At 74.4% G+C, this 47,541-nt stretch carries 29 protein-coding genes and 1 pseudogene; 19 read left to right on the top strand and 11 right to left on the bottom strand.

The window, feature by feature from the left end:
* Nucleotides 1-116 precede the first annotated feature (116 nt).
* The 3 genes from ACFRAR_RS16590 to eccCa form a co-directional block, all read right to left on the bottom strand.
* Entirely contained in the window at nucleotides 117-986 is an 870-nt protein-coding gene (locus ACFRAR_RS16590; RefSeq protein ID WP_380698777.1) for a chitosanase, read from the bottom strand.
* A gap of 100 nt (nucleotides 987-1,086) precedes the next feature.
* Nucleotides 1,087-4,029 (bottom strand): hypothetical protein, encoded by a 2,943-nt coding sequence (locus tag ACFRAR_RS16585; protein ID WP_380698776.1) that lies wholly within the window; start codon nucleotides 4,027-4,029, stop codon nucleotides 1,087-1,089.
* A 171-nt stretch (nucleotides 4,030-4,200) separates the two neighbouring features.
* Nucleotides 4,201-8,247 (bottom strand): type VII secretion protein EccCa, encoded by a 4,047-nt coding sequence (gene eccCa / locus ACFRAR_RS16580; protein ID WP_380698799.1) that lies wholly within the window; start codon nucleotides 8,245-8,247, stop codon nucleotides 4,201-4,203.
* 217 nt (nucleotides 8,248-8,464) lie between these two features.
* Between eccCa and eccD the strand changes: the two genes are divergently transcribed.
* From eccD to ACFRAR_RS16510, 14 genes are all read left to right on the top strand, one after another.
* Complete coding sequence (gene eccD / locus ACFRAR_RS16575; RefSeq protein ID WP_380698775.1) at nucleotides 8,465-9,832, top strand: type VII secretion integral membrane protein EccD; 1,368 nt, start codon at nucleotides 8,465-8,467, stop codon at nucleotides 9,830-9,832.
* 52 nt (nucleotides 9,833-9,884) lie between these two features.
* Nucleotides 9,885-11,339 carry a type VII secretion protein EccB gene (gene eccB / locus ACFRAR_RS16570; RefSeq protein ID WP_380698774.1) on the top strand — a complete coding sequence of 485 codons (1,455 nt, stop codon included), beginning with the start codon at nucleotides 9,885-9,887 and terminating at the stop codon, nucleotides 11,337-11,339.
* 104 nt (nucleotides 11,340-11,443) lie between these two features.
* Complete coding sequence (locus ACFRAR_RS16565) at nucleotides 11,444-11,776, top strand: hypothetical protein (RefSeq protein WP_380698773.1); 333 nt, start codon at nucleotides 11,444-11,446, stop codon at nucleotides 11,774-11,776.
* Between the two features lie 101 nt (nucleotides 11,777-11,877).
* Complete coding sequence (locus ACFRAR_RS16560; protein WP_380698772.1) at nucleotides 11,878-12,180, top strand: hypothetical protein; 303 nt, start codon at nucleotides 11,878-11,880, stop codon at nucleotides 12,178-12,180.
* A 15-nt stretch (nucleotides 12,181-12,195) separates the two neighbouring features.
* Complete coding sequence (locus ACFRAR_RS16555) at nucleotides 12,196-12,705, top strand: hypothetical protein (protein ID WP_380698771.1); 510 nt, start codon at nucleotides 12,196-12,198, stop codon at nucleotides 12,703-12,705.
* 119 nt (nucleotides 12,706-12,824) lie between these two features.
* Nucleotides 12,825-14,963, top strand: a complete 2,139-nt coding sequence (locus ACFRAR_RS16550; protein WP_380698770.1) for a hypothetical protein — start codon at nucleotides 12,825-12,827, stop codon at nucleotides 14,961-14,963.
* An 84-nt stretch (nucleotides 14,964-15,047) separates the two neighbouring features.
* Entirely contained in the window at nucleotides 15,048-15,515 is a 468-nt protein-coding gene (locus ACFRAR_RS16545; RefSeq protein WP_380698769.1) for a YbaB/EbfC family nucleoid-associated protein, read from the top strand.
* A complete protein-coding gene (locus ACFRAR_RS16540; protein ID WP_380698768.1) occupies nucleotides 15,505-15,822 on the top strand; it encodes a hypothetical protein in 318 nt (105 codons plus the stop codon). Before ACFRAR_RS16545 ends, ACFRAR_RS16540 begins: the two co-directional genes overlap by 11 nt.
* Before the next feature lie 11 nt (nucleotides 15,823-15,833).
* On the top strand, nucleotides 15,834-23,813 hold the full coding sequence (locus ACFRAR_RS16535; RefSeq protein ID WP_380698767.1) for a toxin glutamine deamidase domain-containing protein: 7,980 nt from the start codon (nucleotides 15,834-15,836) through the stop codon (nucleotides 23,811-23,813).
* Nucleotides 23,814-23,967: 154 nt separating this feature from the next.
* A complete protein-coding gene (locus ACFRAR_RS16530; RefSeq protein WP_380698766.1) occupies nucleotides 23,968-25,308 on the top strand; it encodes a hypothetical protein in 1,341 nt (446 codons plus the stop codon).
* Nucleotides 25,309-25,386: 78 nt separating this feature from the next.
* The gene (locus ACFRAR_RS16525) at nucleotides 25,387-28,734 is read left to right on the top strand and encodes a right-handed parallel beta-helix repeat-containing protein (RefSeq protein WP_380698765.1); all 3,348 of its coding nucleotides are present in this window, start codon (nucleotides 25,387-25,389) and stop codon (nucleotides 28,732-28,734) included.
* Nucleotides 28,731-29,930, top strand: a complete 1,200-nt coding sequence (locus ACFRAR_RS16520; RefSeq protein ID WP_380698764.1) for a S8 family serine peptidase — start codon at nucleotides 28,731-28,733, stop codon at nucleotides 29,928-29,930. Before ACFRAR_RS16525 ends, ACFRAR_RS16520 begins: the two co-directional genes overlap by 4 nt.
* A 210-nt stretch (nucleotides 29,931-30,140) precedes the next feature.
* Nucleotides 30,141-30,536 (top strand): hypothetical protein, encoded by a 396-nt coding sequence (locus tag ACFRAR_RS16515; RefSeq protein WP_380698763.1) that lies wholly within the window; start codon nucleotides 30,141-30,143, stop codon nucleotides 30,534-30,536.
* A gap of 187 nt (nucleotides 30,537-30,723) precedes the next feature.
* Entirely contained in the window at nucleotides 30,724-31,314 is a 591-nt protein-coding gene (locus ACFRAR_RS16510; RefSeq protein WP_380698762.1) for a sigma-70 family RNA polymerase sigma factor, read from the top strand.
* Here the strand turns inward: ACFRAR_RS16510 and ACFRAR_RS16505 are convergent.
* Nucleotides 31,251-34,109: a BTAD domain-containing putative transcriptional regulator gene (locus ACFRAR_RS16505; protein ID WP_380698761.1), complete on the bottom strand. Its 2,859-nt coding sequence runs from the start codon at nucleotides 34,107-34,109 to the stop codon at nucleotides 31,251-31,253. The genes ACFRAR_RS16510 and ACFRAR_RS16505 overlap by 64 nt on opposite strands.
* Before the next feature lie 399 nt (nucleotides 34,110-34,508).
* Here ACFRAR_RS16505 and ACFRAR_RS16500 point away from each other — a divergent pair, with 399 nt between their 5' ends.
* Nucleotides 34,509-36,677 carry a BTAD domain-containing putative transcriptional regulator gene (locus ACFRAR_RS16500; protein ID WP_380698760.1) on the top strand — a complete coding sequence of 723 codons (2,169 nt, stop codon included), beginning with the start codon at nucleotides 34,509-34,511 and terminating at the stop codon, nucleotides 36,675-36,677.
* 224 nt (nucleotides 36,678-36,901) lie between these two features.
* Nucleotides 36,902-38,530: a chitinase gene (locus tag ACFRAR_RS16495; protein ID WP_380698759.1), complete on the top strand. Its 1,629-nt coding sequence runs from the start codon at nucleotides 36,902-36,904 to the stop codon at nucleotides 38,528-38,530.
* Between the two features lie 37 nt (nucleotides 38,531-38,567).
* Here ACFRAR_RS16495 and ACFRAR_RS16490 read toward each other — a convergent pair whose 3' ends face one another.
* Together ACFRAR_RS16490 and ACFRAR_RS16485 are read right to left on the bottom strand one after the other, a co-directional pair.
* A complete protein-coding gene (locus ACFRAR_RS16490) occupies nucleotides 38,568-38,693 on the bottom strand; it encodes a hypothetical protein (RefSeq protein ID WP_380698758.1) in 126 nt (41 codons plus the stop codon).
* Nucleotides 38,690-38,962, bottom strand: a complete 273-nt coding sequence (locus ACFRAR_RS16485; protein ID WP_380698757.1) for a hypothetical protein — start codon at nucleotides 38,960-38,962, stop codon at nucleotides 38,690-38,692. The genes ACFRAR_RS16490 and ACFRAR_RS16485 overlap by 4 nt, the downstream gene beginning before the upstream one ends.
* 211 nt (nucleotides 38,963-39,173) lie before the next feature.
* Between ACFRAR_RS16485 and ACFRAR_RS16480 the strand changes: the two genes are divergently transcribed.
* Nucleotides 39,174-39,674, top strand: a complete 501-nt coding sequence (locus tag ACFRAR_RS16480; RefSeq protein ID WP_380698756.1) for a hypothetical protein — start codon at nucleotides 39,174-39,176, stop codon at nucleotides 39,672-39,674.
* A 9-nt stretch (nucleotides 39,675-39,683) separates the two neighbouring features.
* Here the strand turns inward: ACFRAR_RS16480 and ACFRAR_RS16475 are convergent, their stop codons facing one another.
* Nucleotides 39,684-42,446, bottom strand: a complete 2,763-nt coding sequence (locus ACFRAR_RS16475) for a BTAD domain-containing putative transcriptional regulator (RefSeq protein ID WP_380698755.1) — start codon at nucleotides 42,444-42,446, stop codon at nucleotides 39,684-39,686.
* A 178-nt stretch (nucleotides 42,447-42,624) separates the two neighbouring features.
* Here ACFRAR_RS16475 and ACFRAR_RS16470 point away from each other — a divergent pair.
* Nucleotides 42,625-42,870: pseudogene (locus tag ACFRAR_RS16470) on the top strand (IS630 family transposase); the annotation flags it as partial.
* A gap of 92 nt (nucleotides 42,871-42,962) precedes the next feature.
* Here the strand turns inward: ACFRAR_RS16470 and ACFRAR_RS16465 are convergent.
* Nucleotides 42,963-43,583 carry a plasmid pRiA4b ORF-3 family protein gene (locus tag ACFRAR_RS16465; RefSeq protein ID WP_380698754.1) on the bottom strand — a complete coding sequence of 207 codons (621 nt, stop codon included), beginning with the start codon at nucleotides 43,581-43,583 and terminating at the stop codon, nucleotides 42,963-42,965.
* A gap of 491 nt (nucleotides 43,584-44,074) precedes the next feature.
* Between ACFRAR_RS16465 and ACFRAR_RS16460 the strand changes: the two genes are divergently transcribed.
* Nucleotides 44,075-44,701 (top strand): S1 RNA-binding domain-containing protein, encoded by a 627-nt coding sequence (locus tag ACFRAR_RS16460; RefSeq protein ID WP_380698753.1) that lies wholly within the window; start codon nucleotides 44,075-44,077, stop codon nucleotides 44,699-44,701.
* 312 nt (nucleotides 44,702-45,013) lie between these two features.
* Here ACFRAR_RS16460 and ACFRAR_RS16455 read toward each other — a convergent pair whose 3' ends face one another.
* The 3 genes from ACFRAR_RS16455 to ACFRAR_RS16445 all read right to left on the bottom strand — a co-directional run.
* Nucleotides 45,014-45,436 carry an SRPBCC family protein gene (locus ACFRAR_RS16455; protein ID WP_380698752.1) on the bottom strand — a complete coding sequence of 141 codons (423 nt, stop codon included), beginning with the start codon at nucleotides 45,434-45,436 and terminating at the stop codon, nucleotides 45,014-45,016.
* 52 nt (nucleotides 45,437-45,488) lie between these two features.
* A complete protein-coding gene (locus ACFRAR_RS16450; protein ID WP_380698751.1) occupies nucleotides 45,489-46,499 on the bottom strand; it encodes an aldo/keto reductase in 1,011 nt (336 codons plus the stop codon).
* A 337-nt stretch (nucleotides 46,500-46,836) separates the two neighbouring features.
* On the bottom strand, nucleotides 46,837-47,541 hold a 705-nt coding region (locus tag ACFRAR_RS16445), incomplete at its 5' end, for an SDR family NAD(P)-dependent oxidoreductase (protein ID WP_380698750.1).

Below are 47,541 nucleotides of genomic sequence, written 5' to 3'. Positions count from 1 at the left end.
CAGGGGTGTGGCGACCGCCCGCACCCTTGGGGGGGCCACCCCGGGCGGGTGTGGGGGGGGTGGGCGTGGGGGGGGGGCGGGGTGCGGGCCCGCCCCTCGGTCGTACCTGCCGTCCGTCAGCCGTCGATCCTGAACGACTCGCCGTAGACCTTCCACGCCAGCGGGGGCCTGAGGTCGAGGTTGCCCGCCTTCAGGAACACCAGCTGTTCGGTGTCCACGCGGTCGGTCTCCTCGTGGGCGGCCTCGGTCTTCATCGCGACCCGGCGGGCATCGAGGAAGGCGGCCAGGTAGGTCTTCTCGTCGCCGCCCTGGGCAGGGGTCCTGGCCTTCTTCATGGCGGCGGCCCGGATGCCGCCGAAACTGACCGGCTCGTTGCCGGGGCCGTGCATGACGATGGCGTCGTAGTAGGCGAACTGGCCGAGGGCGCGCAGCCCGTCGGTCTGGGCCTGCATGACGGACGGGTTGAAGTAGACCCGGTCCCTCTCGTCGGTCTGGGCCTGCTGGAAGGCCGGGTCCTGGGCCGCCTTCTTCCAGTCTCCGACGAAGTCCGGGTCGAGGCCGGAATGCGAGGAGGAGCCGTTCACCTTGCGCAGCGCCGGAAGGTACTTGCCGAGCGGGTTGCCGGGCTTGAGCTTCTGGTAGTGCTCGACGAGGTCGAGCATGTCGCCGGTTCCCGAGCAGAAGCCGACGATGCCGGCCGTGTAGCCGCGCCCGTCCTTGATGTCCTCGATGTAGGCGAACTGGGCCTTCCAGTCGAGCGAGGAGTTCTCCGCGCTGGAGACGAGCTGCTGGGCGATGTCCTTCATACGGGGGTCGTTGAGGCTGCCCCCGATGGAGGCGGAGGCGGTGGCCCCGGGCTTGGGGGGCTGGGTGGTGCGGTGCGGACGGGCGTTGGCGACCGTGGCGGTGACGGCGGTGATCAGCACCGCGGCCATGGCGACGTACAGGGCCCTGGGCCGCGACGGCCGGGCGTGTGCGGACGGCATGCGTACTCCGGATTCGGTGGACGGGAGGGGCGGCCGGTGTCCGGCGGATTCCGGACACCGGTGAACCGCCGCCGGTCAGTTCGGGCGTGGCGCGGCCCGGTCAGACCTCGGCGGTCGGGTCGGGACCGGGGGTCGTGGCGGAGGTCGGTTCCGGGAGGAGCGTCCCCGGGGTGAGGCGGAAGCGCTCCGGGCGGGTGACGGCCCGGCGGTCGGCCGGCGCCACCTTGTCCCGGCGCTCCAGCCAGGCGCGCAGCCTGTTCCGCGAGCTGTGGTCCCGCTCGGCGTCCGGGCCCGCTGCCGGGCCGGCGGTTTCGCGCAGCAGCACCCGGGCGGGGCGGGTCAGGCCGTCCCCGGGGGCGACGTCGACCACCACGAAGCCGGTCCCGGGCGGGAAGGCGACCTGGGGCACCTCCCGGTCGCCCCCGAAGGCGGCGGTCCGCCGGCCGGTGGTCGACCAGACGACGAACTCGACCGGGGTGCTCAGATCGGCCGCGGGTGAGGCCAGGCCGGCGATCGGCCCCGGTTCGAGGAGCGCCAGGCCCATCGGGAAGGCCTCCAGCGACTCCGGGGCGAGGTCGGCACCCAGCAGGACCGCACCGTGATGGCTCGGCAGCCGGCGCAGGCCCGAGCTCAGACAGGCGAGGTACGGGCGCAGCGGACCCGCGGCGCCGCTGCGGGCCTCGGTGAGGAGGGCGGCCCGGCCGGCGGGGACGCCGGAGTCCTCGTGGTGGAGCAGTACGGCGACCAGGTCGGCCTTGAAGTCGTCGTGGCCGGTCGACCGCAGGCCCGGCAGCCGGGTGACGGCCGGTTCCACCCGCCCGGCGCAGCGGTGGTAGTGCTCGCCGAGCAGCAGCCGGAAGGCGTCCCGGTCCTCCGCGGTGCTGACCGGGGTCAGCGGAAGGATGTCCGCAGGGGTGAAGTACCGGGCGGCGAGGGTGGGGGAGACGGGCACGGGGTCCGGCTCGGGGTCGGGGTCGGGGTCGGGTACGGGCTCGGGCGTGGGTTCGGGTTCCGGGGCGGCCGGGGGCGAGGCCGCCGGGGCCGCGGCCGTCACGGTCTGCGCCGGCGCCTCGACGGTGAACTCCCGCTCTGTGGTGCCTGGTTGGTGTTCTTCGGTACTGACAGTGCCGACGGTGTCGGCGGTGCGGAGGGCGGGCGGTTCGGCGGGGAGTCCTGCCGAAACCGACTCTCGGGGCGTACCAGGCATACCAGGCATACCAGGCGTACTCGGCGTACCGGGCGTGAACTCGTCGGCCGTGGGGGCGGGTTCGGGCACGCCACCGCTGGTGGCCAGGCCCACGGGCGCGGTCGGCACCCCGACCGTCGGCTCGGTGGGGGCGGCGGTCTCGGCGGTGAACCCGGGCACCGCACCGGCAGGCGCCGGCCGCGGCGGCGGTGCGGCCAGGGCGAACCGCTCGGCGACCGGTGCCTGGACGGCCCCCGCCCAGGCACCGCCCAGCTCGTGGGCGGCGTGGGCGGCGTGGGCCGAGTCGCTGGATCCGAGCAGTTCGGCCGGATCCCCGGTGGCGGGCCGGGTCGGCGGGTTGAGCCACACCAGGCCGTGCATCCGGGCGAAGAACCGGGCGCTGCTCGCCGACGCGGCGTCGACGAGTCCGTGCAGCAGCAGCCCGTACCCCCGGGCGCCGGGGGCCGGCAACTCGTCGAGGATGGCTCCGAGTTCCTCCCAGACGTGGTGCGGGATCAGCCTGGCCTGCTCGCCGACGACGATCGTCGGGCGGGCCGGGGCCGGGCGCAGGTAGCGCGGGGCCCAGGCGTACGGCGGCTCGGGGCGGAGCCAGAGCCCGGCCGGCACGGCCTCCAGGCACCAGAACGGGAAGGCCCGGAACAGCCCCGGCCCCACCGTCTCCCAGCCGGCGGCGCCCTTGCGCCACGCCGAGCTGACGGTCTCGTGCCGACCGGAGGAGCTGAGGCGGAGCAGGTACGGCTCCCAGGAGGCGGCGCCCCGGTGGTCGAGCACGGCGGTGGTGTAGCCGTTGCCGCCCGCGACCGGCAGTCCGACCGCGGTGTGGACCGGGCGCCCCAGCCGTTCGGCGAGGCTGCCGGACAGCAGGGCGGCCGCGCCCGGGTCGGCCCAGGGCGCGCTGACCATGAGCTGCTCGGAGCCGACCGGCAGGGACAGCGCGGCTTCGGTGAACTCCTGCGGGTCCAGCACGGGCCGGGCGGGCGTGCCGATCAGCAGCGGGGTCGTGCCGGGGGGCGTCGCGAGCTGCTGCAGGAAGGGCATCGCTCCCTCGGGCCGGGCCGTGACGTGGTTGAGCCAGAAGCCGGTGGCCAGCCGGTGGATCGACACCGAGGTGGGTGGCGTGTCCGTTCCGACGGGGGCGACAGCCCGTCCGGAGCCCGGTCCGGGCAGGGTGCCAGGTGCGGGGAGCGGGCCGGGAACGGGGCGCGGGCCGGGAACGGGGAGCGCGGATCCGGCGTCGAGCGGGGTCGCGGCGTCGACCGTCTCGCGCAGCCGGCGGGCCCGGCCTCCCGGCGGACAGCTCCACCAGGTGGCGGGCTCGGCGGAGCCGTTCGGGGCGGTGACCTTGAGCGTGCCGTCGGGCTGGACGGCGACCATGCCGTCCGGGGCGACGACCGTGATGCCCGCCTTGTCGGCCACGACCTCGGCAGGCCGCCGGCCGCCGGGGCCGACGGCGGCCAGCCCGGAGGCGGCCAGGATCAGGCTGGACGCGCCGCGGGCCCGGGCGATCATCCCGAGCTCGGCCATCTGCTCGCGCAGCACGGGTGCCGCGTCCGTCGTCGCCGCCACCACGACCAGGGCGTTCGGGACGGGCCGCAGGGTGCCGATGGCCGCGGACAGCTCGTCGTCGGTCACCTCGGGCGGGGCGATGACGAAGTGCGGCCCGAGCACGCGCAGGATCGAGCGGCCGCCGCGGCGGGCGGGCGCGGTGGAGGGCGCGGCGGCGGGCGCGGTGCCGCGGCGGCCGAACCAGCGCCGTGGCGCCGGTGCGTCGTCGGCTGCCGCAGAGCCGGTCGCGGAGCCTGCCGCGCCTCCGGTCGCGCCTGTGGCCGCGCTCATCGCGGGCTCCGGACGGCTCCGGCGGATGTCCGGCGAGGCTCCCCCTCGGCCATTGGCGTCTGCCTCCCTGGTCGGTCGTCAGGGCCCGCACGGGCGGACCCCGCCCAGCTACACGGGATTGCCGGGCGCCCGGTTCACCGGGGCGCCCGGCAATCCCGCAACCGGGGGATCTCAGGCGCGCCCCGCCTCCTGCGGCCCGGGAACCGGCTCGGGAACCCGGGCGGTCTGCAACTGGACGGTGCGCCGCCGGCTGATGTGCAGTGCGCGGCCGGGCGGCAGTTCGCGGGGCTTGACGCTCCCGAACAGCACGCCCTCGCTGGGCGGGCAGGACAGCAGCACCGCCGGGGTGTTGACGTCCAGCAGCCGGCGCATCAGCGGGTCGCTCATGGCGCGGCCGGCGCCGTTGGCGCTGCGCGCCACGATCAGGTGCAGGCCGAGTTCGGTGCCCTGGGCGAGGTGGTCGAGCAGCGGGGCGAAGGGGTGGCCGGTGATCGGAGCGGTGATCAGGTCGTAGTCGTCGACCACGATGAACAACTCGGGCCCGGTCCACCAGTCGCGGAGCTTCAGACGGGCGGGGGTGATGGACTCGCCGGGCACCCGTCCCTCCATGGCCCGGGCCGCACCCTGGACGACCTGCTTGAGGACGTCCACCGCGACGGCGTGGCCGAGCCGGTACTCCTCGGGGACGAAGTCGAACAGGCCGCGCCGGAAGTCGATCAGCATGATCCGGGCCTCGGCCGGGGTGTAGGCGGAGGTGATGCCGTCGACCAGCAGGCGCAGCAGGTTGGTCTTCCCGGACTCGCTGTCGCCGATCACCACGAGGTGCGGGGTCTCCTCGAAGTCGTGCCACAGCGGGGCGATCCGGCGGTCCTCCAGACCGAGTGGCACCTTCAGCCGGCCTTCGGCGGCGGGCAGCTCGGCGGCCTCCAACAGCAGCGGGAGCATCCGGACCTGTGGCGCGCGCGGGCCGCTCCAGTGCTCGTTCACGGCCTCCACCAGGTCGGCGACGGCGTCGGCGAGATCGCCGGTGTCGCCGACGCCGTCCATGCGGGGCAGCGCGGTGAGGAAGTGCAGCTCCTCGTCGGTGAGTCCGCGGCCGGGGATCCGGGGGACGGTGGCGGCGGCCCGCATGTTGATCACGGAGTCCACGTTGTCGCCCAGCCGCAGCTCGAACCTGGTGCCGAGCTGGTCGCGCAGCGCGCTGGTCACCTCGGCCCAGCGGGTCGCGGTGATGACCAGGTGGACGCCGTAGTTGAGGCCGCGCCCGGCGATCAGGCCGAGGACCTGCACCAGCTCGCCGAACTCCTGGCGGACGGTGTTCCAGCCGTCCACGACCAGGAAGACGTCGCCGTGCGGGTCGTCGGCCGGCTCCGGGTCCCCGGCCGCCCGGCGCCGCCGGAAGGCGGCGGCCGAGTCGATGCCCGACCGGGCGAAGCTCTGCTCCCGGCGGGCGATGATGCCGTTGATCTCGGCGATGGTGCGGCCGACCCGCTCCGGGTCGTGCCGGCCCGTCACCCCGCCGACGTGCGGCAGGTCGCGCAGCGCCGACAGGCCGCCACCACCGAAGTCCAGGCAGTAGAACTGCACCTCGCGTGGGGAGTGGGTGAGCGTCAGGCCGGTGACCAGGGTGCGCAGCAGGGTGCTCTTGCCGCTCTGCGGGCCGCCGACGATGCCGACGTGCCCGCCGGCCCCGGACAGGTCGGCGGTGAGCAGGTCGCGCAGCTGCTGGAACGGGCGGTCGACGACGCCGACCGGTACCGACAGCCCGCCGCGCAGCTGCCACCCGTCCGTGGTCAGCCCGTGCTCGGGGTGGGGGGACAGCGGTGGCAGCAGCTCGTCCAGGGTCGGCGGCACGTCCAGCGGCGGCAGCCAGACCCGGTAGGCCGGCGGGCCCGCGTCGGTGAGGCGTTCGGCGGCCAGGTCCAGCAGGGTGCGGGCGGCCTCCTCCGCCGCCTCGGCCTCCGCCGCCTCGGCCTCCTCCGCCGGCTCCTCCGGCACCGGCTGCTGCCGGGGTGCCACGTACTCGGTGCCGAACGGCAGGACCTGCCCGGCCACCGCCGCCTGGCGGGCGGTGCCGGGCTTCTGCCGGCGGTACGGCCCGGAGACGTAGGCGGCCTTGAACCGGCTGAGGGTGGCGATGTCGCTGCGCAGGATGCCGTTGCCGGGCTGCGAGGGCAGGTGGAAGGCGTCCGGCACCCCGAGCACGCCGCGGCTCTCCATGGCGGAGAAGGTGCGCAGCCCGATCCGGTAGGACAGGTGGGACTCCAGGGCGTGCATCCGGCCCTCGTCGAGGCGCTGCGAGGCGAGCAGCAGGTGGACGCCGAGGGAGCGGCCGAGTCGGCCGATCATGATGAAGAGGTCCATGAAGTCCCGGTGGGCGGCGAGCAGTTCGGAGAACTCGTCGACCACCACGAACAGTGTGGGCAGCGGGTCCAGCTTGACGCCGGAGGACCTGGCCGCCTCGTAGTCCACCAGCGAGGTGTAGTTGCCCGCCGAGCGCAGCAGCTCCTGGCGGCGCATCATCTCGCCGTGCAGCGCGTCGCGCATCCGGTCCACCAGGGTGGCCTCGTCGGCCAGGTTGGTGATCACCGCCGAAGTGTGCGGGAGGCGGTCCAGGCCCAGGAAGGTCGCGCCGCCCTTGAAGTCGACCAGCACGAAGTTGAGCGTCTCCGAGGAGTGCGTCAGCGCGAGGGCGAGTACCAGGGTGCGCAGCAGCTCGGACTTGCCGGAGCCGGTGGCGCCGATCAGCAGGCCGTGCGGGCCCATGCCGCCCTGTGCGGACTCCTTGATGTCCAGGTCCACCGGGGTGCCGTCCGGGCCCAGGCCCAGCGGCACCCGCAGGCGCTGCTCCTCGGGACGTTCGGCCCACGCCCGGCGGACGTCGTGCCGGTGCAGGTCCTTGATCCCCAGCAGGGAGGTCAGGTCGAAGTCGGTCGCCAGCGGCTCGGCGCCGTCGGTGGCGTCGCCGAGCCGGTAGGGCGCGAGGGTGGCGGCGCAGCGCTGGGCCGCCGCCGCGGTGAGCGCGTCGGGGCGGCCGAGCATGGTGGCGCTGTCCTTGCGGTCGCGGTCCGTGCCGACCATCTCCAGCGCGCCGTCGGCGGTGAGCCGCAGCCGCAGCCGGTGCTTGGCGTGCTTCCACTCCAACGCGTCGTCCACGTCCAGGACGGTGGCGTTGCGGTAGCCGGCGAGCGCGGCCCGGCCGGAGGCGGGCAGGCGCACCCCGTCGACCACGATCAGGGTGTACGGCTCCTCGCGGCCGGGTCGCGCGTCCGGCTCCCAGGGGCCGCGCGCGGCGAACTCGGTACCGAGCAGCTGCTCCAGCTCCACCATCGAACCGGCCACCAGCCGGACGGGGCCGGCCCCGTCGGTCTCGTTCGGGTGCAGGGCGTGCGGCAGCCACTTCAGCCAGTCCCAGTCGGCGCGCCGCTCGGGTGCCGTCACCACGCCGATCCGCAGCTCGTCGGGGGCGTGGAAGAAGGCCAGCTGTGCCAGCATCGCCCGGGCCAGTGCGCGGGCGGATCCGGTGGCCCCGGCCGCACCGCCGTCGCCCGCATCAGGGGCCCCCGCGCCGCCGTCGGGAGCGCCGGCGGCCTCCTCTCCCGCGGCGACCCGCAGCAGCACGTGCGCGTAGCCGCGGACGTGCACCGCGATCGGCTGCCCGGGCAGCGTGCCGTAGGCGTGGATGAACCGCCGCAGCGCGTGCGCGCTCAGCGGCTCCAGGTCCTCGACCGGTTTGGTGGCCAGCGGGGCGAGCCGTACGGCCAGCCGCTGCGCGCCCACCGCGATCCGCACGTCGCCGAAGTCCGGGTGGGCCGCCCGGCGCTCCCACAGCCGCGAGGTGCGCGCCATCGAGGCCAGCGCGGCAGGCTCCGGGTGCCGCCAGGCCAGCGCCCGCTGCTGCTCGACGGTGTGACGCCGCACCTGGCGGCGGATCTGCGACAGGTAGCGGAGGTAGTCCCGGCGCTCGGCGCGCAGCTGGCGCTTGCGGTCGCTCTCGCCCCGGATCATCTGGGTGACCAGCATGCCGACGGCGGACAGGCCCATCATGCCGATCGCCACGTAGGTCAGCGGGCCGCCCGAGGAGTTCGGGTTGAGGAAGATGAACACCATCGAGAGCGAACTCAGCGCCATCGGCGCCATGGTGAGCATGGTGGACAGCCCGCTCTGCGACTCGGGCAGACCGGGCGGCTCCTGTAGCCGGATGTCGCCGTCCGGCATCTCCGGCCCGGAGCGCCTGGGCGGACGCTCGATCACGACCTGACTCAACGGGCCTCTCCTCACACGCGCGTGGACGTCTCCGCCCCAGGGCACGGAACGCGCTCCCGGAAGGTTCACCGGATCGTTTTCCGATCCCGGTGAACCACCGCCCCCGGCGCATCCGTGCAGCCGGGCGACGAGGGCACGCCCCTGGCCCGCAGACCGGAGGAGGGAACGCATGAGTGGTGGCGCCGTGGCCGGCCTGTGCAGACTGAGGTTCCGTGCACCCGACTCGGCGTTCGAGCTGGTCGTGCCGTCCGACGTGGTCCTGGCGGACCTCGTCCCGGCCGTGCTCGGGTACGCGGGCGCCGAGACGGAGGAGGCCGGCGCGGAGCACTCCGGCTGGGTCCTGCAACGGGTCGGCGAGGAGCCGCTCGACGAGGAACTGACGCTGGACGAGCTCGGACTGCGCGACGGCCAGGAGCTCTTCCTGCGCCCGCGCACCGCCGGACTGCCGCTGGTCCACTTCGACGACCTGGTCGACGGGGTGCGCAACGGCATGCTGGAGCGCGGCGACTCCTGGCGCCCGGCGCTCACCCACCACTTCGCGGTGGCCGCCGCACTGGTCGCCCTGGCCGGCGGCCTGACGCTGCTGTTCCTGCCCGGGCCCGTCCAACTGCGCTGCACGGCGGCCGCGGTGGTCGCCGTCCTGCTCCTGGTCGGCGCCGGCGGCGCCACCCGTACGGTGGGCGACCGCGCCGCGGGCACGGCCCTGGGCGCCGCCGCGATCGGCTACGCCGTCGTCGCCGCCGCCCTGGTGCCCGGCCTCGACGGTCCGGACCGGCTGCTGTCAGGCGGGTCCGCCGGAGCGGGTGCCGCCGTGCTCGCCCTCGCCGTGACCGGCGCCTCGGCCCCGTTCTTCCTCTCCGTCCTGTTCGCCGCCCTGGTCGCCCTGGGCGCGGGCGTGCTGGCCCTGCGGGACGTGCCGCCGGGGCACTCCGCGGCGATCCTGGCCTGCGCCGCGGTGCTCTCCGGGGCCTTCGCACCCGGCCTCGCCTTCAAGGCCGCGGGGCTCAGGGTGCCCGCGCTGCCACGCAACGCCGAGGAGCTCCAGGAGGACATCGAACCGTTCCCGGCCGCCGTGGTCCTCGCACGCGGTGACGCCGCGGACGGCTACCTGACCGGCTTCCTCGGCAGCATCGGCCTGGTCTGCGTCGCCTGCCTGACCCTGCTGGCGGGCGCCGACGGCTGGGGTCCGGCCGCGACGGCCGCCGACCTCGCCGTGCTGCTCCTGCTGCACGCCCGCGAGATCGGCAGCTTCTGGCAGCGCCTCGCCGTGCTGCTGCCCGGCCTGTACGGGCTGGTGCTGCTGGCCGGCCGGTCCGGCGTGCAGGGCGACTGGCAGGACCGGCTCACCCTGGTCGCCGCGCTGCTGGTCGTCGCCGCGCTCCTGCTGCTCGTCGCCTGGACGGTGCCCGGCCGTCGGCTGCTGCCCTACTGGGGGCGCGCCGCCGACCTGCTGCACTCCTCGGCGGCCTTCGCCCTGCTGCCCCTCGCCCTCCAGACCCTGGGCTTCTACCACCTGATGCGGGGCCTGGCCGGCTGACGACCCGCCCGCCGCCCCGCCCGTCCCAACCACCGATCCCGGGAGAGGTCCCATGCAGTCCAGACGCGACCAGGTGCAGGCCCATCTGTTCGTGATGAGCCGGGTCGCCTCCGGGATGCTGCGCGCCGAGCCGGACGCACCCGACACCCCCGTCGCCCGGACCACCCGCGGTGCCGTGGTCGGGCTCGCCATCGGCCTGCTGATCGGGGTCGGCGCCGGGGTCTACGGCCTCGTCAAACCCGGGGGCGCGACCGGCTGGAGGAAGCCCGGAACCCTGGTGGTGGTCGAGGAGGGCGGCGCGCGCTACCTGTACGCCGGCGGGCAGTTGCGCCCGGTGCTCAACCAGGCCAGTGCCCGGCTGCTCGCCGGGGACCAGTTCCGGTCGGTGACGGTCAGCGCGGGTTCGCTCGACGGCGTTCCGCGGGGCGCGGTGGTCGGCCTCGTCGGCGCCCCCGACGCGCTGCCGGCCGAGCGGGAACTCGGCCAGGCCGACTGGTCCGCCTGCGCGGTCCAGCCGCCCCAGGCCGCGCGGGGCGGGCGGGCCGCACCCCAGCTGTCCTTGGCGATCGGACCGCGGCACGGCAGCCGGCCGCTCACCGACGAGCAGGGCGTGCTGGTGGCGGAACCGGACGGCGCGCCCCAACTCCTCTGGCGCGGACTGCGGTTGCGAGCGGATGGCGGCGGGCTGCGCGCCCTCGGGTACGGCGACGCCACGCCGTACCCGGTGACCGCCGGCTTCCTGGACACCCTGCCGGTGGGCCCGGACCTCAGGGCCCCCGAGGTGCCCGGGCGCGGCACGGCCGGCCCCGCGCTGGCCGGCCGGCCCACCCGGATCGGCCAGCTGTTCACCGGCCCGGGCGGTGAGCGCTACCTGCTCGCCGCGGACGGTCTCGTCCCGCTCGGGGAGACGCTGTTCCGGCTGGTCCAGGGCGATCCGCGGATCCAGCGGGAGGCGTACGGCGGCGCGGCCGTCACCCCCGGGCCGGTCGGCCCGGCGGACCTCGCGGCGCACCTCGCCCCCGCCGCCGCGGCGGCCGCCTGGGCCGGAAGCGAACTGCCCGCCCGGCCACCGCAGTTGACAGCGGTGGGCGACGGGCAGGTGCCCTGCGCCGAACTGCGGCCCGGCGCCGGACCGGCCGTGACGACGCTCGGCCTGCAGGACGCCGCCGCCGTCACGGGGCAGCCCCCGGCCGCCCAGCCCGGGGTCGTCCCGGCCTGCAACGCGGCCGACCGGATCACGGTCCGGCCGGGCGGCGGCGCGCTGGTGCGGGCCGTCACCGGCTCCGGCGCCGGCTCGACCCTCTACCTGGTCACGGACGCGGGGGCGAAGTACCCGCTGCCCTCGCCCGCGACCGCCAAGCTGCTGGGGTACACCAGGACCGCCCCGGCGGCCGTCCCCACCCGGCTGCTCGGCCTGCTGCCCACCGGGCCGAGCCTGGACGCGGCCGCCCTCACCGGCGGCGGCGTGGTCGAGAACCCCGCCGACAGGAATCCCTGCGGGGGCTGAACCCGGGGGCACCGCGAGTCCGTTCAGTGTGCCGGGCCGCGGACCCCTGACCCACCCGGAGGCGCCGGCGACCGGCCGGCGCCCGCCCAGAGAAGGGATGTCACATGGCCGGCAACAGCATGCTCAACGACCCGGTGGTCGTCCAGCAGGTGCTGACCACCGTGGAGTCGCAGCAGGCCCACATGCAGCAGACCCAGCAGCAGATCAACGCCATCGTCGACGAGATCAACACGTACTTCCAGGCCGCCGCCGGCACCGTCTTCGTCCAGAAGATGCAGGACTGGCAGAACAAGTACAAGCAGGTGCAGGAGAAGTACGCCGGCTTCCACGAGCTGCTCGCCGGCGGTTCGGGCCTGATCCAGCAGGAGGGCCAGGTCGCCGTCCAGGTCGTCTCGGGCCTCGGCGCGGGCGAGGACGTCCTCAAGGGCCTGAGCTGACGGCCGACCCGAGCTGACGCCGGCCGGCGGGCGACACCGCCGGCACCCCACCGGTTCGGGCCGGGGCCGGGACCACCACAGCCGCTCGAAGGAGAGCAACGATGTCTGACGGCAGGATCGAACTCCACCACCAGCAGATCGACGAGGCCGCCGCGATGCTGCGCCGGCAGGGCGCCCTGATGCACGAGATGATGGAGCAGACCCGCACCTTCCTCACCCAGGGCCTCGGCCACGAACTCCACGGCGACTACGCCACCCAGGGCAAGGGCTACGCCGACGTCCTGGCGGCCGCGGACACCGCCATGACCGACGACATCGCCAAGGCCGCCGCCGCCCTGGACGAGGTGCACGGCCTGATCCGCGACTCCGACCGCACCGCCGGCTCCAAGTTCCAGCTCCACTAGGCCCGGTGAGTCGCGGTGACCGAGGACGAGCAGGCCGGGGCGGAGTACCGGAAGCAGGAGGAGGAGAAGCGCGGGCAGAAGGAGAAGGAGCGCCGGGAGAAGCAGCAGCAGAAGGGGAAGGACGACGCCGACAGCTTCAAGGTCACCGAGGACTACCTGCTCGACTTCGCCCACACCAAGCCGGCCAGGATGCTGGCGGACCTGAAGACCCACCCCACCCGGGTGGCGCTCCAGGAGTTCGTCCTCGGCATCGGCGGCGGGAAGTCCTCCGGCGACTACGCGAAGCTCCTCGCCGGCGGCGGCCCCGCCGTACTGCCGAGCACCAAGGCGCTCCAGGACGCCTTCACCAAGTACTGCGCGGCCCTGGAAGCCCAGTTCAAGGCACTGGAGGACCAGGTCCAGGCCATGATCGACGACCTGGAGTCGGCGCAGGGCGTCCTCAAGCACGGCGGGGACGAAGCCCTGGCGGCGGCCGAGATGATCTACCTGGTCAGTGACGTCCTCGGGGGCGGCGGCATCAGGTAGCCCGCAGGCAGTCGACAGGCGGCGCCCCACGCCGTCACCCCCCCCCCGGCGGGACGGGCCGAACCCCTCCCTCCGGCCCGCACCGCGCACGCCCGAGCCCTCCTGGAGCTGTGACACCGATGGCCACCACCACCTGGGAATCCGTCCTGCCGGTGTTCGCGTCCTCCGACCGGACGACGTTCACCCAGCGCAGTGCCGTCACGGGCGACGACAAGGTCCAGTGGATCGCGAGCCACAAGTACGAGACCCTGCCGTACTTCAAGCAGACCGGGGGCGACGAGGGCTACGACGCCTGGTGGTCGTACAACTACACGGACGGCTACGGGCGTCCGTGGAGCCACGTGATCGGCTGCAACCTCGACTGGAAGCAGTTCGTGGACGAGACCACCGAGTTGGGCAAGTGGATCCGGCAGGGTTACAACGTGCTCGACCCGGTGGCCTACTCGCCGTACGAGAACGACACCCTGAGCCCGTGGAGCTTCGACACCGCCGTGTCGACGATGACCGGAGCCGAGAAGCTGCTGCAGACCTGGGCACCGACCGTCCGGGGATGGGCCGGCGACATCGCGGCGCCGGGCGCGGACTGGCAGGGCACCGCGGCGGGCGTGTTCAGGACCATGCTCGACCAGTTCGGCGACAAGGTCGAAGACCTCGCCAGGGCGCTGCGCGACAAGCACGTCGACACCCTGCTCAAGGCCGGCCGGGACGCCACCCAGCAGGCGGTCCGCACCATGGTGAACGGCCAGGAGACCTACCGCAACAGCCGCGGGGCCTGGCCGGTCAACCCGCTCCTGGACGCCCTGATCGAGGGGATGTCCACGGCGAAGGTCTCCGTCTCCGAGACCCCGGTCACCACCGCGGACGGCTTCGCGGTGGCAGGCAGCGACGTCACCTTCACCGTCACCACGGCCTGGGGCGACCCGCACGGCGACGACTTCTGGAAGCAGGCCGAGAAGCGGGCCAAGGAGGTCTGGCTCAAGAACGTGGCCGACATCCTCGACAAGGCCGCCGCCGAAGCGGTGCGGATCCTGGACACCGCCTACCTCCCCGCGATCAGGAGCCTGACCGACGGCATCCACGTGAGGACGCCCAAGGCGCCGTACCGGGCGCCGCAGGACGGCGGCCCGGTGGGCGGCACCGGCGACCCGTACGCCGACCTCGGCAAGAACCTCAGCGACCTGAACCAGAACATGAACGACTCGCTGAGCGACATCAACAAGGGGATCAACGACGACTTCCAGGGGATGAACGACACCTTCAAGAACCTCGCCCCCGGCGGTCCGGGCGCCCCCGGCCCGGTGACCAGCGGACCGAGCGGCCTGCCGGGAAGCGGTGGCGCGGGCCTCCCCGGGACGGGCGGCAGCGGCTCCGGCGTCCCCGTGCTGGACAGCAACGGCAAGCAGGTCTTCGACGGCGCGGGCAACCCGGTCACCGTGCCGCCGGGCAGTCACGTCGACCCGGCCACCCACCAGGTGATCGGCCCGGACGGCCGCCCGGTGCTCGGCCCCGACGGCAAGCCGATCACCGTCCCCGACGGGGCGAGCGTCGGCACCGGCTCCGGGCAGCACATGAGGGTGCCGCCGGGCTCGTACGTCGACGACCGGGGCCGGGTGATCGGCCCGGACGGGCAGTCGGTCCTGGACAGGAACGGCAACCCGATCGTGGTCGAGCCCGGCTCCCGGATCGACGGCGACGGCACCGTGCTGGACCCGGACGGCCGGCCGGTCTCCGAGGTCACCCAGCTGCTGGCGGACCAGCGGCACGCCTTCGAGACCGGCTTCGGCGGCGGGGGCGACGGCGTCGGCCTGCTCGGCGGCGGATTCGGCGCCGGCGGCCACGCCAACCGTCCGGGCGGCTCGCTGCTCGGCGCCGCCGGCTCGGACGGTCCGGGGCCTGGCGGCTTCTCCGGCGCAGGGCTGCTGCCCGGCGGCCGCAGCGGTCTGAGCGCCAGGGCACTGGCCAACGGCGGCGACCCGAACACCGCCCAGGCCCGGATGGCCGCGGAGGCCGCCGAGGCCGCCGAGGCCGCCGAGAAGACCGCCGCGGCCAGGGCGGCGGCCGAGGCCGAGAAGAACGCGCTGACCGGCAAGGGCACGGCCACCACCAGCGGCATGCCGCCGATGATGCCGCCCGGCGCAGGTTCCGCCGCCCCGGCCAACCAGAAGGACAAGGACCGCCAGCGCACCACCTGGCTGGCCGAGGACGAGGAGGTGTGGGGCACCGAGAGCACCGCGGTCTCCGGCGTCATCGGCCGCTGACCCGCCCCGCACCACCTGCCCCGCACCACCCGCCCCGTACGTTCCGGCGAGACCCCGGCCCCGGGCCGGAGACAAGGAGCCACCATGCCCACGACCGCCGACCCGTTCGGCTCGATGAGCGAGGAGCTCGGACAGGCCGTGGAGGCCATGCGGGCGCACCGGCAGCGAGCGGAGAAGGTGCAGACCGAGCTCGCCCGCTCCTCCGCCGCCGTCACCTCCAAGGACCGCATGGTGACCGCCGAGGTCGGCCCGCAGGGCCAGGTCCTGGCGCTCACCTTCCACACCACCGGCTACCAGGAGATGGCCCCGGCCCAGCTCGCCAGGCTGCTCACCGACCTGCTCAACGAGGCCCGGGCCCGGATGGGCGATCAGGTCGTCCAGGCGATGAAGGAGTTCGAGGGCGTCGGCGACATGCTGCGGTTCTCGCTCACCGGCGGCAGCAGCCTGGACCAGCTGCTGGAGCCGCTGCGCTCGATGATGCCCGGCCACGACGCCGACGCGCAGGCCGAGCGCCGCCGGGCCGGCCGCCAGGAGGAGTTCCGTGAGCGGTGACTCCGAGGTCTTCGCGAAGACCCAGGAGCTCAAGCGGCGGTTCGCCGAGTTCGGCCGGCTGTCGGACCTGATCGACAAGGTGATCGCCGACGTCAGGACCGTCAACGACCTGAACAGGAAGGTCGGCGGCGACGACGAGATCGGCAAGCAGTACCACGAGCAGGTGGACCAGGCCACCGTGGACCTGGAGACCTTGATGTCGAACATCAGGGACACGGTCAGGAAGGCGGGCGAGAACGGTGTCAGTCTGGTCGCCGACCTCGACTACGCGGAGGACACCGCCCAGGACATCATGAGCAGCATGTAGGGAGACCAGCCGTGCCGTACCCGTCCCTCGATCCCGGCGAGTTCCTCGCCGAGCTGTTCGGCGCGCTGGCCGGCATGCCCTGGCCCCGGGTCAAGGAAGGCGAACTGCGCGACGTCCGGGACGCGTACGAGGTGCTGGCGAAGGAGATCCCGCAACTCCACGAGCTGATCGCGACGGTGGCGATCAAGGCCCGCCAGGAGTTCGAGGGGGAGGCCGCCCGGTCGTTCAGCACCGCGATGAACGCCTACATCGGGGCCGGCGGCGACCGGGACCAGGTCAAGGAGGCGGCGGAGACCGCCCAGGCGCTCGCCGACTGCGCGGGGGACGTGGCGAACTCCGTCGAGTACACCAAGTGGATGGCGATCGCCCAGCTGATCCAGCTGGTGTTCGAGATCACCATGGCGACCCTGTGGGCGCCGTTCACCTTCGGCGCGAGCTTCTCCGGCCTGTCGCTGGCGTACTTCCTCACCCGGCAGGCGCTGGCGCTGCTGGTGAAGTTCCTGGTCAAGTCGATCCTGATGCACACCTTCGCGGGCATCCTGACCGGCATGCTGATGGATTCGATCATCCAGGGCATCCAGATCTCGCACGGCGACCGCAAGGAGTTCGACCTCGACGGAACCTTCAAGCAGAGCGTGCTGAACGGCGTCATCGGCGGCGCGCTGGCCGGGCCGGTCAACCTGCTCGGCATGGGCCTGGGCAAGCTGATCGGCAACCTGGTCGGCAGGAACGCGGGCAAGATCCTCGCCGGGGAACTGGCGAACGTCATGAAGAACGGTGACCGGGAGGCGCTCAAGCACCTCCTGGACACCGCCGCCAAGGAGGCAGGCGGCTCGGTGCTCGCCAACCTGGAGACGGCCGGGGCCAAGTCCGCTGGTGCGGCCGGGAGTTCGGCGCTGGAAGGAGCGGGGAAGGGCGGGGCCGGCACGGTCGGGAAGCTGCTGACCGACGAGCAGGCCAAGGCCTTCGCGCAGTCGCTCGGACGGCAGATGCAGAAGGTCGAGCCGTGGCTGAAGCAGGGCTTCGGCAAGGCCGGCGCGGGCAGCGTCGCCGAACGCTTCACCGAGAACCTCGCGGGCTCCTTCGAGAAGCACCTCGGCACCCAGCTGGGCAAGGACGCGGCCCGCACGCTCGGCCGGGAGTACGCCGAGGCCTTCGTGGCCGGATGGACCAAGCACGGTGCCGGCCACGAGTCGCTGGGCGTGGTGCTGCGCTCGGTGCTGGAGCACGGCGGCTCGGACCTCGGGGAGCACAGCGTCTCCGCGCTTGCCGAGCACCTGCCCGAACTGGCCGGGGCGATGGGCGAGGGGAACAAGCTCTACCGGCTGGGCCACGCGATCGGCTCCCAGCTGATGGAGGGCGTGCAGGGCAACCTCTCCGAGGGCTTCTACAACCTCGTCTTCTCCGACAGCCACACGTTCACCACCGGCGCCGCGACCTTCGGCGCGGGCATGGGCATGGGCCTGCTCGGCAGGGGCCTGCACACCGCGTTCCACCGGACCGGCCTCGGTGAGAAGTGGGCCTCGTACGTCCAGAGCGTCCAGTTCCAGGAGATCCAGGCCGGCAAGGGCGGCTACTTCCCGCCGCTCCACCCGATGACCCTGCTGTCGCTGGCCAGCAACCTGGCCGGGCACCCGGCGCCCTTCCCGGTGCCCCGGCTCGGGCCGTACCACGAGGCCGTGACAGCGGGCCAGGTGCTCGGCTACTCGCGCGGGACGGGCGAGGCGCCGGACGTCGAGTACGCGGCGCTGTTCGCCCAGGCCTTCGGCCAGGCGGACCTGCACACCCTGTTCGCCGACCCGGTGCCCAAGCCGGTGGCGACCACGTCGAGCGGGGGCGGCACGGGCGCGGGGAAGGCGAACCCCGCGCCGGTTCCCACCGACACCGGCGGGAGCGGCACCGGCCTCGCCGACAAGCCGGTGAGCCCCGCCCGTCCGACCCGGACCGTCGGCACGGGCACGGGCACCGGCACAGGCACGGGCACGGGCACCGGCACGGGCACGGGCACAGGCACGGGCACGGGCACCGGCGGCGGCACCGCGCAGACCGGCCAGACCGTCGCCACCGGCCCGGCCGGCGGTACGGAACCCAAGCCACCGACCCCGCCCCGGACCACCGGCGGCACCCCGCCGCAGGAACCCGGCCAAGGTTCCGCCGACCGGCAGCAGCCGCCGTCCCGCCGGCGCGGTCGGGACGAGTACGAGAACGACGCCGATCAGGACACCCCGCCCGGCCCGGAACCGGTTGCCAAGCGCCGGCGGTCCGACCGGGACCGGACCCTCGACGGCCGCCCGCCCTTCGACCCGGACCGCGACGCCCCGCGCCCGCTGCGCCCGCTGGACACCTTCCTGCACGAGTTCTCCGACGGCGGCTACGGCACGCCCGGCCCGGCGGCCCGGCACACCCTGGAACAGACGCTGACCGGGCCGAACGGCCCGAAGAAGTTCGCCCACCCCCAGGAGTTCGTCCGGCTGATCAACCCCAAGGAGGGCGACGGCAGTCTGCTCGAGGACGTCAACTGCGTGGCGGCCGCGATGGCCTTCCACGCCACCTTCCACGGAGACCCGCAGGTCGCCCTCACCCTGGCGCAGCGCCACCTCGGCGCGGTCACCGACGCCCAGAACTGGACCGGCTACCCGGCCGAGTACCTCGGCCTCGGCGACACCGGCCTGAACGAGGTCGCCCGCCGGGTCACCGAGGGCGGCCCCGGCTCGGCCGCGATGGTCTTCGCCTGGACCGAGGACGGCCGGGGCCACGCCTGGAACCTCGTGAACGTCCCCGGCGAGGGCCTGGTCTGGGTCGACGCCCAGCAGGGCCTGCACTCCCCGGGCGACCGCCCGCTCCCGCAGGACGTCACCCGGGTCTGGGCGATCGCCCTCGACCCGGAGAACCGGCCGATCCGGGGCGAGGGCGGCTTCAACTCGGCCGCGCTGCACCCGGACGAGCGGACGGTCCGGCTGACCCCGGCCGAGGCCTTCACCGGTACCGACGGGTCGGCGCACACGCCGAAACCCGAGCCGAAGTCCGAGCCGAAGCCCGAGATCAAGACGGAGCCCGAGGCGAAACCCGAGCCGAAGACGGACTCGCCGAGCATCGTCGTCACCGAGCCGACGCACGACCCGCTGCTCAACCCCGCGGCGCCCACCCCGCAGCCCTCCCTCCTCGAGATGTCCGTGTTCTCCTCGGAGGACGGCAACCACCGGCAGGACCCGGCCTTCACCCCCGAGCAGCCGCTCGGCCCCTACGAGCTGCGCCTGCCGCCCACCCGGATCACCAACCACGGACGGCTCTCCGCCTCCGACCTCGTGGTCGGCCTGCACCAGGACGACACCACCGTCTTCCGGCAGATCACCAAGCTGTTCGAGGAGCGCTTCCCGTCGGACCTGCCCGCCGCGCGGACGATGGCGAAGGACTTCTTCGACCCCGCGACGCTGCGCCCCAAGCTGGCCGCGCTCTCCCGCGGCGACGTCTGGGAGGTGAGGTTCGACATCAACGGCTGGTCCGGGAAGATCAGCGTTCGGGCCGACGTCGAGGACCTGCACCACCAGGAGACCGCCCCCGGCGTCGAGTTCGAGAACGGCTCCGACCGGTACGCCTCGATCGGCCTCCAGGACGACCGCCTGCTCCGCTTCAACGCCGGTGTGCAGGCCAAGGCCAAGGTCGGCAAGCTCGACATCACCCAGACCTTCGGCTACCAGCACGATTCGCTGCACGGCAACGTGTCCGCCGAGGTCGGCCACTCCATCGCCCGTGGCAAGACCGTCGAACCCGGCGCCCTGTTCGCCGGAAAGCTGCGCCTGGCACTGGACTTCGCCGAGCTCACCCACAAGGGCCAGCCGATCGTCGCCAAGGGCGGGGACCGGTCCCAGCGGCTCGACATCGGCGTCACCATCGGCATCCCCCTCCGCGACACCCTGGACTCCCACGGGGTCCCGGTGAAGCCCGACGAGGAGAAGCTGTTCGCCCCACCGCAGCGCGTGGTCGACGGCCGGCGGCTCGGCGGCTCCGACATCGTCCTCGACGTCTCCACCCACCGGCACGGCCGGCCCGGCTCCGACCGGCCGATGCAGGAGGTCTTCGACGGCGTCGAGGACACGGCCGAGGAGGTGCTCGGCGGCATCTGGCCGAGGCTGCGCGAGAAGATGACCGCCGAGCTCGACCTCACCCGGCTCCAGCAGGACCTCAAGAGCATGATGTCCGGCGAGCCGACCCGGATCGACGTCGTGGACGACACCGGCCTGGTGACCGGAACGGTCGAGATCACCGCCTCCGTGCAGACCATGCACCAGGTCGGCGAGACGGCGCAGACCGAGTTCAACGTCGGCACCGGAGTGCGGCGTGTCCGCACCGTGCAGGACACCAGCAGCGACGGCCTCCAACTGCCGCTGCCCGCGCTGTTCGGCGGCAGCGCGAGCGACAGCTCGACCGGCTCCGGAGGCGGCGGCCTCCAGCTCCTGCGGGACAAGGTGCGGATCTCCGGCAACAGCCAGGAGGCCCTGCTCACCACCAAGACCAAGGGCCCGGGCGTGGTCTACGAGGGGCGCAGCGAACTCACCCTCACCTTCACCCGGAAGTCGCCGCTCGGGACGGTCACCGGCACCGCGAAGACCGGCGTCGACTTCCGGGCCCTGATCGAGCAGAGCGAGGCCCGCTCCGTCAAGCGCGAGGGCAAGGACGACCCGACCCTGTTCGTCGCCACCGAGGCGCCCCGCCCGAGCGAGCCGAAGACCTTCGAGCCGGGCACGGAGGTCCCCAGCCCGCCGGACAGCCTCTGGCCGGGTGCCGACAAGACCGGTGGTGGCTTCGGCGACACCACCACGGTGCGCGACCTGCCCACCGTACGGCCGCTGCACGAGGGCGTCGACAAGCTGGGCGAGCGGGCGCTGGGCGGCGCCTGGAAGGACGTCAAGGACGGGATCCAGCAGCTCTTCAGCCATTCCATGGTCGCCTCCCACCTGACCTCGATGACCCGCGGCGTCCCGCTGGAGGCTCCCGAGCGGCTGGCCGCCACCCTGCTCAAGCGCGGCGTCAAGGTCACGGCCACCGCGCACATCACCGAGCTGGACTACAAGCGGCCCAACGCCAAGGCGGAGCTCAACCCGGTGGACGAGACCACCTCCTTCAAGGCCGGCCGCCGCCTGCTCTCCGACACCAAGTCCGCCCAGGGCGCCGGCAGCGGGATCGCCGGCCTCGGCGGGAAGAACACCGCCGAGGCCGGCGGGGGTTTCGCGCGCCAGATCCGCGACCGCGACGGCTTTCGCGACGGCAGCGCCCAGAAGGTGTACGCCAACGGCAAGTACGCCCGCCCGCAGGAGATCTACGACGCCGGGATCGACGTCGAGGTCAGGCTGACCGTCGACGGCAAGGAGCACCGGGTCACCATCCCGATCCGGGCCGAGGTCAGCGTGGACGCCAAGGAGACCGGCCGGTACACCGTCGGCGAGGACGGACTCGCCCACTTCACCGGCCCCGGCACCGGTACCGCCGTCACCCACCAGGGGCCCGCCGAACGGCACGACCCGCCGCAGCGGATCACCGACCGGGGCGCGCTCAGCGCCTCCGATGTGGTGCACAGCCTCGGCCGCGGCGACACCGAGGTGCTGCACGGCATCGAGAACACCCTCAAGCGCGAGTTCGGCCCGGTGCCCGACGACGCGCTGACGAAGCTGCGGAACCGCTTCGACCCGTTCGCGCTGAAGCCCCAGCTGTCCAAGCTCACCCGCGGCGGGACGATCACCGAGAAGGTGACCGTCAACGGCTGGGAGACCACCGTCACGGTCAGGGCGGGCCTCGGCAAGGACTTCCAGCACACCGACACCGTCGAGAAGTTCGAGTTCGAGCTGGGCACCCGGACCCAGGTCTCCTCGGGCGTCAGCAAGGACCGGCGCACCCGCGACGTGTTCTCCGTACCCGTCCGCTTCAAGCTCCCGCACACCGACGTCGGCCTCAACCTCACCCGCCGCAACGACTTCTCGCGCGGCTCCGCCGTGGACACCACCGGGGCCACCAGCAGCAAGGGCAAGACCGTCGAACCGGCCGGACTGTTCAGCGGCACCGCCGACTTCACCGTCCACATCGAGGCCAGGAAACTCGGCCGGAAGGTCACCCCGCCGGTCCTCCACGTGCCGGTCGACATCACCGTCGCGGTGCCGTTGCGCGACGCCCCGGTGCACGGCTCCGCCGGGGCCGCGGCCCTCAAGACGCCGCTCGACCCGCCCGCCCGCGTCGAGCGGACCCACCGGCTCGGCTCCGCCGACATCGTCACCGACGTCTACCCGCTGCGCCCGCGCGACGGCTCCGGCTCCGGCGACCACCGGTCCATCGGCGAGGGCGCGGTGGACCGGATCGACCGGAGCGCCGCCGCCGCGCTCGGCTCGGACTGGGCCGCGATGAAGCAGAAGATCATCGCCGAACTCGACGTCACCACGCTCCAGCCGCAGCTCAAGTCGATGATGTCCGGCCACGAGATCGTGGTGAAGCACGGCCGCAGCACGGTGCGGATCACGGCCGGCGTCTCCCGGCTGGAGCACACCGGCGAGACGGCGCAGACCGAGTTCACCACCGGCACCCAGGTGCAGCGCTCCTTCGCCAGCTCCGACGGCGTCACCAGCTACGGCGCGGGCCGGGGCAACGCCGTCACGGTGTCCGTCCAGGGCACCAGCAACCCGCTGCCGACGGGCCCGGCCGCCACGGCCGGCGGCCAGGTCACCTACTCCTTCGGCCACGACCAGCTCGACGTCCAGGCGAACCGCACCACCGCCGGCGCGGCGACCAAGGCCAAGCTCCCCGGCAGCGTCTACACCGGCGAGGCGGTCCTCTACTTCCGGATGGAGCGCCGGCCACTGATCCCGCTCGGGGACCCGGACCGGCTGCTCCCGCCCGGCGGGAAGCAGACACCGCTGGGGAAGGCCTGGCGGGAGCTGCGGAAGGTCGGCACCACCGTCCACAGCATCGACACCGCGAAGATCGGCTTCGAGACGACCGTCGAGGCGGGGGAGGGGCGCGGCGCCAAGAACGCCGGGCCCACGCCGTTCGAGGCGCCCGAGCTGCGCACCGGGCAGGCCACCGGCCCGGCACCCACCGGGCCGGCGGTGGAGCGGGTGGTCAAGGCGCCGCCCGCCCGGGTCTGGACCGAGGGCCTACGCGACATCGACGTGATGCGCTGGCTCGGCGACTCCTCCGGCGTACAGGACATCCTGCGGCTGCGCGGCCGCGAGTTCTTCGGCTCCCGCACCTGGGACCGGATGGAGAGCCTGGCGCGCAGCACCACCGATCACGCCCAGCTGTCCAGCCACTTCGGCACGGCGACCCGGGGCGAGGAACTCACGACCCCGTCGCCTGGCCGGCGGCTGCTGGTGTCGGACGGCGGCGTGAAGGTGAACCTCAAGGTCCTGCAGCTGGAGTACGACCGCACCGACGGCAAGGTCGAGCTGAGCCCCTCCAACGCGACCTCGACCAGCGCCACCAGGACCAGGCTCGACTGGTCGATGTGGGGCGGCCAGATCCAGGCCGGGGCCAAGACCGACCTGGGCGCCGCCGAGGGCACCTTCCAGGGCATCCTCGGCGGAGCGCACCGGAGCCGCGACGGCCTGTCCCTCGGCAACGGGGGGCAGGTGGTGTCGCACGCGAAGTTCAACACGCCGATGGCGCGCTACGACGGGTACGCGGAGGTCGAGGTCGTGTTCTTCAAGGGCGACAAGCAGGTGGTGGAGAAGGGCGTCATCCCGATCACCATCGACATCCCCGAGCGGGAGACGGTGGACGCGAAGGTGAAGAGCGACCACTACCTGACGTTCAGCCGCAAGCACCCGGCCGGCCACGCCACGCCGAAGCACCCGAAGCACCCGAAGCCGAAGGAACCGGAGGCGGTGCCAGACACTCCGGAGCCGGAGCCGGAGCCGGAGCCGGAGCCGGAGCCGCAGGAACGACCCGAGCACGACGAGTCCGGCTCCGGGCTGGCCGACGAGATCTTCGAGGCGCTGACGAAGTGACCACTCGGGGCCCCGGGGCGGTGGGCATCCCCAGGATTGGGCCGCAGCGGTGAACCGAACGCCCGCGCCGTCCGTGCTGTGTGCGGGTGGATCCGGTGCAGTCCTGTCGGACACCCCGTGCAAGCGGAAACCTCAACGGACCCAGGGAGCTGTGGTGGGCACGGGCCAGAACGTGAGCGGCGGCGGATCGGCCGGCTACCAACTGCCGGCAGTCGCCTGGTCGATGGAGGACGGCGACGAGGCCGGTACGGCGGAGCCGGCCGCTTCCGCGCCCGCCGGGTTCGGTGCGGTGGGGTTCGGTCCGGCGCCCACCGTCGCCCGGCCGGGCGGTGCCGCGCCAAGTGCCGCGCCGTCCGCCGCTGAAGCGGCGTCCGGGCCCGAGCCCGCCCCCGAGCCTGCGGCCGGTCGGCTCGGGGCGGTCGGCGCCGCCCGGCTGAACGCGCTGCGGCGGGCCTTCGCCCAGGCCACGCCCGCCACCCCCGAGGCCGCTGAACCTCCCGAGCCGGCCGCCGGGGAGCGCGGCGGGCGGCTGCGCGGCCTGCCCCGCCCGGCGGTCGCGGCCGCCGCCCTGGGGGTGGTGCTGATGAGCCTGCCGCTGGTGCTCGGCCGGGGCGAGGGAGGGCCCGGCCAGGTCGAGTCGCTCGGTGCCCCCGGGACCAGCCGCCCCGACGCGACGGCCCCCGAGCCCGAGGCCTTCGACGGCGCGCCCGCCGAGAACCCCGTCGGAGCGCCGTCGGCCGCGGCCCCGTCCGAGGTCCCCACCGGAGCGCCGAGCGGCCCTCCGGCCGAGCCCACCCCCGGCACTCCCGATCAGCAACCCCCGGCTGACACCCAGCCCGTCGGCACGGCCCCCGTCACCCGCGCCGGGGCGGGACCGGCGCCCGGCGCCCCCGCCCCCGCCGCCGGCGCGCCGAAGGCCCCCGCCCAGCCCGGCGCCCAGGCCCCCGCGCAGCCACCGGCCGTCCAGCCGCAGCCGCCCGTGGCGCCCGCCCCGCCCGCCCCGCCGTCCTACTCCGGGTATGCCGGCCCGGGCTGTTCCTCCACCGGTACCAGCTACGCCGAGAAGGGCCGGGACGCCGGTTCGAAGACCTGGGTCACCCGCAACGGCGGCGGCGGGGGCTGCGGCGGCCAGTACACCTCGATGCCGATGTCCGGGGACCGGAACAAGGACGACGAGAACTCGGTGGTGTGGACCTTCAACACCGGCCAGGTCGCCACCGGCAGTTGCCGGCTGGCCGTCTACATCCCGAACAACGGCGACCTCAAGGCGGTCGGCGGCGCCCCCGCCTCCTACACCGTGCAGAACGGCTCCGCCACCCTCGGCTCCTTCTCGGTCGACCAGCCGCGGAACCTCGGACAGTGGGTGAGCGCCGGCAGCTACCCGGTGAGCGGCGGCCGGATCGCGGTCGTCCTGCACACCCGCGGCATCGACTGGGGCAGCGCGGCCGGCGCCCACCTGGCCGCCTCGACCGTCAAGGCCGACTGCACCGGATGACCCGCCCCGCCCCGCCCCGCCCCGCGGCGCGGACCGGGACCGAGTGACACACCAGCAGAACGAAAGGGAAGCCGAGCCATGTCGCGCCACGTGTTGACGGTGTGCCAGGACCAGCGGGCGGGCGGCACCTACCGCACCATCGGCGAGGCCCTGGAGGCGGCCCGCAGCGGGGCGGTGATCTCCGTCCGCCCCGGGCGCTACGAGGAGAACCTGGTGATCACCAAGATGGTCACCATCGCCGCCGAGGACGTCCGCGGCACCGTGAAGATCACCCCGCGGCGCGGCTGCGTCGTCCAGGTGGTCGCCGAAGCCGTCCAGCTCACCGGCCTCGTCCTGCACGGACAGGACGAGGAACTGCCCGCCGTGGACGTCCCCCGGGGCCAGGCCGCCCTCCAGGACTGCGAGGTGGTCGGCAACTCCTGGACGGCCGTGCTGACCCGGCAGCAGGGAGCACTGGCGATGCGCGGCTGCCGCGTCGTCAACTCCGCGGGCGCGGGCATCGTGGAGACCTCCACCGGGGCCAGCGTCCTCGAGGACTGCGTCATCGAGCACCTCGGCACCTCCGCACTGGTGATCGGGGAGAGCGCCAACCCCGTCGTCCGCAACTGCGTCATGCGCGACGCCCGGGGCAACGGCGTGTGCGCCAACGGAGAGGCCCAGGGCACCATCGAGGGCTGCGAGATCTCCACCACCGACAAGCCCGCGATCGCCCTGGAGGAGCACAGCACCACCAGGGTGCTGCGCACCGCCGTCCGCGACACCCCCGTCGGCGTCTACGTCAGCTCCGCCTCCCGGGTCCTGCTGGAGGACTGCACGTTCACCGCCACCACCGGTCACGGCATCGTGCTGGGCGGCGGCACCGACCCGCTGCTGCGCCGCTGCCGCACCGTCCGCACCCGCGGCCACGGCATCCACGTCACCGCGCGCTCGCGCGGCACCTTCGAGGAGTGCGAGGTCAGCGGCGCCGAGACGGTCGGCGTGCGCGTCGAGGACTCCGCCGGCCCGGTGATGACCAGGCTGTCCGTGCGCGACTGCGGCGACACCGGGGTCGAGCTCCTCGGGGAGAGCACCCCCGAGCTCGACCGGCTGGAGGTCCGCGACGTCGGCGGCGCCGGGGTGCGGATCAGCGAGGGCGCCAACCCGCTGCTGCGCCGGGCCGTCGTCACCGACGCCCGGGGCAACGGCGTGGAGGTCGTCCGGGACGGCCGGGGACGCCTGGAGAACTCCGAGGTCCTGGCCGCGGGCCGGGCCGGCGTCCTGATCGCGGACGGCGCCAACACCTTCGTCGGAGGCACCGTCGTGCGGGACGCCCAGGGCTCGGGCGTTCACGTCGCCGAGGGCGGGGTGGCCGTGCTACGGGACTGCGAGGTGGTCGACTCGGCCTCGGACGGCGTGGCCGTCGACGACGGCGGCGACCTGACCTGCACCCGCGTGCGGACGCGCGGCAACCGCCGGCACGGGGTCCGGACCGGGGCCGGCGCCCGCGCCGTCCTGACGCAGCTGGAGGCGCTGGACAACACCGGCGACGGGATCCGCGTCGACTCGGCCGACGCGGTGCGGGTCACCGGCTGCACCGTCACCGGCAACCGGGGCTCCGGCCTGCGCCAGACCGTCCCCAGCACCCGGCTCTCGGTGGAGAACCTGCACAGCGCCGGGAACCACTACCCCGACGCGCACGGCTCGGCGAGCGCCGATGCCGCGGCCCCGCCCGCAGGGGCCGTCGAGGCCCGGCCGGGCGAGTCCGCCGACCCCGCGGCGCCGGCCCGGCCCGCGGTGCGAGGTCCGCTGGAGGTGCTGGACTCACTGGTCGGCCTCACCGCCGTCAAGGAGCAGGTCGCCACCCTCGTCAACCTCAACAAGCTGGCGCGGCGCCGCGAACTCGCCGGCATGCCCGCCCTGCCGATGGGCCGCCACCTGGTCTTCGCCGGGCCGCCCGGCACCGGCAAGACCACCGTCGCCCGGCTCTACGGCAGCATCCTGGCCGAACTCGGGGTGCTGCGCAGCGGCCACCTGACCGAGGTGGCCCGGGCCGACCTGGTCGCCTCGATCATCGGCGGCACCGCGATCAAGACCACCGAGGTGTTCACCGAGGCGCTCGGCGGGGTGCTCTTCGTCGACGAGGCCTACACCCTGTCTGCCGGCTCCGGTGGCAACGGCCCGGACTTCGGCCGCGAGGCGATCGACACCCTGGTCAAGCTGATGGAGGACCAGCGCGACGACATCGTGGTGATCGTGGCCGGCTACTCCGCCGAGATGACCGACTTCCTGGCGAGCAACCCCGGCCTGGCCTCCCGGTTCAGCCGGACCGTGGAGTTCGCCAACTACGAGGCCGACGAACTGGTCACCATCGTCGAACGGGCGGCCGTCGGACACGGCTACGAGCTCGCCGACGGCACCCGGGAGGCGCTGTCCTCGCTGTTCGACCGGATGCCCAAGGGCCCCGACTTCGGGAACGGCCGCGCCGCCCGCAAGGTCTTCGAGGAGATGGTGGACCGCCAGGCTACCCGGCTGGCCCGGCTGCCCGAGATCACCGACGCCGACCTCGCGGTGCTGGTCGCCGAGGACACCGGGCAGGAGGCCGCCGGGCCGAAGCGCGCGCCGGACAGCGCCGCCATCCTGGACGAGCTGCGCGCCATGGTCGGCCTGCCCGCCGCCAAGGAACAGGTCGAGGACCTGGTCAACCTGATCACCCAGGTGCGTCGCCGCGAGGAGGCCGGACTGCCGACCGCGGCCATCAGCCACCACCTGGTCTTCGCCGGCCCACCCGGCACCGGCAAGACCACCGTCGCCCGGCTGTACGGACGGCTGCTGGCCGAGCTCGGCGTGCTGCCAGGCGGCCGGCTGGTCGAGACCGCCCGCGCGGACCTCGTCGGACGCTACGTCGGCCACACCGCGCAGCTCACCAGGGAGGCCTTCGACCGGGCCCGCGGCGGCGTGCTCTTCGTCGACGAGGCGTACACGCTCACCCCCCGGGGCGGGGCCGGCAACGACTTCGGCCAGGAGGCCGTGGACACCCTGATGAAGCTGATGGAGGACCACCGCGACGAGGTCGTGGTGATCGTGGCCGGTTACGAGGAGGAGATGCGTGGCTTCCTCGCCTCCAACCCGGGCCTCGCCTCGCGCTTCTCCCGCCGGGTCGAGTTCGAGCACTACACGGACGAGGAGCTGGTCACCATCGTCGGGCTGCACGCGGAGAAGGCCGGCTACGTCCTGGCCCCGGAGACCGTGGCCACGCTCACCCGGGCCTTCGCACAGATGCCCCGCGACCGGACCTTCGGCAACGGCCGCACCGCCCGGCAGACCCTGGAGGGCATGATCACCCGCCAGGCCGGGCGGCTCAGCCGGCTGGACGTCTCCGACCTGGCCGAGCTCAGCCTGCTCCTGCCGCAGGACCTCGCCCCGGCACGGTCGGGCAGCGCGGTATGACCGGGCGTCGCCGGGCGGGCCTCGCGCTCGCCGGTGTCCTGCTGGCTCCCGCCGCCCCGGCGGCGGGAGCGGTCACACCGGCGCCCGGCGCCCCGGCCGCCGCGGACCCGCCGCCGCTGCTCGCGCAGACCCGCCAGGACGTGCAGAGGAACGGCTGCCTGAAGCCCTCCGAGCGCCCGGCCGACACGGCGGGCTGGGCCCAGGCCGCGCTGCGCCCCGAGGACGCCTGGCCGTTGAGCCGGGGCGCCGGCGTCACGGTCGCGGTGGTCGGCTCCGGGGTGGACGCGGCGCTGCCGGCCCTGGCCGGGCGGCTGCAGCTCGGGCCCCGGGTCCACGGCACGGGCGACGCGGGCCGCGACTGCGTCGGGTACGGCACCTTCGCGGCCGCCCTGGTGGCGGGCCGCCGTACCGGCGACGGCGGCCCCTCCGGCCTCGCCCCCGAGGCCCGCGTCCTGGCGGTCGCGGTCACCGACGACGCCGGCGCCACAACCCCCGACCTGCTGGGCGACGGGATCCGGGCCGCCGTCGACAAGGGCGCCCGGGTGATCGCCGTGGAGGTGCCCGTCCCGGGGCCCAGCGACGCCCTCGGCGAGGCGGTGGCGTACGCGGCGGCGCACGGCGCGCTGATCGTCGCCCCGGCGGCCCCGGACGGCCGCAGCACCAGCTCGCCCGTGTTCCCCGCCTCCTACCCGGGCGTGCTCGCGGTGGCCTCCACCGGCCCCAACGGCCCGTCCGGCGGTGGCCTGGACGGACGGGTGGACCTGGCCGCCCCCGGCGAGGGCGTGACGGGCACCGGGCCCGGCGGCGGCCTGTACACCGCCTCCGGTCCGGGCTGCGCCACGGCCCACGTGGCCGGGGCGGCGGCCCTGGTGCTGGCGCTGCGGCCCGGGCTGACACCGGAGCAGCTGACCCGGCGCCTGGAGACCACCGCCTACCACCCCGGCACCCGGCTGCCGGACGCCGCGGTGGGGTTCGGAGTGGTCGACCCGGTCGCCGCCGTCACCGCCTCCTGGCCCGCCGGGGCCCGGGCGGCCGACCCCGGCACCCCGGTGCTGGTCGACCCCGGGCCGGACCGCTCGAAGGCCTGGCGGGCCCGGGCAGTGGCGGGCGGCGGCACCGGCGTCGTCCTGCTGACGGCCTTCGGCGGCCTGACCGTGCGGCTCGGCCGCCGACGGGCGGGACGGGCCGCCGGCTGACGGCCTCCGGCGCGGGGCGCGGCGCGCGCGCCGCCCGGCGCCGTCGACGGTCTCCTCCACCGATGTGGCGCCGGAGTGAACACCCGCGAGCACGTTCTACGTGCAACCACGCGACAGACGAGCGGCCCGCGTCCAGGGCCGGGCAGACGGGTGAGGTGGACGCCGATGGCAACCACGGCGGTGGACCGCGATGGTGAGAGACTCAGGGCCATGACGGACGGTCGGGACGGGAACGGACAGGGTGACGAGGCGACGGCGCGCCGGCTGATCGCCGCCTGGCTGGCCGACGAGGCCGAACCGGCGGCCACCCGGTCCACCGGCGCGGCCCTCCCGGCCGGGTGGAGCGTCCCCGCGGCCACCGCCCGGGAGGTCCTCGCCACGGCCCGTCGGATGGCCCTCCACGGACTGGCCGGGCCGGCCCGGACGACGCCCGGCACCGACCACCTCGCGCTGGCCCGCGTGCTGGTGGTCGACGAGCACCCCTCGGCTCCGACCTGGTCCGAGGACGAGCGCGCCGAACTGGCCGAGTGGGTCGCGATCCTGGTGCAGCGGTTCGGGGAGGAAGGCGTCGAGCGGCTCACCGCCGCACTCACGGCCCGCCCCTGAACGCTCCGCCGCACCGCACCCTCGAACGGGTACCGGCGACCGCCAACGCGAAGCCGATCACGCCGTTGGGCGGACGTTGGTGACGGCTGGGACGGTTTTCCCGTCAGGGCGGGACACCGGGGCTCACCACGAAGAAACCCCCACGGCTGCCCGCCGATGCCGTTGTACCGGAGCGAAGGACAGAGCCGTGGCCGATGAAGCCGCCGCTTCACCCGAAGGCGCCCAGCAGCGCGCCGAACACCCCTACCGGGGCCCCGCGGCCCTGGACCAGGACACCCTGGCGGAGCTGTACCGCGTGCACGGGCCGGGCCTGCTGCGCGCCATGCTCCGGGTCACCAGTGGTGACCGGGGCAAGGCCGAGGACATCCTGCAGGAGACCTTCCTGCGGGCCTGGCAGAACCCGGCCGCGATCGAACGCGGCATCGAGGAGAGCCGCCCGTGGCTGTTCACGGTGGCCCGCCGGATCGCGATCGACCACTTCCGGAGCGCCTCCGCCCGGGCCCGGGAGATCGGAGTCAACTCGCCCGACGAGTACGCCGGGACCCACGACCCGTACGAGGACGTGATCGCGGCCCGCGACCTGGCGACGGCCATGGCGGAGCTCCAGCCGCACCACCGCGACGTGCTGGTGGAACTGCACCTGAACGGCCGTTCGACGGCCGAGGTCGCGACGGCGCTCGGCGTACCGGTGGGGACGGTGAAGTCCCGCAACTTCTACGCGGTGCGGGCGCTGCGGCCGATCCTGGCGGCCCGGGGGATCCTCTCGGTAGCGGTCTGAGGCGGGAGTTCCCGCTCGATCGCGGCGGCCCGCGCCCCGAGCTCGGCGGCACTGCCGGTGTCGCCGAGCTCCCCGTAGAGCTCGACCGCCGTACGCAGCCGCGCCGCCGCCTCGGCCGGCCGCCCGGTGGACAGCAGGAAGTCGGCGAAGCGCTGCTCGACCGCCGCCTCCAGGTGCCGCGCCGCGCTGGCCCGGCAGCGCGCCGCCGCCTCCAGCCAGGCCCGCTCGGACTCCTCGACCCGGCCGAGCAGCCGCAGCGCCTGTGCCTCCTCGACCAGGGCGAGCAGGTGGAAGGTGGCGTGCGGGTACGGGGCCAGCAGCCGGCGGGCCTCGCGGGCGTCGCGCAGCGCCGTCGGGCCTTCGCCGCTCAGGTTCGCCAGGGTCGCCGCGTTGCTCAGCACCGCCGCGCCGGCCCGGTTCAGACCGAGCTCGTCCAGCCGCCGTACGGTCGCGTCGGAGAGCCGCAGGGCCTCGGCGAGGTCGCCTCGGTCGGCGAGCGCCACCGCCAGCACGCCCATGGCGTAGATCTGCGCGGGGCCGTCGTGCTCGCGGGTGCGCTCCTCGGCCCGGCGGGCGAGGACCAGCGCCGCCGCGGGGCGGCGTTTGCCGCTGAGCGCCCGCGCGGTGGCGGCCTCCAGCAGGGCCCTGGCCGCCGGATCCCCGGTCCGGGTGGCCGCGGCCAGGCCGTGCCGCAGGCAGTCGAGCCGGTCGGTGAGCTGTCCGGCGCCGAAGTAGAGGCAGTTGGCGAGGAAGGCCAGCAGCCAGGACCGTTCGTCCTCGCCGGCCGCGGTGCCGGCGGCCACCAGGGCGCGGACGGTGGGTTCCTCGGCGCGGAACCAGTCCAGCGCGGAGCGTACGTCCGGCAGCTCGGGCAGTACGGGCGGCGGGAAGGCGACCGGCCGCTCGAACTCGGTCAGGTGCGGCTGGAGCAGGCCGGCGCCCGCGCCGGCGGCGGCCAGGTAGTAGTCCAGCAGCCGGACCAGCGCCCGGTGCCGGCGCGCCGGCGGATCGGCGTCCAGCAGCTCCCGGCCGTACAGCCGGATCAGGTCGTGGCGGCCGTAGCGGCCCGCGGCCGTCTCGGTGAGCAAGTGGTGGGCGGTCAGGGCGCCGAGCGCTCGGCGGGCCTCGCCCGGGGGAGCCGCGAGCAGCGCGGCCGCAGTCGGCACGTCGATCTCCGGCCCGGGGGCCACCGCCAGCAGGGCGACCAGCCGTACCGCGGCCGGGGGCAGCCGGCGCAGCGTCAGGTTGAGTGCCGAGCGCACGCTCACCCCGCCGAGGGCGTCCAGGGCCGGCAGCCGGGTGCGCTCGTCCTCGACCTCGGCGATCAACTGGCCGACCGTCCAGGATGGTTGGGCGGCCAGCCGGGCCGCGGCGATCCGCAGCGCGAGCGGCAGGTGGTCGCAGAGTCCGGCCAGCCGGCGGGCGGCGGCCGGCTCGGCGGCGAGCCGCCGCTCGCCGAGGACCTGGGCGAGCAGGTCGAGCGCGTCGGTCTCGGGCAGCGCCTCCAGCCGCAGCAGCGCCGCCCCTTCGGTGACGATCAAGTCCTCCAGGCTGTTGCGGCTGGTCATCACCGTCGCGCTGCGCGGTCCGGCGGGCAGCAGCTCGGTGACGTCGGCGGCGCTGCGCACGTTGTCGAGCAGCACCAGCAGTTCGCGCTCGGCGGTGAGTTCCCGGTAGAGCGCGCCGCGCCGGGCACGGTCCTCGGGGATCTCGGCCTCGGCCAGCCCGAGCATGCGCAGGAAGCGGCCCAGCACCTCGGCCGGGTCGCTGGGGTGGGCCGGGTCGAAGCCGCGCAGGTCGTGGTGGAGGTGGCCGTCGCGGAAGCCGCCTGCGGCGGTGTGGGCCCAGCGCACCACGGTCGCGGTCTTGCCGGCGCCGGCCGCGCCGATCACCACGGCCAGCGCGTGGTCGGGGCGTTCGGCGCCGCAGGCCCGGTCGAGCCAGCCCAGTTCGGCGGTCCGGCCGACGAAGCCGGGTGTACGGCGGGGCAGTGGGCGTACGGCGGGCCGGGGGAGGGGCCGGGCGGGCTCCGCGCGGTCCGGGGCGCGGGCGTGGCCCGCTGTGGCACGCTCGTCGGCGAGCACCGTCGCCAGGGCGGCCTGTAGCGTCGGCCCTGGGCGCAGGCCCAGTTCGGTGGCGAGCCCGCTGCGCGAGCGGTGGTAGAGCCGCAGGGCCTCGGCCGGACGCCCGGCCTGGTGCAGACAGCGCACCAGCAGGGCGGCGGTCGGTTCCTGGAGCCACTCGGTGTGCAGCTGCTGTTCGAGTACGGGCAGGGCGGTGGCCCCCTGACCGATGCGCAGCAGCCGTTCGGTCCAGTCGTGCACGGTCTGCTCGTGGGCGTGCTCCAGCCGGCCGGCGAGGTCGCGGCGCAGCTCGGTGTCGGGGAGGTCGGCGAGCGCGTCGCCCTCCCAGAGCCGGAGGGCTTCGCCGTACCGGCCGGCCGCCGCCCCGTCGTCCGGCTCCTCGCCGGCGTGGGCGGTGAGCGCGCGGAAGCGGTGGACGTCGACCGCCTCTGGGTCGCCGGTGAGGAGGTAGCCCGCGGACCGGGTCTCCACGGTCAGGGCGGTGCCGGTCAGGTGCTTGCGCAGCGCGGCGACGTGGCCCTGGAGCACGGCCTTGGCCTGGGCGGGCGGGGCCTCGTCCCACAGCAGGTGGTAGAAGCGCTCGACCCGTACGCAGCGGCCGATCTCCAGGGCCAGCAGGGCCAGTACGCCCCGGCGCTTGGCCCCCGGCACCGGGATGCCCCGGCCGTCGGCGGCCCTGAGCTCGGTGGGCCCGAGCAGCCGGATGCGCATGTGCTCCCCATCGGTCGAACCTCGGCAGTGCTGCCGGGGACCATTCAACCACTCCTCGCGAACGGTGAATCTACGCGCGTCACTGAAGGGCTCCTGATGATCGGCGAGTGAACTCCGCGCGAAGCTTTAGCGTCGCGCGTTGGCGGTTTCAGCGGACAAAACCGAAGCGGCGCATGCCAGTTGGGTTTCCTTGCCGATCCGGGCCGGGGTTTGGACGAAGATCGAACACCTCCCTATCCTCGGCCTCGTCCCCTTCCGCACGTGTTCGTCCTCAGGCGCTCAGGAGAGAGTGTGCGCGTCCGGCTGCTCGGCCGAGTCGAAATCCGCTGTGAACAGGGACGCCCGGTCGTCGTGGCCGGTGCCCGGCGCCGGGCCGTTCTCGCTCTGCTCGCAAGCGAGTTGAACCACCCCGTCCCCGTCGAGCGGCTGCTCGACACGGTGTGGGACGGTGCCCCGCCGCCGACCGCCCGGGCCGCCCTCCAAGGCCACGTCTCCGCCGTCCGGCGTGGACTCGGCGAGGGCCTGAGCCTGCTGACCCGGCCCCAGGCCTACGTCCTGGTCGGCGAGCCCGAACTGGTCGACTCCACGCACTTCGAACGCCTGACGGCCGCCGCCGACGAGGTCGCCGACACCGAGCGCGCCATCGGCCTGCTGCGCGAGGCCCTCGACCTCTGGGACGGACCGGCCCTGACGGACTGCGGCTCGCGCACCCTCACCGAGACCACCGGCCGACGGCTCGACACCGCACGGACCCTCGCCACCGAAGCGCTCGCCGAACGGCTCCTGACGGCTGGTCGCGGCGCCGAGGCGCTCACCGATCTGCGGGCAGCCCTCACCGCCGACCCGCTGCGGGAAGAGGCCGCCGCCCTGCTGACCCGCTGCCTCCACCAAGCCGGCCGGGCCGCCGACACCAGGCTCGCCCACGAGCGGGCCCGCGCCAGGCTCGCCGCCCACGGCCGGACCCCGGGTCGCCTGCCGCGCCAGGCGGGCGAGGCCCTCGACCCCGCCGAGGGAACCACCGCCGCGGCCGTGACCGGCGGCGGCACGCTGCCGCGGCCGGGCGTCGGCCTGGTCGGCCGCGCGGCCGAACTGCGGCAACTGGACGAGGCGACGCTGCGTGCCGAGGGCCGGCCGGTGCTGGTCACAGGAGTCGCCGGGGCCGGGAAGAGCAGCCTGGTCCTGCACTGGGCGCACGCCCACGCCGATCGCTTCCCCGACGGCCGGATCCACCTGAACCTGCGGGGCTTCGGCGAAGAGGAACCGCTCACCCCCGCCGAGGCCCTCGCCACGGTGCTCGGCGCGCTGGGCGTCCCGGCCGGCAAGGTGCCCCAGAACCCTTGCCGGGCCGGCGAACTCTTCCGCACCCTGACGGAAGGGCGCAGGCTGCTTCTCGTCCTCGACGGCGCGCGCTCCGCCGAGCAGGTCGAGCCGCTGCTGCCCACCGCGCCCGAGCCGGTGGTCGTCGTCACCAGCCGCTCCCGGCTGACCGGCCTGGTGGCGCGCGAGGCCGCCATCCCCCTGCCCGTCGCCGGCCTGCCGGAGGAGGAGGCCGTCGACCTCCTCGCCGGGGTGGCGGGACCGGAGCGCGTCGCGGCCGAACCGCGTGCCGCCCGGCGACTGGCGGCGCTGTGCGACCGGCTGCCGCTGGCCCTCCGGGTGGCCGGCGCCCGACTGGCCTCCCGGCCCGCCTGGTCGCTGAGCGCCCTGGTGGAGGAGATGTCCGACCAGCGCACCGGCCTCGCCCCGCTCGCCACCGGCGGGGCGCTCGGCATGGCGACGGCGCTGGGCCGCAGCGTCCGGGTCCTGCCCGAGGAGGCGCGACGCCTGTTCGCCCTGTCCGGCCTGCACCCCGGCGAGACCCTCGACAGCGGGGACGCCGCGGCACTCACCGGCGCCTCGCCGGCCCGGGCCCGTGAACTGCTCGCCGAGCTCGACGCGGCACACCTCGTACTGGAGGCCCTGCCGGGGCTCTTCCGGATCGACCGCCTCGCCCACCTCTACGCCGTGGAACTGGCCGCCGAACTGCCCTGCCCGGAACGGGCGGCCGCCACCCGGCGGCTGCTCGACCACGTGGTGCGGGCGGCGGGCACGGCCCTGGAGTGCGTGACGGCCGCCGTCCCGGCGCAGGGCGTCTCCGCCCGCGCGCTGGACACCGCCAGGCAGGCGCTGGAGCTGGCCCGCAGGCTCGTCGGCGAGCTGGTCCGGCAGGTGCCCGAGCCGACCGCCCCCGCCGAGCAGGCCGCGGACTCCGGGCGCGCGCGGCTGGTGGACCGGCTGAGCCGGACGCTTGAAGGCTTCCGGAACGAGACCACGGACGGGAGGCCGGACGAGGGTGCGGCGGTCGCCGGCGGTGCGGTACCGGTGCGCACGGCGCCGGACGATGCCGCGTCGGACGGTGTCGTGCCGGACCCCCTGGACTGGCTGCTGGAAGAGCTGGTGCGCGGCGCCCCCGTGGAACCGGGGGAGGGGCTGCCGGGCCTGCCCCGGCGAGGTGGCGCCGCGGACGCGCGCACCGCCCGGCAGCGACCGGATGACCGGGCCGGAGCCGCTCGGACGCCGGGCGGTTGACGGATCGCCGGGCCGGTCGAGCCGACGGTGAACCGGAGGGGGGTGCCATTCCGTGTCCCTCGCCGAGGACCCCCCGCGTGAGGCGCTGGCCCCGAGGGCTGTACACCCGTCGCTCCACGCGGGGGCACCTCGAACCGGACCCCGCTCCCGCGGCCCCGGCGGGACCGGGGCTGCGGCGGCGGAGTCGGTCCGTCTCCCGTCCCCAGCCCAGGAGATCCCCTGCCATGTCCAAACACCGGCTCAGCCGCCGCCGGCGGATCGCCGCCGCCGCCATCGCGCTCGCGGCCGGCGGCGTCCTGATCGTCGCGCAGAACGACGCCCCGGCCGCGGCCACCGACCCGGTCGGCCTCAACGCCGTCTACGAGTACCTGGGCTGGGGCGACTCGGGTGCCGCCCAGGACCCGGTCGAGGTGATGAAGGCGACCGGCATCCGGCAGTTCACCCTGGCCTTCCTGCTCGCCGGCCACGGCTGCGAGCCCGCCTGGGACGGCGAGCGCGCGCTGACCGGCGGCGACGAGGAGACGAAGATCAAGGCCATCCGCGCCGCCGGTGGCGACGTGGTGGCCGCCTTCGGCGGCTGGGACGGCGCCAAACTCGGCGAGAAGTGCACCGAAGCGGCCCAACTCGCCGCCGCCTACCAGAAGGTGATCGACGCCTACCAGCTGAAGGCGATCGACATCGACATCGAGAGCACCGAGCTGAGCGGCGCCGCATCCCGTCAGCGGGTGGTCGACGCGCTCAAGACGGTCAAGACGAAGAACCCCGGTCTGCGGGTCTACGTCACCTTCAGCACCGAGGAGAACGGCCCTGACGCCGACGGCGCCGACCTCGTCGTCAAGGCGGCCAAGGCCGGCCTGGAGGTGGACGGCTGGGTGGTCATGCCCTTCGACTTCGACCACCACAGCGGCACCATGGTGGACGCCACCGAGGCCGCCCTCACCGGGCTCCAGCGGACCCTCGTCAAGGCCTACGGCTACGACCAGGACACCGCCTGGCGCCACACCGGCCTATCCTCCGTCAACGGGCACAGCGACTCCCCGGACGAGGTCGTCTCCCCGGCCGACTTCCGGGCCATGCGGGACTTCGCCGCCACCCACCACCTCGCCCGCTTCACCTTCTGGGCCGTCAACCGGGATCGCCCCTGCACCGAGGCGTTCTCCAAGGACACCGCGTCGAAGTGCGGCGGGATCCAGCAGAGCCCGTACGAGTTCACCAGGATCGTGGCCGGCTACCACGTCGACTCCAAGCCGTCGGACGGAGCCGCCTACTGCCCCGACCCGGTCCCCACGGCCACGACCGTCGTCAGTACGACCGCCGAGCCCGCGGACCCCACCGAGAGCCCGTCGCCCGCCAAGCCGAAGAAGAAGACCCCCGAACCCACGACTGCGACCGGCACCCGGAGCCCCACCGCGGACTGCTCCCCGACGGCCGACCCGGTGGTCAGCGCGACCACCCCGGCCGCGACCACGCCGGCGGCGACCACGAGCGCCACGGCCACTTCGACACCGACCGGTCGGCCCACCGGCCGACCGACTCCGACCCGCACCCCCACCACGCAGGCCCCGCCGCCGACGGCGAGACCCACCGCGACGGGTACGGCGACCGCGTCGGCACCCGCCACCCCGTCGCCGACGGCGAGTCCTACCGAGACCCCGACCGCCCCCGTGGCCGCCGCTGCCGCCGCGCCCACGGCCACCCCCGCCGGGGACGCCCACGGCGAGCCCCTCGCCTCCACCGGCGGCGGCGACGCCACCAGCGTGATCGTCGCCGGAGCCGGCGCGCTGCTGCTGATCGGCGGCGGCTTCGGCATGGTCGGTGGCCGACGTCGTCGCACCACCGAGGAACCGCGGTAACCCACGGCCCCGTCCCGCGCACCGCTGGACGGGGCCGCTACGGCGGGCCTCCGGCGCCGACCTGGGCGCCTTCACCGTCCTCGTTCCGGTCGCCGGACATCGGCACCGCCTCGTAACGCCCGTCGCAGGAGTCGCCGGTGTGGCCGCCTCCGTTGACGGTCACCGGAGGTCCTGCCCGTCCCCCGGCCGGACCGCGTCGCCCGGGGCGTCCGCCCCGGGCAGCGGCACCCGCACCCCGCTGCGCGAGGTGCCCGACAGCCGCAGGACCGGGTCGTGCGCCTCGGCGGGCCGCGTCCGCTCCACCGGGTGTGCCTGGACGGGGCTGTGCGACGGCGGTGGGACCCGCACGGTGAGTGCTCCCGCCGCGACGAGCCCGAGGACCGCCGCGGTGGGGACCAGAGCCGTTCGTCGCCGTTTCGCCGTGCTGGTCACGATGGTCTCTCCCAGGAGCTGTCGCCGGTTCGGGCCGGACGCGGGCGGCCGCAGCGGGGTGCGGGCCGGGGTTCGCCCCGCTGAACGGAAGCCGTGGGCCGCCGGGTTCAGACCGGACGCGAGCTGGTCGAACCCCGGAGGGTGTGCCGTCCGTGCTACCGGCGGAGGCCGGTCGGCAGCCGGCCCGAAGGACGGACGAGGGAGGACAGCGATGGCCTGGTACCAGGGGCCGAGCCGGATCACGGTGACGGCGGTGGAGGGGCGGTTCCCGCAGCGGGCGGTGGTGACCGTCCGGGGCGCGGCTCCGGTGGAGATCCACGGCGAGGTCGGCGCCGTCCACCTCGTCGAGGCGGAGAGCTGGCAGCTCGACCTGGAGCATCGCCACCAGGGCGAGTGGTGTCCCAACATCCGTGCCGTGCAGGGCCGGTGGCAGGAGATCCGGGGCGTGCTGACGCAGGCCGTGCACAGCCGGAACCGAGACCAGGCCGGTGACCGCCAGGACCGCAACCTGGCGCTGCGGATCGAGCGGGTCATGCCGGACGGTGACGATCCCCCGGCCGTGACCGCCCCCGCCGCGCGCCGGACCACGGCCGCGTACCGCGCTCCGGCGGTCTCGACGGGCCCGGCGCCGCGCACCTCGGCCGGACCGGCGGGCGGCGCCTCGGCCCCGGGTGCGCGGACGACCACCTCGGGCGGCTCCTGGAGCGGTTGACCGGGCCGGTCACGACCGGAAGCGCGCCAGCCTCGCCTGCACCACCTCCACCTGGCGGGTCATCCGCCCCTGCTCGGTGGCGAGTTCGAGGGCCCGTTCCCAGTGCCGACGCGCCTCGGCCTTCAGCCCCCGGTCGTCCATCACCTGCCCGATGAAGTCGGCGAAGTCGAACTCCGCGTGGGCCTGGTTGCCCTGGGCCCGGCCGAGCTCCAGCACCCGGTGGATCTGCTCCACGGCCTCGTCGGTGCGGCCCAGCGCGCGCAGCACCTGGGCGTAGGTCTTGGTCGAGATCACCAGGTACGGGTCCGACTCGCGCCCGGCGAGCAGGGCCAGCGACTCCTCGATCGGCTCCAGTCCCTCCGCGGCCCGGCCCGCCCGGAACAGGGTGTGCGCCAGGTTGTTGAGGGCCTGGGAGAGCAGCCGGGGATCGCCCAGCTTCCGCGCGTGGGCCACCGTTTCGGCGAAGCCCTCCAGCGCTCGCTCGGGCTCGCCGTGGTCGTCGGCGAAGCTCGTCCGCATGCTGAGGTAGCGGTGCCTGAGGACCGGCAGGCTCTCCGGATCGGCGACGGCGACGGCGCGCTCGGACTGCTCCAGGGCCTCCGACCGCCGGCCCAGCCAGCCCAGCGCGAGGCTGTGGTTGGAGTACAGGTGCGGCCGGTTCGCGGCCGTGCCGGCGGTCTCGGCGGCCGTCAGCGCCTGTCGGGCCGCCTCCTCCCAGGCACGGAACAGGCCCGCGTCGAGGTAGAGGTAGCCGGCGTTCTCGACCATCCGGCAGGCGTGGTCGTGGGCGCCCCACCGGCAGGCCAGGGCGATCAGGGCGCGGACGGTCGGCTCCTCGGCCCGGAACCAGGCCAGGGCGTCCGCCGAGGTCGCGAACTCCGGGGTGCCGCCGCTCGGTCGGTGGGCCGGGCGGTGGTGGCGTGCGTCCGGCCGGGCGAGGACGAGCCCGGCGGCGGTCGTGGCCAGGTAGTGGTCGAACAGCCGGGCCAGGGCCGTCTCCCGGATGGCGGCCGGCAGCTCCTCGGCCGCGTGCCGGGCGTGCAGCCGCACCAGGTCGTGGCGCTCGAAGCGTCCCGGCGCGCTCTCCTCGACCAGGTGCGCGTGGTACAGCAGCTCCAGCGAAGCGGCGGCCGCGCGCCGGTCGGTGCCGGCCAGGGTGGCCGCCGCGGCGGTGTCGACCTGCTGGCCCGGGTGGACGCCGAGCAACCGGAACAGGGCGACGGCCGACTCGGGAAGGGTACGGACCGTCAGTTCCAGGGCCGCCGCGACGCTCAGCGTGCCCTCGGTGGCCAGCGCGGCCAGCCGGGAGCGCTCGTCGGACAGTTCGCCCGCCAGGGTGGCGACCCGCCAGTGCGGCCGGGTCGCCAGCCGTGAGCCGGCGATCCGCAGCGCCAGCGGCAGCCCCTCACACAGGCCGGCCACCCGCTCCGCCGCCTCCCGTTCGGCCTCCAGCCTCGGCCGGCCGGCGATCCCGGCCAGGACCCCGAAGGCGTCCACGGCCCGGAGCGACTCCAGGGACAGCGCCCGCGCGCCCTCGACGGCGAGCAGCCCGGTGAGCCGGTGCCGGCTGGTCACCACCACGACGCAGCCCGGCTCGGTCGGCAGCAGCGGGAGCACCTGCTCCGCGTCCCGCGCGTTCTCCAGCACGAGCAGCACCCGGCGGCCGGTCAGCAGCGCCCGGCAGGCGGCGGTCAGCTCCGCCCGGTCGGTCGGGAGGGCGCCGTCCTCGGCGCCGAGGCCCCGCAGCAGTTCGGCGAGTGCCTCCTCGGGGCTCAGCGGCGTGGTCTCGTCGAAGCCGCGGAGGTTGACACCGATCCGCCCGTCCGGGAACGCGGCGGCGTTCCGGTGCGCCCAGCGCAGGACGAGCGCCGTCTTGCCGACCCCGGCCGGGCCGGTCACCACCAGCAGCCGCTGTCCGCCGCCGGCCGCCGTGCCCGTACCGCCGTCCGCGCCGCTCTGTTCGCCCAGCCAGGCCAGTTCGGCGTCCCGTCCGACGAAGCGGCCCGGCTCGCGGGGCAGCCGCGCCGGGGCGGCGCAGGGCTGCGCCCGCGGGACGGACCGGATCCGGGCGAGGGCCTCCCGGAGGCCGGTGCCGGGGTCGATCCCGGCCTCCTCGGCCAGCCGTCGCGCGGTCGCCCCGTAGAGGGCGACGGCCTCGGCGGTCCTGTCCTCCTGGTGGAGGCAGAGCATGGTGAGGCGGACCAGCGGTTCGCGCAGAGGGTGCCCGGCCAGCGCCTCGGTGAGTTCGGCGGTCACGGTGGCGCCCCGCCCGGTGCGCAGCAGCCGTTCGGCGAGCTGTTCCAGGGCCTGGATCCGGAGGGCCTCCAGTCGGGCGGCCGCGCCCTCGCGCAGCGCGGCGGAGCCGCAGTCGGTCAGTGTGGCGCCGCGCCGCAGCGCGACCGCCTCGCGCAGCAGCGGTACGGCTGCCTCGTCGGCGGCCTCGGTGCGGGCGCGGTCGAGCAGCCGGTCCAGCCGGTGGGCGTCGATCAGGTCCGGGTCGGCGCGCAGCACGTAGCCCGGGGCGCGGGTCTCCAGCCGCAGGCCGTCGTCGAGCAGGGCGCGCAGCTTGGCGATGTGGCCCTGCAGCGCGGCGCGCGCGGTGGGGGGCGGGGTGTGGTCCCAGGCGAGGTCGAGCAGCCGCTCGACCGGGACCACGCGATTGGCCTCCAGGGCGAGCGCGGCCAGCACGGCGCGGCGCCGGGCGCCGCCGACGTGGACGGCCGTGCCCTCGGCGGTCCGCAGCTCCAGCGGTCCCAGCAGCAGAATCCGCACGCCGCTCCTGTACTCCCGTCCGTCCTCGGCCCCCGGGCCCGCACCTTATCGGGCCGGTGGCGGGCGCTGTGGTTCGGGGCCTGGTCGTCCGACCCCGGGGGGCCCGCGAGGAGTGCCCGGAGGCTCGGACCCGCTGTTCGTCGAGAAGGTCCACGACGTGGTCGGCCTCTACTTCGACTCCTGGATCAGCCAGGTGGAGCGCTGGTTCGGGCTGCTGACCGACAAGCTCATCCGGCGCGGTGTCCACACCTCCGTCCAGGCCCTTGAGAACGACAACCGCGACCGGATCGAGACGTGGAACGCAAACCCGCGACCCGTCAGCCGGACCAAGACCGCCGACGAGATCCTGAACTCCCTCGCCGACTGTCTCGCCAGGATCACCCCCGACACGAAAACGGAATTGACTGAACCTCGGAACCTCTGACGCATCACACCAGTGCGGCGCCGCGTTGATCCTGCGAGGGTCTTGATCGCCCCCGGCGGGGCCGGGGGCGATCGGCTGGGCGCGGTCCGGTTTCAGTCGTGGACGAGTACGGTCGTGTAGTCGGCCAGGGCGGTGTTGATCTCGGCCGGGTCGAACGCGGCGGGGTCGAACTGGTCGGCCGAGCCGAGACCGAGCCATTCGAGTCGTTCCTCGTGTTCTTCGTGGCCGGGGTCGGTGAGAACCTCGACGAGGTACTCGTATCCCCAGATCCCGCCGCAGTCCTCGGGCGGGCCGGCCCGACGGCCGGTGAGGCAGTACGGGTAGGAGACACCGGGTTCGGCGTCTCCTACGGCCTCGACGAGGATGTCGTGTTCCCAGTTGTCGCCGAAGTCGTAGATGTAACGGAACCGCGTGCCGACGCCGGGGGCGATCTGGTCGAGGCACATCGCCGTCGCGTTGCGGATCCCCAGGCCCCGATCGGTGACGCCGTACCGTTCCCGCCCGGTCTCGAAGGCCCACATGTGGTAGTCCTCCCAGCCGAACGCGGCCTGAACCAGCTCGTGCAGCCGCCGCAGATCCGTGCCCGACGGCACCTGCAGGCGACGCCAGATCGGGGGCCTGGAGCCGGACAGGGTGACCTTGATCGTGTGGACGGACGTTCCCGGGGCGGTCCGGGAAGGGGTGGGCGGCTTCACGCGCCTGGTGTTCGACATGGCCGCCATCCTGCCAGCGGCACCGGTTCCCGTACGGGCGTTGGCCATCGGCCCACCCGCCCGAGTGACAATGACCGGGCTGCACGAAGGCAGCGGTCGGTGACCGTCGCCCCGCTCGGCGTCGCAGTCGCCGACACCTCCGCCGCTGACGACACCGATCCGGGCAAACCCCGCATCTCCGCCGTACGAACGCCGCCCGCTCGGCAACCGGCAACTCCAGGAACCTCTCCCGCGCGCCCCGGGTTGCCTTCGCCTCGGAGTCCTGCGCCGCGGCCGTCAGCAGATCCAGCGCAGCCACGGGACCGCGCCCCTGAAGACGCAGCGCCGCCATCGCACTGCCCACCCGCGCCTGCTGGGTGGTCACCAGCGTCAACCACGGCCCGGACGCATCACCGGGATCATTCGTGAAGTCGATCGCGTGGCCGTTACGGTCTGTTGTCGGTTGGGTTGAGACGTCGTCGGCTTGCGACGTGTGTGCCAAGGTGGCGGGCATGGATTGGCAGTCCGAGAGCCCAGGCCTTTGGGCGTTCCTGGAGTCACTGCACCGCGGCGAGATCCTTTCCGGCACCGTCGCGGCGATCGAGCGATTCGGGGTCTTCGTGGCCCTGGACAACGGACCGGACCATCCCGTGTTTCCCGGCGTCGGGTTCATCACGGTCCCCGAACTGTCCTGGCGGCATATCGGAGCTCCGACTGACGTCGTGGAGGTCGGACAGCGCGTCTCATGCGAGTTCCTCCAGTTCGACACCCACAATGCGGAGGCCAGGCTGTCGTTGCGCGCACCGCTGCCCGACCCCTTCCAGGCCTTCGCCGACGGCACGGTGGTGGGGCAGACGCTTCGCGGGACGGTCGTCAGGGTGCTCCCCTTCGGCGCGTTCGTTGACGTCGGAGACGGAGTCGTGGGACTGGTGCCCTTCAAAGAGGTCCACGGCAGGCCCGCAGCCGGTCTGCCGGAGGTCTTTCAGGCCGGCGACGAGATGTCAGTCGTCGTCACGGACGTCGAGCGGCCGCAGCGAAGGGTGTTCCTTTCCATGTCGGAGGACGCCGGGCGTGCCGGTGTCACGCCGGGCGTCCGCCGGATTCATGACACTCCCGTCGTACGGCGCCGCGGGTTCTGACCGGCGCCCGGTGCCTCGGAACAGGTGAAGCGCCGGCCATCGTGATGGTGGCCGTGCTTCGTGCGTCCTGTCCGGGCCCGGGCGGGGTGAGGGCCTGCTCGTCTCAGTCCAGGTCGGTGCGGGGGAGTTTGACCGCGTGGACGAGGTGGGGGACGGCGTCCAGGCACCGTTCCGGGAGCCTGTGCCGGTTGACGGGCGCCGGGGTCGGGCGCCGTGACCGCGTGGTCCGGGTCGTGGAACGCGGAGGCCCGTGGCCCGCCACGCGCGGGGTGCGCGTGCGGGCCGCGGGGCCGGGTGCCGGGGTGGGGGGTGTCAGCCGGTGAGGGTCTTGTTCAGGGCGTCGAGGCCGTCGGCGTAGATGCCGTGGAAGAGGTCGACGACTTCCTGATCGGTGGCGCCCTTGGGGTGGAAGCGGCCGGACCACTGGACCTCGGCGGCGTCGGGGCGGCCGGGGATGGAGTGGACGCGGATGGTGGACACGTAGCCGTCGTCGACCGGGAACGGGGCCTGGAGGATGGCGTAGCTGTAGCGGCGCTCGGTCTCGTTGAAGTCGACGAGGCGTTCGACGATGGTCTCGCCCCCGAGGTTCTTCAGCCGGCGCACTCGGCCGCCCTCGACGGCGACGCTCTCGGGGATGTAGGGGAGCCAGTCGGGCAGGGCGTCGAAGCCGCCGATGAGGGCCCAGACCTGCTCGGGGGTGGCGGGGACGACGCGGCTGACGGAGGTGGAGGCCATGATCGCTTCTCCTGTGTACTGCGGTGAGGGTGATGTGTGGGGGGGTGGGGGGTCAGGCGCCGGCGGGCAGCGGGGCGGCCGGGCTGACCAGGCCGGAGGCGCGCAGCTCGGTCCAGAACGCGGCCGGGACGTCCTCGTTGAGGGCGGCGATGTCCTCGGCGATGCGGCTGGGCTTGGTGGCGCCGGGGATGACGGCGGCGGAGACCGGGTGGGCGAGGGAGAACTGGAGTGCGGCGGCCTTGACGGAGACGCCGTGGCGGGCGGTGATGTCCTTGATGCGGGCGACCTTGTCCAGGATGTGCTGCGGGGCTTCCTGGTACTCGAAGTGGGCGCCGCCGGCGAGGACGCCGGAGCTGTAGGGGCCGCCGACGACCATGTCGACGTTCTGCTCCTGGGCGAGGGGCAGCAGGCGCTGGAGGGCGTGGCCGTGGTCGAGGAGGGTGTAGCGGCCGGCCAGCAGGAAGCCGTCGGGCTGCGGCTCGTCGAGGGCGAGGGTGAGCTCGATGGGCTCGGTCTTGTTGACGCCCAGGCCCCAGGCCTTGATCACGCCCTCGTCGCGCAGCCGGGACAGGACGCGGAAGGCGCCGGTGCGGGCCTCCTCGAACTTGCTCAGCCACGCGTCGCCGTGGAAGTCCTGGGCGATGTCGTGGACCCAGACGATGTCCAGGCGGTCGGTGCCCAGGCGCTTGAGGCTGTCCTCGATGGAGCGCTCGGTGGCCTCGGCGGTCCACACGTGCAGCATCTTGTTCGGGTTGCCGTGCTCGAACAGCCCGCCCTTCTCGCCGAGGTCGCGCTCGCCCCCCTCCAACTCGTCGAGGATGACGCGGCCGACCTTGGTCGACAGCACGTAGGCGTCGCGCGGCTTGGTGGACAGGACCTCGCCGAGGCGGGACTCGGAGAGGCCGGCGCCGTAGAAGGGGGCGGTGTCGTAGTAGCGGATTCCGTGGTCCCAGGCGGCCTCGACGGTGGCGGCGGCCTCCTGGTCGGGGATCGCACGGAACATGTTGCCGAGCGGGGCGGTGCCGTAGCCGAGCTTGCCGGGAAGGATGTGCTTCAGGGACATGACATTTGCCTTTTCGATCGGTACTGCCGGGACATGGCGGCCCCCCGGGCGTGGAAGCGAGGCGCGGACGGGCACCTCCGAGGGGGTGGCGATGCGGACGGGGTCGCACCGGGATCGGGCGGCGACGCTCCGGCGGGGCCGGTGGTGGGACACTCTGCGACAGATAGGTGCAGGAGCGCTTTATACGTGAAGACAATAATTGCATGCGCGTTGTAGTGCAAGTGTCTGCCCGCCCCCGCCGGCCGGCCGGGCCCGGGCCGTCGCTCGTGCGCTCGGCCCTCGCGCCGCGTGTGGCGGGCCGGGGAAGCAGGCGCCCCGGTACGGTCGGGCACCCGGTTCAGGGGATGATCGTGGGCAGGAGGCCGCCGTCGACGCCGAGTGCCCGGCCGGTGGTGGCCGAGGCCTGTTCGGAGGCGACATAGGTGATCATGTTGGCGACCTCGTGGGGGCGGATCAGGCGCCGGAGCAGGGAGGCGGCGGCGCGGTTCTCGGCGAGGTAGCGGCGTTCCTGCTCGGCGGGGTCGAGGCCGGGGTAGAGCTCGTCGAACATGGCGAGCACGCCGTCGCTCATGGTGGGCCCGGGCAGGACGCAGTTCACCGTGACGCCGGTGCCGGCGACCTCCTGGGCCATGCCGCGGGAGACGGCCAGCTGGGCGGTCTTGGTCATCCCGTACTGGACCATGTCGGGCGGGGTCTGGACGCCGGCCTCGCTGCTGACGAAGATGACGCGGCCCCAGCCGCGGGCGACCATCCGGGGCGCGTAGTGGCGGGCCAGGCGCACCCCGGACAGGACGTTGACCCGGTAGAAGCGCAGCCAGTCCTCGTCGGTGATGTCGAAGACGGGCTTGGTCTCGAAGATGCCGGCGTTGTTGACCAGGATGTCGACGTCGGGCAGCTGCCGGATCAGCTCGGCGGCTCCTTCGGCCGTGCCGACGTCGGCGGCGATGCCGCGCCCGCCGATCCGCTTCGCGGTCTCGGTGACGCGATCGGGGCTGCGGCCGTTGACGACGACGTCGGCGCCGGCGGCGGCCAGGCTCTGGGC

This window comes from Kitasatospora sp. NPDC056651, assembly GCF_042792155.1.
Taxonomy (GTDB): domain Bacteria; phylum Actinomycetota; class Actinomycetes; order Streptomycetales; family Streptomycetaceae; genus Kitasatospora.
Note: the sequence above shows the minus strand (reverse complement) of the source record. Positions and strands in the feature narration are given on the sequence as shown.

Bases quoted from the DNA above. Each gene is read 5' to 3' on its own strand.
- ACFRAR_RS16590 (WP_380698777.1), bottom strand. From the start codon at position 986: ATGCCGTCCGCACACGCCCGGCCGTCGCGGCCCAGGGCCCTGTACGTC.
- ACFRAR_RS16585 (WP_380698776.1), bottom strand. From the start codon at position 4,029: ATGAGCGCGGCCACAGGCGCGACCGGAGGCGCGGCAGGCTCCGCGACC.
- eccCa (WP_380698799.1), bottom strand. From the start codon at position 8,247: ATGCCGGACGGCGACATCCGGCTACAGGAGCCGCCCGGTCTGCCCGAG.
- eccD (WP_380698775.1), top strand. From the start codon at position 8,465: ATGAGTGGTGGCGCCGTGGCCGGCCTGTGCAGACTGAGGTTCCGTGCA.
- eccB (WP_380698774.1), top strand. From the start codon at position 9,885: ATGCAGTCCAGACGCGACCAGGTGCAGGCCCATCTGTTCGTGATGAGC.
- ACFRAR_RS16565 (WP_380698773.1), top strand. From the start codon at position 11,444: ATGGCCGGCAACAGCATGCTCAACGACCCGGTGGTCGTCCAGCAGGTG.
- ACFRAR_RS16560 (WP_380698772.1), top strand. From the start codon at position 11,878: ATGTCTGACGGCAGGATCGAACTCCACCACCAGCAGATCGACGAGGCC.
- ACFRAR_RS16550 (WP_380698770.1), top strand. From the start codon at position 12,825: ATGGCCACCACCACCTGGGAATCCGTCCTGCCGGTGTTCGCGTCCTCC.
- ACFRAR_RS16545 (WP_380698769.1), top strand. From the start codon at position 15,048: ATGCCCACGACCGCCGACCCGTTCGGCTCGATGAGCGAGGAGCTCGGA.
- ACFRAR_RS16525 (WP_380698765.1), top strand. From the start codon at position 25,387: ATGTCGCGCCACGTGTTGACGGTGTGCCAGGACCAGCGGGCGGGCGGC.
- ACFRAR_RS16520 (WP_380698764.1), top strand. From the start codon at position 28,731: ATGACCGGGCGTCGCCGGGCGGGCCTCGCGCTCGCCGGTGTCCTGCTG.
- ACFRAR_RS16515 (WP_380698763.1), top strand. From the start codon at position 30,141: ATGACGGACGGTCGGGACGGGAACGGACAGGGTGACGAGGCGACGGCG.
- ACFRAR_RS16505 (WP_380698761.1), bottom strand. From the start codon at position 34,109: ATGCGCATCCGGCTGCTCGGGCCCACCGAGCTCAGGGCCGCCGACGGC.
- ACFRAR_RS16495 (WP_380698759.1), top strand. From the start codon at position 36,902: ATGTCCAAACACCGGCTCAGCCGCCGCCGGCGGATCGCCGCCGCCGCC.
- ACFRAR_RS16480 (WP_380698756.1), top strand. From the start codon at position 39,174: ATGGCCTGGTACCAGGGGCCGAGCCGGATCACGGTGACGGCGGTGGAG.
- ACFRAR_RS16465 (WP_380698754.1), bottom strand. From the start codon at position 43,583: ATGTCGAACACCAGGCGCGTGAAGCCGCCCACCCCTTCCCGGACCGCC.
- ACFRAR_RS16460 (WP_380698753.1), top strand. From the start codon at position 44,075: ATGGATTGGCAGTCCGAGAGCCCAGGCCTTTGGGCGTTCCTGGAGTCA.
- ACFRAR_RS16455 (WP_380698752.1), bottom strand. From the start codon at position 45,436: ATGGCCTCCACCTCCGTCAGCCGCGTCGTCCCCGCCACCCCCGAGCAG.
- ACFRAR_RS16450 (WP_380698751.1), bottom strand. From the start codon at position 46,499: ATGTCCCTGAAGCACATCCTTCCCGGCAAGCTCGGCTACGGCACCGCC.